This window comes from [Empedobacter] haloabium (assembly GCA_008011715.2).
GTDB lineage: Bacteria > Pseudomonadota > Gammaproteobacteria > Burkholderiales > Burkholderiaceae_D > Rugamonas > Rugamonas haloabia.
In genome coordinates, this window is record CP136508.1 from 229,475 (window position 1) to 286,306 (window position 56,832).

Below are 56,832 nucleotides of genomic sequence, written 5' to 3' on the forward strand. Positions count from 1 at the left end.
GCTGGGCTACGTGGCCCACTCGTTCAGCTACGACAACACGCACCCCGATCCCGACCGGGTCTACCTGGTCAAGACCCGCTTCCACTTCCCCGGCGTGCCGGAGGAGTGGTCGGAACAAGCCACGCAGGCCCTGCGCGGCACGGTGCTCGAGCAGCGCCTGCCGGCCGACGTGACGATGTATGCGCAAGTGCCGGCCGCGCTGAGCGCGGGCCCGCGCACGGTGGCCGCTCAGGTCACGCTGGTCGATCCCGCGTTTGCGGCGATGATGGGCGTGCGCGTGCTGGCCGGCGACGCGACGGCGGCGCTGGCGCGGCCGGACAGCCTCGTGCTGACGGTGACGGGCGCGCGCAAGCTGTTCGGGCGCGACACGGACGTCGTCGGCCAACTGGTGAGCGCCGCAGGCGAGCGGCTGGCGGTGGGCGCGCTGGTGGCCGATCCGCCCGCCACCACCACGGTGCCGTATGAAACCCTGGCAGGCAGCGGCTCGCCGTTGTGGGCCGGTCCGGACCGCGACGACGCCACCCATAACTGGGGCCGGCTGTTCGGCCGCGTCTACGTCAAGCTGCGGCCGGGCAGCGATGCGGCCGCGCTGGCGGCGGCCTTGCAGCGGGCTTCCGATGCCTCGCCCTTGCATGGCCAGCTCGATCCCGCCTTCCTGGCCCAACTGGGCGACAAGGCGCTGATGGACGTGGGCCTGGTGCGGCTGCGCGACGCCTATCTCGATCCCGACCTGGCGCAGGGCGCACGCTTGCACGGCGACCGGCGGGTGCTGTTCGCCGTGGCTGCGCTGGCCCTGCTGATTGTGCTGCTGGCGGCGATCAACTATGTCAACCTGGCGACCGTGCGCACCCTGCGGCGCCAGCGCGAGATCGCGATCAGCAAGGTGCTGGGCGCGCGCGCCAGCCAGGTCGTGGCGCAGTTCCTGGCCGAGTCGATCCTGGTCACCCTGGCGGCCACGGTGCTCGGCCTGCTGTGCGCGGGAGCGCTGATGCCATGGTTCGGCGCGTTGATGAATCGCCCGATGGCTGGCTTCGCGGGCGCGTCCGTGCTGGCCGGATTCCTGGCCCTGGGCCTGCTGACGGGCGTGCTGGCCGGCCTGCACCCGGCCTGGGTGGCGCTGCGCGTCAAGCCGGCGGCCGCGCTGGCGGGCCGGCACGACCAGGAGTCGCGCGCGGGCCTGCGGGTACGGCGCACGCTGACGGTGCTGCAGCTGGCCAGCGCGATGGCGCTGGCCGGCGTCACGCTGGGCGTGGCCTGGCAGACCTGGCACGTGCTGAGGGCCGATCCCGGCTTCGACGCGCGCGGCAAGCTCGTGATCGACGCGGCCGCGCCGTTCACCGAACCGGACGCACGGGTGCGCTCCTTCATCGAGGCCGTGCGCCACCTGCCCGGCGTGACCGGCGTGGGCCAGAGCCTGGAAGCGGTGGGGCGCGGCGACATCGTGCAGAAGGGCACCCTCAAGCGCGCCGGCGCGGCGCCCATCACGATCGAATGGAAAGGTGTCGCACCGTCGTTCCTGGCCGTGTATGGCGTGCGGCCACTGGCAGGGCGCATCTTCGACGAAAGGCGCGATGATGCTGCCGGCACCAGTGGCCTGGTGCTGTCGGCCGCGGCCGCGCGCGCGCTGGGGTTTGCGACGCCCGGCGAGGCGATCGGCCAGACCGTCGACGGTGACGACAAGGCCAGCCAGGTCATCGGCGTGGTGCCGGACATCCGGTTCCAGAGCCTGCGCGAGCAGCCGGCCGCGGTGGCCTACCGGCTGACGCGGCGCGCGCCGGTGCTGGCGCTGGCGTTCCGCGGCAATCCGGCGACGATGGAGGCGGCCGTCGAGGCGACCTGGCGCCAGTTCCTGCCCGATCAGGCCCTGAAAATGGCGCGGCAGGAGTCGCTGCTGGCGGCCCATTACGAGGACGACGTGCGCAGCGTCAAGCTGCTGGCGGCCGCCGCACTGCTGGCCATGCTGATCGCCGCGATGGGTGTCTACGTGCTGTCGGCCTATAGCGTGCAGCGGCGCACCCGGGAGATCGTGCTGCACCGGCTGTACGGTGCCAACCGCGCGGACATCGTGCGCCTGCTGGGACGCGAAACCGTGCTGCTGCTGGCCGTCAGCGCGGCCATCGCCATTCCACCGGCCTTGCTGGCGCTGCGGCACTACCTGGCCGGTTTCGTCGAGCAAGGCTACGGCTGGGGCTGGGCCATCGTGCTGGCCTGCGGCATCGCCGTGCTGGTGGCCGTGCTGGCGGTGGCGCGCGGCATCGGCGCCGCGCTGGCGCTACGGCCCAACGCGGCGCTGCAGTCATGAGCGCCATCATGAGCGCCGTCGCGGACGTGATTCGGCAGGACGCGGCGCCGCGCTGGACGTCGCTGCACGTGTTCATCCACGACTTCGACCGACTCGACGGCTTCCTGTGCGATTGCCTGGCGGCGCAACCGGCGCCGTTCCTGGCCGACTGCTTCTTCGTGCGCTACTGGCTGGGTGGCCCGCACGTGCGCCTGCGCTTTCGGGGCGATGGCACCGCGCTGGAAGCCTCGGCGCGCGACTGGCTGGCACGCCATGCGTTCGCGTCCGACCTGGAGCCGGACAGCTACTACGCGCGCTTCGCGTCCGAGCTGCATACGGAGCCGCGGCGCTACTGGCACGGCAATGGCGAGCTGCATTACATCCCCTATGAGCCGGAGACGGCGCGCTATGGCGGCATTGCCGGCGTCGGGGTGTGCGAGCGCTTCTTCGTCGAAGACAGCAATGCGGTGCTGGCCCTGCTGCACGACCACCCGGCCGCCCAGCGCGAGAAAGTCCTGTTCGGTTACTGCCTCGTGCTGTACGACGTGCTGGCGCAGGCGGGTTTATACGAGGCTTACCTGGAGGATTGCCACGGCATCGGCCAGGCCGACGTGGCGGTGGCCCTGCAGGCGCGCATCGGGGGCGCGTTGGCGCGTGCCTGGCCGGGATTGCAGGCCGCTGGCGCGCGCTACGCGACCGGCACCTTGTTTCCCGAGCCGCTGGTGGCCTACCGCGACCGGCTGGCCCGGGTTCATGCGGCGCTCGGCGCCGCCGGCGTGCCCGCCGCCGCGCTCCCCGCCATTTTCTATTCGCTGCTGCACATGACCTTCAACCGTGCCGGCATCCATCCGCTGCGCGAAAACACGGTACGGCTGTTCGCGCTGGCCGTGCACGTCGCGGGGAGGGAGACATGAGCTTCGTCCAGTTGCGCATCAACTGCGCCGACAACGGCGCGCCGTTCTACCGTCAGGTGGCCGCGCCGCTGCAGGCCGTGCTGGCCCGGCACGATTGCCAGTGGACGCTGGCGCGGGGCTGGCAGCACGGTCCTCATTACCTGCTGACGTTCGACGGCGTGCCGGCGGCCGCCCTGGACGAGGCACAGGCACTGGCGGAGGCGTTCTTGACGGCGCATCCATCACAACCCGTCGAGCCGGCGCGCTACTGCGCGCTGCAGGCACGCCTGAACGCGATAGAGGCGGCCGGGATCGATCCGGACGTCATCGCACCGAACGACACGATCTCGCTGCACGACACGGACGCGGCGCAACTGGCCGCACGCTACGAATCGGTCGAACAGTGGCGCTCCGTGTTCGAGACGCAAGCGCGGCTGCGCGCATTGGTCACCCGCTGCTGGCTGGAAGGGCACGCGGCCGAACGCCTCGTCGCGCAATGGATGCTGCTGCTGGCCTGCGTCTATCCGCCGGTGCCTTCGGGCGATCCGGCGCGGCCGGAATACGACGGCTTCCTGTCCTACCACTCCAATTACACGTTCTGGCGCCACGCGCTGCCGGCCGACCAGCGCGCGCAGGTCGACGCCCGCTTCGAGCGCGAATACGTGGCCAGGGAAGGCGAATACCGCGCCTGGCTGGAGGACCTGAGGGCGGCGCTGGCGCGCCAGGCGGGCTTGCTCGACGAGACGGCGCGCCTGCTGGCCGAACGCTACACCGCGTTCCTGGCGCTGGCGCGGCGCGACGTGATCCATGCGCGCTCGCCGTTCGCGCGCGAGCAGGTGGCGCGGCGCGAGACGGTATCGGCGTTTCATCGTGAGTTCTTTTATAACGACGACGGCAGCGCCTATCAGTTCAGCACCGATTTCTGCGCCTACCGCTGGCTGCTCAATATCGTCTACAAGGCCTTCCCGTTGCTGAACATCGCGCCGCTGCGGCGGCAGCAGTTCAACCATGCGCTCGACCGGCTGCACCTGGCCTGGCCAGAGGATATCCAGGCCCTGCGCGCGGCCCTGCCAGTCTGTTGAAGCGCTGACTCATTCATGGCGGCGCATGCGGGTTCCTCTCGAGCCGACGGGGAATCGGCACCAGGCCTTGGCACCAGCGTAAAAAAACCGCCGGTTGTGACAATCTGTGATCAAGTTTCAAATTTCCATGCCGTAATAGCCGATGCAGGAGAGATATTCGTCTCTCCGCACGACGGATATGCCATGGCCCTGACGCTCAACACCAATCCCAACTCGCTGTTCGCGCAGCGGGCGCTGACACGCTCCGGCGCGGACATGTCGTCCGTCCTGCAGCGTCTTTCCAGCGGCCTGCGCATCAATTCCGCGCGCGACGACGCGGCCGGCCTGGTCATCTCGCAAGGCATGACGGCCCAGCTGCGTGGCCTGACGCAGGCAGGCCGCAACATCAACGACGGCATCTCGCTGACACAGACGGCGGAAAGTGCCGTCGGCACGATCGGCGAGAACTTCCAGCGCATCCGTGAGCTGGCCGTGCAGGCGGCCAACGACACCAACAGCGCCGGCGACCGCGCGGCGATGCAGCGCGAAGCGGATGAACTGATCAAGGAAAACTTCCGCATCGCCACCGACACCAATTTCAATGGCCTGAAGCTGCTGGACGGTTCCTTCAACGGCGCCGTGCAGCTCGGCCACCGGGCCGGCGACGTCGTCATGCTGACAATTTCCGCGCTGTTCCAGCAGACCGATGGCGGCGCCTTCGCCGAGCCGCCGCTGTCGCTGGCCAACCATGCCGACGCGACCGCGGCACTCACATACCTGGACAAGCAACTGGCCAATATCAACGTGCAGCGCGCGCACCTGGGCGCCATGCAGAACCGGCTGACGCACGCATTCGAGAACGTGCAGACGATGTCGGGCAACCTGGCCGAATCGCGCTCGCGCATCCTGGACACGGACTTCGCCGCCGACGCGGCCAACCTGACGCGCACGCAGATCCTGCAGCAGGCCGGTTCGGCCATGCTGGCGCAGGCCAACACGCTGCCGAACCAGATCCTGCAGCTGCTGCGTTAGCGCCCGAACTGCCGGTCCAGCCAGTCGAACGACTGTTCCTGCGCCTCGCGCGCGAACACATGGCCGCCCGGCAGGATGCGGGTCTCGAACTTGTCGGCCGCGTGCCAGGCGTTCCATACGCGCGCCATCTTCCCGTATGCATCCCGCACGGCCGGCAGCGGAAACAGCGGATCGGTCGCCCCGGCCAGGAACAGCGCCGGCTTCGGCGCGGCCAGGCTGGCCACGTCCGGGAAGTCCAGGTGGCGCAGCAGGCCCGGATGCAGCATCTGGAAGGCCGAGGAGCCACGCAGCTGGTTGTTCCCCGGGACCATCAGGCCCTCGGTCGTCGCCATCCAGTTGACGGCGACGACGGCGGTGATCGCATCGGACAGTGCGGCCACCTGCCAGGCGCGCAACGCGCCCATCGAAAAGCCCAGCGCAGCCACGCGGCCCTTGTCCACCTCCGGCAACGAGGCCAGGAAGCTGGCCGCACGCAGGTCTTCCAGTGCCATGTTCCCGGCCAGCGAGCTGCCCAGGTTGAAGAAGTTGGCGGCCAGCGCCTGCTGCGCGTCGCCCGTCAGCGGGCCGCGGTCGCCCCAGCCCAGCGCGTCCGTCGCCAGCACCACGTAGCCGCGCCGCGCCAGCTCGTCGCCCGGCATCCGGCCCGAAAAATACTTGTCGGCCCAGGTGCGCGCGGCGGCCTCGCGCGCACTGTCGTCCCACGGCGCGATGAGCTTTTCCTTGCCGATATCGAAGCGTCCACCATGGTCGTGCAGCAGCAGCGCGGCCGGATGCGGCCCCGGCGCCTTCGGCACCAGCAGCAGCGCGCGCACGCGGCTCGTTGCCGTCAGGTTGAACACGACCTGGCGCGCCACATAGCTGCCACGGTCCTGCTGCGCGATCACCTGCGGCGCGAACGGCGTGTCGTCGCGGTCCTGCAAGGTCAGTTCCCACAATTTGGCCTGGCCCGCCGTGCGCCAGGTGTGCATGTCCTTCACTTGCGGGGTCCACGCCAGCGGGAACGTCAGCCTGGCCTTCAGCGCCGGGGCGAACACGGGCAGGTTGCCGTCGATGGCCTGCCGCTGGAACGCCTGGGCCTGCGCCAGGCCGGCCAGCAGCGCCAGCGCGCAGGCGCACAGGTGGCGGAACGATCGATTGCGGTCGGGGTGGCGGGGCATCCGTTCTCCTTGGTGGTCGCTGCCGCATTGTGCCACGGCGGCCGAACATGAAGAACGGCTTAAGGGCATCCCCTAGGCAGGATAGCAATTCTGCAATAGGATGTTGCCAGCTTTCACTAATCGATACGTGGAAAGCGCCCCTGTCAGCCAACTCAAAGGAGCCGTCGATGTTGATTCGTTCGATCACCGCAGTGAGCCTTGCGCTATCCCTGGCAACCGCCTGGGCCCAGACCGAAGTACCGACCGCCGTCGCGCCCGAGGCGCAGGTCGAGCCCGAGAAGATCCTGGTCGTCGGCCAGCGCCCCGGCCCCGGCCTGTGGAAAGTGTCCAAGGGCGACCACGTGCTGTGGGTCTTCGGCACGCACTGGCCGCTGCCGAAGAAGATGGAATGGCGCTCGCAGCAGGTCGAGACCATCATCGGCCAGTCGCAGGAGCTGTTGAAGGAGCCCGGCGCCAACCTGGACTTCGGCATCGTCCGTTCGGTGCTGTTGATGCCGTTCATGATCGGCATCGACAAGAATCCGGATGGCGCCGTCCTGCGCGACAAGGTGCCGGCCGACGTGCACGAGCGCTGGCTGGCGCTGCGCAAGAAGTACCTGAAGGATGACGAGGACTACGAACGCCTGCGTCCCGTGTTCGCGGCGGGCGAGCTGTTCGACGAAGCGATGAAGCAGAACGGCATGACCAACGGCGGCGAGGTGCGCAAGCGGATCGTCAAGCTGGCCGAGAAGAACAAGCTGAAGATCACGTCCACGGCGATCGACCTGGCGGTGGACAGCCCGGTCAAGGGCATCCGTGACTTCAAGAAGGCGCCGATGGACGATGTGCCCTGCTTCACGGCCACGATCGCGCGCCTGGAGACGGACCTGGACGGCATCCGCGGCCGCGCCAACGCCTGGGCCAAGGGCGATATCGACGCGATCCGCAAGCTCGACTACCGCGAGCACGAAAACGCCTGCACTGCCGCCTTCGAGAGCAACGCCGTGCTGAGCGAAAAGGCGGGGCTGGGCACGATGCCACAACGCCTTCGCGCGGGCTGGATGGCGGCGGCGGAGAAGGCGCTGGCCAACAACCAGTCCACATTCGCGCTGCTGCCACTGCATAACCTGCTGGGCCAGAAGAGTTACCTGGCCGACCTGCAGGCGAAGGGGTATACGGTGGAGCAGCCGGAATAAGCTGCTCCGACGGCCGCGTCAGAACTTGTAGTTCAGCCCAAACAGGAAGGTGCGGCCGTACTTGGCGTATTCCAGCTGCCGGTCCTTGCGGTTGGCATAGGTCTCGTAGGCCGCGTCGTTCAGGTTATTCACCTGCAGCAGCAGGCCCAGGCCCTTGTACGGTCCCTGCTCGAACGTATAACCGACCTGGAAGTCGACCGACGTGCCGCCCACCACGTAGCGCAGCTGGCGGTCGCCCGCGAAGTTGCCGATCTCGCCCACGTAATCCGAACGGTCACGCGCGCTGACGCGGGTCGAGAAGCCCGCTTTTTCATAGTACAAGGTCAGGTTCGACACGTTGCGCGACAGGCCGGGCAGCTCGATCTTGCCGATGGTGGGGTTGACTTCCTTGATGTCGATGCCGCTCTTGGTGTACGAGGTACTGGCGATGACGCCGAAGCCGTCCAGTACGGGCGTGAGCAGCTCGAGGGGCACCGACACCGTCAGCTCGGCGCCCTTGATCATGCCGCCGTCGCCGTTGTAGGACGTGGTGTACTGGCCGAAGTTGGAAATGGCGTTGGTGCCGGCCGTGTACTGCGAGAAGTCGCGCGTTTCCGAGAACGTGTAGATATAGGTGTCGAGCTTCTTGTAGAAACCGGCCAGCGCCACGTAGCCCTTCTTGTCGAAGTATTTTTCGTACGACAGGTCAATGGCCTTGGCGCGCCAGGGATCGAGCTGGGTGTTGCCGCCGCTGCCGCTCGGCAGGCGCGTACCCGATTCGACGGTGAAGTTGAAGCCCGCGTTGAGCTGGTCCACGCGCGGACGCGCCATCTGCTTGGCGACCGAGAAGCGCACCGTCTGGCCTTCGCCCAGGCCGAGGGCCAGGTTCACGCTGGGCAGCACGTCCGTGTAGGTCTTGCCGTTCTCGATCGGGTGCGCCACGCCGGCGGCATCCGCATACAGCGATGCCGACGACTGGTCGGTGCGGATGACCTGGGCGCCGATATTGCCGCGCAGGGAGTAGCCGCCCACCTCGCCGTCCAGGTTCGCGCGCACGAAGGTGGTGGTGATCTTTTCCGTCACGTCCCAGGCGCGGCTGATGGTGCCGGCATTGTTTTCCAGGCTGTAGCTGATCGGATCGAAGTAGTGGTCGATCACGGCCGGCACGTTCCAGGATGGCACCGTGCCCGCGCCGGCAAAGCCCAGGTCCACCGGCGCGTAGAGGAATTCGCTGCCGATCGTCGGCGTGCCGCTGGCGAACAGCAGGCCCGAAGGCTGGCGCTTGGTCTTGGTGCGGTCGCTGTAGTTGACGCCGACGTCGAAGCCGGACACGTAAGCGTCCAGCGCGGCCGGTGCCGGTAAGGTCGCCGCCATCTTCAGGCTGGCCAGGCGGTCCTTCAGGTGCGGCGCATAGGTCTTGCCGTAGCCGTAGATCGAATTGCCGGTATGGAGGATGGCGGGATTGCTGTAGTCGAGCTGGCCGGACAAGGTGGCGAAGCTGCCCGGCTGCCAGCCTACCGTCATCAGGGGATCGTTGAACGCCCCGCCGCTGGCCGTTTGCAGCTGCAGATTGTTTTCCAGGTAGGTTTCGTCGCGCTTGGCCTGCGAGTAGTTGGCATCCACCAGCAGCGACCAGCTGTCAAACTTGAAGCGGTTGCTCCAGCCGGCGGTACGGATACTGTCCTCGCGGTGGTTGTACTGGCCGCGCACCAGCGGATAGGCGCCGGTCGCGGTGCCGCCGGCCAGGGTGTCGCCAACGATGCGGGTCGTCACGTAGCTGAATCCGGCTGGATTGTTGGTGCCGTTGAAGCCGCCGAGATTGACCTCGAACTGGTTGTTGGTGTCGACCTGCTTGAAGTTCGATGCGAACACGTCGAGGGTGCTGGTCCACTGCCGGCTGGGGCGGTATTCCAGCACGCCGATGACGCCGGTGCGGGTCAGCTTGCCGCTCTTGGCCAGCGCTTTCACCCCGGCGGTGACGTAGGTGCCGGCCGGCACGCCGGAAATACGGGTCTGGTCGAACGGCTCGTAGGTGCCGGTCTCGTTGTCCAGGATCGGCGACTCCATGTGCGCCACGCCCAGCGCGAAGCCCACCGTGCGATTCGCGAACTGGTCGATGTAGCTGGCACTGACGCGGTGGCCCCTGTCCTTGGCGTTGGCGATCTTGCCGAGCGAATTCTTCTCGCCGCGCACATTGAACGAGATGGTGCGGCCCGGGAAGGCCAGCGGGCGCACCGTCTGCATGTCGATGGTGCCGGACAGGCCCTGGCCGACGATGCCCGCATCCGGCGTCTTGTACACCGTGACGGCGCTGAGCAGCTCGGATGGGTATTGGTCGAATTCCACGCTGCGGTTGTCGCCCGTGCTGACCTGTTCGCGGCCGTTGAGCAGGGTCGTGGCGAAGTCCGGCGACAGGCCGCGGATACTGACCACCTGGGCGCGGCCGGCCACGCGCTGGGCGGCCAGGCCGGGCAGGCGGGCGATCGATTCGGCGATGCTGACGTCGGGCAGCTTGCCGATGTCTTCGGCCGAGATCGATTCGACGATCGAGGTGGCGTCCTTCTTCACCGAGATCGCGTCCTCGATGCCGCGGCGGATGCCCGAGACGGTCACCTTGGTCATCGTGCCTTCGGCAGGTTGAGCGGCAGCGGCTTCCTGCGCCGTGGCGGCGCCCGAAGATAGCGCTAGCAGCAAGGTGCAGGCGCCGGCGATCGGGTGCAAACGAAGGGCAGGGCGGGGATCGGTGTGGCGAGGACTACGGTGCATTGACGTCTCCAAGGCTGTGATGGGGTGGGCGCTCTGCGGCGCGTGCACAGCAATCTTGTAGCAAAACTAGTTTTTTAGTCAACGATATAGTAGTCAGACTACAGAAAAGTGTCGTAAGTTTGCTCAAGCGCGGTGGCGCACTACTGGGGGCAGCCGGCTGAGGATTGTCCATCTTCGAGAAAAAATGTATCGAAACTACATTCTCTCAAGCTACCTTCGCTGTCATTGGGAAAGTCAGCGGGCAGGCGGGCTTCATGAAAAGTAATCAACGTGCGCCAGAGCCGCGTAGCTCATTGGCATCGACCTGGTCGCTGAAGGGCTCGTGCCGGCCGCAATTTTGCATTTTCGCCCCTGCCGGCGCACTCCCTTCAGCGGTTCAGGGACAAGTTTGCTGAGTGGTGGCGAGCTCACCGAGGCGTGTGCCTACCTCGTTGAGCACCGCGCTCGCTTCATTCACGAGAGTCGGCGTGACTATCGCGAATAACTCAGGGTCGAAACCACTTTATCGAGGCCCAGTCGTGCGGCGTGCTCGTTAACTTCGAGCGTCTGGGTGAAGATAATGCACACGAAACCTTTTCCGCAGGCCTTCCTGGCGTAAAGGTGGAAGTGCTTCGCGTAGGGATCGCCTGCTCCAAAGTTGTTGTTGATGTACCTGACACCCAACGCTTCGGCGCCGGAAATTTTAAGTGGTTGGTATTTTGTCGGCGTCAAGTATTTGGAATCTTCGCGTGCCATGTTCGTCAGGAACTCGGCAGCCTCCTGCAGCGAGGGAGCGATGGAAAGAGGATAGATCTGAATTTGCGTATTCAAGGCAATACCTTCAAGGCCAGGTTTGTTGGCATCCACATCGACCTGGACCACGTTGCTGTTCGTCTCGTTGCGAGTGACCGTCCAATTGCCAGGTACAGCAAACTTGACGCCTCGTTTGGAATAGTTTGTGGTATGTTGGACGTCGGGAAGAGGAATCGGTTTGCTGAAATCCTCAGCCGCAGCGACATCCGCTGCAAACCCCACTCCCATAATGCTCGTGGCAAGCAGTTTGGCCAGGCCTATCCACAATTTTGAATACGTGGCATCTTTCTTCATCTGATTTTCTTTCGTTTTTACTTCGTAAGGCCATTAAGGCATTCACCGTTCATTGACTTCAATTGGGGATAGTGGAGCCGATCCCTGGGAAATTATCATTTCGACATCTTCGATTATAGTGGAAGGTCGGTCTAGCATAAAGGTTCAGGCTGTTCCCAAAACCGAGAAATGGCAATGAGCGAAGTGACGCAGCGCAAGGTCCACGAGGCCGGACTACAAGGCGAACTCGTCATGACTGGCGTTCCGAGAGCCGTGCCACCCGGACAAGACGACACCCCGATTTCCGATCGCACTTGCCTAGTTGGAAATTTGTCAAACCCGGCCGAACCCGCGTAGAATGCGCCGTACGCGGGTGTAGCTCAATGGTAGAGCAGGAGCTTCCCAAGCTTAAGACGAGGGTTCGATCCCCTTCACCCGCTCCAGGTTTCGAGTACCGCATTCCACGCCCCGCGGTTGGCGTGGCAGCCCTAACGATCGTCGACAGCACCGCATGTCCTCACGCATCATCGTCCAACTGCTGCTTTCGCTGCTGTTGCTGGTTTCCCAGCAGCTGGCGCTGTCGCACGTGTACACGCACGTGCCGGCGCCGAACGGCGTCGCCGTGCTGGGCGACAGTGGCGACGAGGGCAAGCGCCCGATTGCATCGGACCACCTGTGCGGCCTGTGCGTCTCCGGCGACCAGCTGGCGCATGCGCTGGGCGTGCCCACGTACAGCTTCAAGGCGGTCGCTCCCGAGTACCTCCCACTGGCGGCGGCCGACACGCCCGCCGCCTGCCTGCGCACCGTCTGCGTCTTCCATTCGCGCGCGCCACCCCAGGCCTGACCCGCTGAAGTTCCCGAACTTTTTCAGCCGCCGCACGACAGAACGTGCGGCGGCAGCTCGTCATTCCAATTGCCTGAGGTTTTACCAATGAATATGCAACGCACGCTGCTCGCCAGCGCGATCCTGGCCGCCTTCGCATCCGCTGCTCCTTCCGCTTTCGCCGACGAACCTGCCGACCAGGTCGTGCCCAAGGTCGTCGTCACCGCCAATCCGTTCCGCAGCGCCGAAGGGGACCAGATCCTGACCCCCGCCAAGGTGCTGCAGGGCGACGAACTGCGCGACAAGGCCGGCAGCTCGCTGGGCGAGACGCTGTCGCAGGAGCTGGGCGTGTCCGCTTCCGCGTTCGGCGCCGGCGCCTCGCGGCCGATCATCCGCGGCATGGAAGGCCCGCGCGTGAAGATGCTGGAGAACGGCATGTCGGTGTCCGACGTGTCCGGCCTGTCGAACGACCACGCCGTGGCGGCCGAAGGGGCCGTGGCGCACCAGATCGAAATCCTGCGCGGCCCGGCCGCGCTGCTGTACGGTTCCGGCGCCATCGGCGGCCTGGTGAACGTCGTCAACGAGCGCATCCCGACCGCACTGGAAGCCAAGCCCACCGGCCAGGCCGAAGCGCGCTACAGCACCGTCGACAAGGGCCGCAACGCCTCCGGCACCGTCGACGCGGCGTTCGGCAAGATCGCCGTGCACGTCGACGGCAACTGGCGCCTGACCGACGACTACAAGATCCCGGACACGCGCGTGCTGAACGATCCGGACTCCGCCTCCGGCCGCCTGCCGCACTCGGACACGCACGAGCGCAACGCCGGCCTGGGCGCCTCGTTCGTCGACAGCTGGGGTTATGTGGGCGCTTCCGTGTCGCACCTGTCCAACCTGTACGGCATTCCGAGCGACGAAGGCTCGCGCATCGACCTGGAGCAGAAGCGCTACGACATCGAAGGGTTGGTGAAAGCACCGTTCGCCGGCTTCGAGAACTTCAAGTTCAAGGCCGGCCATACCGACTACGAACACGCGGAACTCGACGACGAAGGCATGCCCGAGGTGCGCTTCACCAATCGTTCCACCGAGACGCGCTGGGAGCTGTCGCACCAGCCGCTGGCCGGCTGGCACGGCACTTTCGGCATCCAGACGGAAAACACGCACTTCGCCGCGCTGAGTGCCGAAGGCGGGCCGGACACGGTCCCGGCGACACGCTCGACGTCCACCGCCGGCTTCCTGGTCGAAGAAAAGGACCTGGGCGTGCTGCGCCTGTCGGCCGGCGCGCGGCTGGAATCGGTCAAGCGCGAACCGGTCACGGGGCTGGCGCGCTCGTTCGACCTGAAGTCCGGCTCCGTCGGCGCGCTGTGGCCGTTCATGCCGGGCTATGGCGCCGGCCTGACGTTCTCGTACGCCCAGCGCGCGCCGGCCACCGAGGAGCTGTATTCGTACGGCCCGCACGACGCCACCGTCACCTTCGACGTCGGCAATGCCAACTTCGCCAAGGAGAGCTCGCGCAACGTCGAACTGTCGGTGCAGAAGACCACCGGCATCGTGCGCTGGAAGGCCAACGTCTACCGCAACAAGGTCAACGACTTCATCTACGGCAATATCACGGGCAACCTGCTGGACGAGGAAGGCAACCCGGGCGACGAGCTGCGCGAGCGCATCTTCCAGCAGGGTGATGCCACGATCCGCGGCGCCGAGGCGGAGCTGACGTACAACGAGACGGGCGCCGGCTGGTCGGGCCGCGTGTTTGCCGACACGTCGCGCGGCAAGCTCGATGCCGGCGGCAGCCTGCCGCTGCAGCCGGCCGACCGTGTCGGCGCGTCGATCGGCTACCGGATGGACGCGCTGCGCGCCGGGCTGTCGCTGGTGCACGCGCGCGGCCAGGATCGCCTGGCCTCGTTCGAGACCACCGCCACGCCGTCGTACAACCAGCTGAACGCGAACGTATCGTACACGCAGAAGGTGGGCGACTATGACCTGACGTATTTCCTGCTGGCGAAGAACCTCTTGAACGACGACATCCGCGTGTCGACCTCGGTGCTGAAGGACATTTCGCCGCTGCCGGGCCGCAACTTCGTGTTCGGCGTGCGCGCGAAGTTCTAAGCCGGAAAAAATTGCTAAAAATCGGGGACAGTCCCCGATTTTTAGCAACGTGCGTTGCTTAACTGACCATCAATGAGTGTTGCGCCAACCTTCCTGCAACGACATGTGTCGTGCAATCGGGAGAACATCATGGCTGACAATCTGCAAAACCGCGGTCCGCAGGACCGCAACCGCATCAACGTCAACGAACCGTGGGAACTGCGCTACTGGACCAAGGAGCTGGGTTTGTCGGAAGACGAGCTGCGCGAGGCCGTCAAGGCAGCAGGCACCAGCGTCAACGCCGTGCGCGAGCACGTGGGCAAGTTGCATTGATTCGTTTGTAAATCGCGTGGCTTCCACGGTCACATTGATAGTATGATGGCATTATCCGCGGGGTCGCCAGCGCATGCGCGACCTGCCCGCGACCATGGCCAGGCATGGCCTGCAGCCACCGTACGCGCGACGGCAACGCGCGGCCAGCATGCGCGTTTTTTCGCATTCGATGCAGTGGGCATGACCGAAGATATCTGGGTAAAAGGGTACGTCTATAGCGTGGACGTGGCGGAGGAACCGGCCGGCAAATATCGCGGCCAGATCTATGTGAAGTCGCATCGCTATTCGGGCCGCACGTTCGAGCCGCCCGTCGTTATTGAAACGCCGGCAGCGTTCAAGCGCGAGCATGCCGCCGAGATCGAGGCCCGCGCCCTGGCGCGCGAGCTGATCGACAGCGGCAATCTGGAGGACCGCCTGCGCACGGTGCCGGCGGATGCGGCACCGCCGCACACGACGCACTAGCGCGGCGACGGTGCCCCTGCAGCACTGCGCTCATGCGAGCGCAGCGTCACAGTTTTGTCCCCCGCTTACAAATCCACTTTCAACCGCGCCACGACGCTGCGCTCCGCGCCCGGCATGACGTACAGGTTGTTCCACGACGAGGTGTAGTACGTCTTGTCGAACAGGTTGTGCACGTCCACTGCCAGGCGCACGGCCTTCGTCAGCTGCCACCAGCTCGTCAGCCGCGCCGTCGTGTAGGCGGGCAGCGTGTACGTGTCCGCATTGTTGCCGGCCCGGTCGCCCACGTAATTGATCCCGGCGCCGATGCCGTAACGCTTGCCGTTGGCCAGCGTGTCCTCGCGCATCGCCAGCACCCCGGCGCTCCACTCGGGCACATTGGCCAGGCGCGCGCCGGACGGCAAGGTCTTGTCCTTGGTCACGCGGGCATCGTCGTACGCCAGGTTGGCGCTGACGCGCCAGTGCCGGTCCAGCTGGCCGTACACGTCGGCCTCGACGCCGGTGCTCTTGATCTTGCCGGCGGCGACCGAGTAGCCCGGCACGTCGCTGGCCGTCAGCACATTGGTCTTGGCGATGTCATAGATCGCCACGTTGGCGCCCAGGCGCTCGTCGCGCGTCTGCAGCTTCCAGCCGGCCTCGTAGGCCGTGGAGCGCTGCGGGTCGAAGGCGTTGCCGGCGATGTCCGTGCCGTTATTGCCGCGGAACGACTTGCCGGCCGAGACGTACAGCGAGCTCCACTCGTTCGGCAGGTACGTGATGCCGGCGCGCGGCGACACCGCGCTCTGGTCGCGCGACGTGCGCGTCTTCGCCACGCGGTTGTCCAGCTCCTGGCTGTAGTCGTCATGGCGCAGGCCGGCCAACAGCTTCCATTGCGGCGACAGGCTGAGTTGGTCCTGCACGAACACGGCTTTTACGCGCTGGCGCTCGTCCGAGCTGGACGTGCGCGTGGTCGCGTCGGGGCGGGGCGCACCATAGACCGGGTTGTAGATGTCGATCGGGTAATTGGCCGAGCGCAGGATTTCCGTGTTCATCCACAGGCGCGACGCTTCGGCGCCCACCAGCAGCGTGTGGCCGACCGTGCCCGTGTTGAACTTGCCTTCCAGCTCGGCTTGCACGGCCACGTCGCGCGACGGCAGCTGGCGCCAGGTGGCCTGGCGGTTCAGCGTGCGGTTGTCCGCCGCCAGTGACGTCGCCTCCGTGTAGTTGCCGTCGAACGTGCTTTCCTTGTAGCTGGCGCCCAGCTTCATGCGCCAGTTGTCGGCCAAGGTGCGCTCCAGCGTGACCTGGTGCGTATCGCTGGTGAGCGTCATGTTGTTGTCGCCCGGCTCGTTCAGCACGCGCTCGCGCGGCAGCGTGCCCAATACGCCGCGCACGTTGATGACGCCGCGGTCCAGCGGCGTGTCCACGCGCAGGAACTCGCCTTCGTAGTTCAGCGTGGTGCGGCTGTCGACCAGCCACGTCAGCGCCGGCGCCAGCAGCGTGCGGTTATTGCCCAGCAGGTCGCTGCGGCTGTCGCCTTCCTCGACCATCGCATTGAAGCGGTAGGCCACGCTGCTGCCCAGGGCGCCCGTGCTGTCGAAGGTGCCGCGGCGCAGGCCGCGGCTGCCCACGCTGAACTCGGCCACGTTGCGCGTGCCGAACTTCGGCTTTTTCGTGACGATATTGATGGTGCCGCCCGGCTCGCTGCTGCCGTACACGGCGCCGGCCGGTCCCTTCAGGAATTCGAAGCGTTCGACGGTGGCGGTGTCACGCGTCGGGTTGTAGCCGCGCGCGCCGGGGAAGCCGTTGACGAGGAAGCCCATGTCCGTGCTGGAGAAGCCGCGGATCGCGTAGTTGTCCCAGGTGCCGCCGAAGTCGTTCAGCCGGGCCACGCCGCTGACGTAGTCGACGGTGTCGGCCAGGCGCAGCGCGCCCAGGTCTTCCAGCTGCTGCGTGCCGATCACGCGCACCGCTTGCGGCACTTCGCGGATCGGCGTGTCGGTGCGGGTGGCGCCGCTGCTGTTCGGCTGTACATAGCCGGTGGCGCGCTCGCCCGCCACGGTCACCTGGGGCAGCGGCGCCTCGGCGGCTTCATCGGCGGCGAGGGCGCCCAGCGGGGCGCAAAACAGGCCCAGCGCCAGCAGGCGCGCGGCGGTGGCGGCAGGGGTGAGACGAGACGGCATGGGCATTCCTTGCAAGACGAAACTCAACATTATAAATGAGAATCATTTGCATCGAATGCCGCCGCCGTCAGCCTTTCAGGTCGAGGTCGAGCCAGACGGCGTAGGCCAGGCGCTTGCCTTCCCACAGGGCGCCACCGCGGACGGCGGCGTCGCACGAGGTCAGCTGGCCGGCGATTTCCTGGCGCGCCAGGCGCTGGCGGAACGCCAGCGCGTCCTTCGGGGCCAGGTAGCCCACCATCTCGCCGCTGAGGAATACGGCCACGGCCTTGTCCTCGTACGGGTTGGCGTCGTCCGGCAGCAGCAGCGCGGTATGGCGGGCGTCCGCCTTGGCGTCGCCATGCTCGCCGGCCAGTCGGCGGATGGTGTCGCGGTAGCGCGATTCGCCCAGCACTTCGACGTCGAACTGGCCGCCGCCATCGGACCAGTGCAGCACGGGCGCCCCTTCCGGCACCGGGGTGTAGGAGCCCGCGCGCGGATGCTGCACCGGCGGCGCTGCCTTGGGGCGGCCCTTCAGCAGATAAAACAGCGCCAGCAGCGCGACGACGATGATTGCCAGGTTCAGTGCTTCAGCCATTGCGGGCGCATCCGGTAACGAATAAGGGGCGCCATTATCGCAGGCCGGCGGGAATCGAGAACGTGAAGACGGTGTGACCCTGCGAGGACACCACCTCGAGCAGGCCGCCATGGGCGCGCGCGATCTCGCTGGCGATGTACAGGCCCAGTCCCAGGCCGCGGCGCGGCTGGCCGTCGTCGTCGCGCCAGTACGGCTGGAACAGCTTGCCCAGCTTGGCCGGGTCGATGGTCTCGCCTTCGTTCGCGACGACGAGGCGGAACGCGCCCTCGGTCAGTGTTGCCTGCACGCGTACCGGCGCGTCCTTGCGACCGTAGCGCAGCGCGTTGGCCAGCAGGTTGGCCAGCACCTGGGCGACGCGGTCGCGGTTGCACCAGACGGTGCCGGGTACGTCGATGGCCGCCTCGATCCGCTGGTCCGGATGCTCGTTCTGGCATTCGGCCACGACCTGCTGCAGGGCGTCGTCCAGGTCACCGACCGGGCGGGCGTCCAGGCCGATGCCGCCGCCCAGGCGGCCACGCGTGAAATCGAGCACGTCGTCGATCATGCGCGCGATCCTCTGGCCGCTGCGCTGCATCGTGTGGGCGATCGTGCGGGTGCGCTCGTCGCCGCCGGCCTGCAGCAGGATTTCGGCGCCGTGCAGGATCGACGACAGCGGCGTACGGATATCGTGGCCCAGCACGGCGATGAACTGTTCGCGCAGCACCGCCGTTTCCTTTTCGTCCGACAGCTCGCTGTTGCGGTCCGCATAGCGGCGCTCCGCCGCCAATTGCTTCGAGATCAGCTGGGCGAACAGCACCAGCGACTTCAACGTCTTCGATTCGGACAGCGGCAGTGGGCGCGGGTCCAGGCCGCACAGCGTGCCGAAGAATTCGCCGTCGATGCCGTAGATCGGGATCGACACGTAGCTCTCGAAGCCGTACTGGCGCGGCGTGGGATGGTTGTGGAACAGGTCGTCGGCGCTGACGTGGTCGATGACGATGGTGGCGTTGGCCGCGCGCACGCTGCGGCACAGCGTGGTGCGCACGTCCAGCTCATCGCCGGGCAGCAGGCCGAAGCCCAGCTTGTCCAGCACCGCGCAGGTGGTCCAGTTCGTTTCCGTCACATGGGCGACGCAGACGAAACGCAGCCCCGTCATTTCCGCCATCACGCTGAGGATATCCGGTACAGAAGGCAGCGCCTGGACGGCCTGCACGAAAGGGGGCCATGCTTGCTTCATGATCTTTCTGTCGGATGGGTGAAAGGCAAGTGTAGCAGAGCCGGCGGGCCTTGGCGGAAGCCCCCGATGGTATAATCGTCCGTTTTTCGCCACCTTTTTCAGCAGATTCCCATGTCTTCCGACACGCCACCGAAGGGCCCCGCGCGGTCCATGCTGTACGACCCCACCGAACACCGCATCCGCAGTTTCGTCACCCGCGCCGGCCGCCTCTCCACCGCACAGGAGCGCGCCCTGAACGAGCTGGGGCCGCGCTACATGATCGAATACGCCAAGGCGCCGCTCGAGCTGGAACAGGCCTTCGGCCGCAAGGCGCCGGTGATCCTGGAGATCGGCTTCGGCATGGGCCAGACCACGGCGCACATCGCCAAGCTGATGCCGGAGAAGGACTTCATTGGCGTCGAGGTACATACGCCGGGAGTCGGCAGCCTGCTGAAGCTGATCGGCGAGGAGAACCTGACCAACCTGCGCGTGATCCAGCACGACGCCGTCGAGGTCCTGAACAACATGATCGAGGCCGGCACGCTGGCCGGCGTGCACATCTACTTCCCCGACCCATGGCACAAGGCGCGCCACAACAAGCGCCGCCTGATCCAGGCGCCGTTCGTCAAGCTGCTGGTGGAAAAGCTGGCGCCGGGCGGCTACCTGCACCTGGCGACCGACTGGGAAGACTACGCGGTGCAGATGCTGGAAGTACTGTCGGCCGAAGAGGGCCTGCAGAACACGGCCGAGGGCTACGCACCGCAGCCGGCCTACCGCCCGCTGACGAAGTTCGAGAACCGTGGCCTGAAGCTGGGCCACGGCGTGTGGGACCTCGTCTTCACCAAGAAGTAATCATCCCCTCGCCGGCGCCGGCGCGGTCGGCACGGCGCGCGCCGGCATGAACGCCAGCAGGTTGCCGCCGACGACCAGCGCCAGGCCGGCAAAGGCGGAGGCGCTCCAGCGGTAGTCCTCGAACAGCGCCGATACCGTCAGCGCCACGATCGGGAACAGCACCGTGCAGTAGGCGGCGCGGTCGGCGCCGAGCCGGCCCACCAGCAGCAGATAGGCCGTGAACGCGATGACCGAGCCGGGAATCGCCAGGTACAGCAGCGATCCCACGTAACGTGCATCCGCCTCGAACGTGAACGGCATGCCCAGTGCCAGCGCCAGCAAGGTCAGGATCGACGCGCCGATGAACATCGCCCACGTGTTGGTCAACAGCGGCGCCAGGCCCAGCGCCTGCATGCGCGACGACAGCAGGTTCCCCGCCGAGAAGCACAACGTCCCCAACACGGCCAGCCCCAGGCCCGCCAGCATGCCGCTGTCGCCCCAGTGGCCCGCCATTTGCGGCAGGAACAGCAGCGCGATGCCGCCCAGTCCCAGCAGCGCGCCGCCGACGACGGCCGGCCGCACAGGCCGGGCCAGGAACAGCCGGCCGTTCAGCGCGTTCCAGATCGGCGCGGTGGAGAACACCACCGCCACCAGGCCGCTGGGCACGTGCGCGCTGGCATAGTAGAAGCACAGGAAATTACAGCAGAACAGCGCGACACCCTGGGCCAGCAGGTAGCGCCACGCCGCGCGCGGCGGCAGCACGGCCTTGCGGGCCAGGCACAGGCAGGCCAGCAGCACGACGGCGGCGATCCAGAAGCGGTAGGCGATCGACACGGGCGCGGGTACCACGCCCAGTTGCAGCTTGATGGCGATCCAGGTGGTGCCCCAGATCAGGACGGTGAGCAGGTAGAGGAACAGGTTCATGGCAATCCGACAACGATGATGGTGTGGCCATTCTGCGGCGGCCGCCCGGCTGGCGCTTGTCCGATCTTGCGCATTTTTCCCCCGCTGCCGGCACGCGCGCTCGCACGGTGCTAGACTTTTTGCCATGAGCACCGAGCCCCAACCCCCTCTCCCTGCCGGCCTGCGCATGACGGCGGCTGCGCGCAGCGCGCTCCAGAGCGCCCCCGCCGATGCACTGGGCCATGCCGTCTTTCGCACGATGTGCGGCACCGATGCGCAGCTGGAACGTTTTGCGTGGCTGGGCGACGGCCTGGCGGCCGCCGTCTGGCAGCGCAATACGGATGACGCGGAAACGGTCTACAGCGAGCCGGGCCACCATACGCTGTCGTGCTACCTGTACGGCGGCTACCGCATCGAGCGCAAGGGTGCGCCGGGGCATTTTGGCGGTCCGGGCCGGCTGTGCGCGCTGCCGGACTGGCACGAATCGCGCTGGTACGTGCGCGACCCGCTGCGCCTGGTGCACTTGTACTTCATGCCGGCGCAGTTCACCCGCCGCGCCGTCGTCGAGCTCGACCGCGAGCCGCGCGAGCTGACCTTGCAGGACCGCACCTATTTCGACGATCCCGGGCTGGCGCGCCAGTGCGAGGCGCTGCTGGACGTGCCCTGGCAAGGTACGGACAACCTGCTGCGCGCCAACGAGACGGCGCACGCCGCGCTGTCGGGCCTGTTGCATGGCCAGGTCGCCATGCGCCCGAACCTGCGCCTGCGCGGCGGCCTGGCGCCGCAGCTGCGGCGCCGCCTGGCCGACTATATCGAGACGCACCTGCATGAAAACCTGACGCTGGGGACGCTGGCCGCGCTGGCCAACCTGTCGGAATTCCACCTGGCGCGCATGTTCAGGGTGTCGTTCGGCATGCCGCCGTCGACCTGGATCGCCGCGCGCCGCATCGACCGCGCGCACCAGCTATTGAAGATGGACACGCTGCCATTGCAGCAGGTGGCTGACGCCTGCGGTTATGCCGACCTCTCGCACTTCAGCCACCGCTTCCGCGCGGCCGTCGGCGTGCCGCCGGGGCAGTACCGGCGCATCCTGTGCTCCTGATGGAAGCGGAACGGCCACCAGTTTCCTGCCAAAATCGGCGACAGCCTCCTGATTACGAATAAAAAAACCGGTGACTGTCACCGGTTTTCTTCTTACACCATCTCGGAAATGATCCCGACGATATCGCCGCCGTAGGAGGCGAGCTTCTTCTCGCCCACGCCGGAAACGCCGCGCAGCTCGCCCAACGTGGTGGGCTTGACCTTGGCGATCTCGCGCAAGGTGGCGTCCGCGAAAATGACGAACGCGGCGACGTTGTGTTCGCGCGCCATGCCCATGCGCCACGAGCGCAGGCGGTCGAAGATGGCCTGCTCTGCCGGTTCCAGGAACGTCTCGGCATAGCCCTTCGGCGCGGAAGTGCGCTTCGGCTTGGCCGGCTTCTGGTACTGGCGCAACTGCACCTTCTGGCCGCCCTTCAGCACAGGGCGCGCCGCATCCGTCAGCTTCAGCGAGCTGTATTGATCGTGGTCGACGGTGACGAGGCCCAGCGCGATCACCTGGCGCAGGATGGCGCGCCATTCCTGCTCGCTGCGGTCGGCACCGATGCCGAACACGGAGAGGGCGTCGTGGTGCCACGTCTTGATGCGCTCCGTCTCGACGCCGCGCAGCACTTCGATCACGTGGGTGGCGGCAAAGCGCTGGTCGACACGGTAGATGGCCGACAGCAGCTTCTGCACCGGCACCGTGCCGTCGAACGACACCGGCGGCAGCAGGCAGGTGTCGCAGTTGCCGCACGGGCCGGACGCTTCGCCGAAATAATCGAGCAGGCGCACACGCCGGCACGACAGCGTCTCGCACAGGCCCAGCATGGCATCGAGCTTCATGCCCAGCACGCGCTTGAAGTTCTCGTCCGCCTCGGATTCGTCGATCATCCGGCGCTGCAGCACCACGTCCTGCAGGCCGTACGCCATCCAGGCGCTGGCGGGCAGGCCGTCACGGCCCGCGCGGCCCGTCTCCTGGTAATAGCCCTCGATGCTCTTCGGCAGGTCGAGGTGGGCGACGAAGCGCACATCCGGCTTGTCGATGCCCATGCCGAAGGCGATCGTCGCCACCATCACCAGGTTTTCCTCGCGCAGGAAGCGGGCCTGGTTGGCCGCGCGCTTCGCGTGCTCCATGCCGGCGTGGTAGGGCAGGGCGCGGATGCCGTTCTCGTTCAGGAATTCCGCCGTCTCCTCGACCTTCTTGCGCGACAGGCAGTAGACGATGCCGGCGTCGCTCGGGTGCTCGGTCGTGATGAAGTCCAGCAGCTGCTTGCGGCCAGTGGTCTTCTCGACGATCTGGTAGCGGATGTTCGGACGGTCGAACGACGAGACGAATTGCGCCGCATCCGTCAGGTCGAGGCGGTGGGCGATCTCGGCGCGCGTCTGCGGGTCGGCGGTGGCCGTCAGCGCGATGCGCGGCACGTTCGGGAACTGCTCGTGCAGCACCGAGAGCTTGATGTATTCCGGGCGGAAGTCGTGACCCCACTGCGAGACGCAGTGCGCCTCGTCGATGGCGAACAGCGCGATCTTCGAATCCTGCAGCAGGTCGAAGCAGCGCTGCGTCATCAGGCGTTCCGGTGCCACGTACAGCAGGTCCAGCTGGCCGGTGCGCACCATGCGCTCGATGCGCGAGGCTTCTTCCCACGTCTGCGTGGAATTCAGGAAGGCGGCGCGCACGCCCACTTCCTCGAGCGCGTCCACCTGGTCCTGCATCAGCGCGATCAGCGGCGAGACGACGACGCCGACGCCATCGCGCAGCAGCGCCGGGATCTGGTAGCACAGCGACTTGCCGCCACCGGTCGGCATCAGCACCAGCGCGTCGCCCCCGTTGGCGACATGTTCGACGATTTCGGCCTGGTGCCCGCGGAACGCCGGGTAGCCGAAAACCGTTTCCAGCACATGCAGTGCGCGCTGACTGATATCCAGTTGATCCATACAATACTTACAACACTTCCCAGGTGAACCCTACTCGGCCCAATTCACGAGGCCGAAATGGGCGGTGGCGATGACGACGATGCCAAACACGATACGGTACCACGCAAAGATCGTGAAGTCATGCGAACTGATATAGCGCAACAGCCAGCGCACGCACAGGAACGCCGACACGAAAGCGGAGAGGGTACCGACGCCGAACATCGGCAAATCCGCCGCCGACAGCAGCTCGCGCTGTTTATAGAGCGAGTAGAAGGTGGCGCCCAGCAGCGTTGGAATGGCCAGGAAGAAGGAAAACTCGGTGGCCGCCTTGCGCGACAGGCCCAGCATCATGCCGCCGATGATCGTCGCGCCCGAGCGGCTGGTGCCGGGGATCAGCGCGAACGCCTGGGCGCAGCCGACCTTCAATGCGTCCAGCAAGGTCATGTCGTCGACGGCGTGGATGCGCACGGAGACAGGATTGTTCCTGGCCCGGCTCTCGACCCACAGGATCACCAGGCCGCCGACGATGAACGCGGTCGCGACCGGCACGGGCTTGAACAGCAGCTCGGTGATCGCCTTGTTGAACAGCAGGCCCAACAGCGCGGCCGGCAGGAAGCCGATCACCACGTTGAGGGCAAAGCGGCGCGCCTTGGGATCGTGCGACAGGCCCCCCAGCACGGCGGCGATGCGCGCGCGGTACTCCCAGATCACGGCCAGCATGGCGCCGGCCTGGATCGCGATTTCGAAAACCTTGACTTTCTCGCCGGTGAACTCCAGCAGGCTGCCGGCCAGGATCAGGTGGCCGGTAGACGAGATGGGCAGAAACTCCGTGAAACCTTCGACAAGACCCATGATCAGGGCCTTCATAGCGAGAACGATATCCATTGTTGGTCGGTGTGAGGTGGATGGAAAGACGGGACACAAAGCGGACACGAAGCGGGCCCGAAGCTTACCACGAGCGCAACGAGCGCCCGGCCAGCTCGGCCGTTCCCGCGGCCGCCCGTGATGATAAAGGATTAACAACAACTCCGCTGCCCGGCAGCCGGGCAACGGTGGCCGCGCGATTAAAGCAGCCCGGACTTAATGTTCTGTTAAGACCATCGCATTACTCGGGCAGCTTGCCGTCGGCCAGCGGGCGCACGTAGCGCAGCAGGCTGACCAGCGTCTTGCCCGGCTCCTCCCACGGGATCATGTGGGCCGAGTGCTCGAACCACACGGCCTGCTTGTATGGCGCCTTGACCTGGCGCAGCCACGCTTCGGTGGGCGCGGTGGGCGTCGTGTAATCGTGCCGGCCCAGGAACATGACGACCGGGATCGGGAACGTGGCGACGCGGCTGTAATCGACCGTGACGAATTCCGGCAGCAGCCGGTCCAGCGTGAACAGGTTGCCCTGGTCGATCGTCGCCACGTCCTCGGGACGGTAATCGGGCGACAGGCGCGGACCACCGAAGAAGTAGGTCGATTCGCTGCGATACGCCGACAGCCCGCCATAATGCTGCGGCCATTTGCGCGCCACGATGATGCGCTCGCGCGTGATCGGCGCATCGCCTGGGTAAGGTGCGATCGACCGCAGCTCTGTCAGCGCCTCCTGGTTGCCCAGCTTTTGCGCCTGCGCCAGCGCGTAGTCGAAGCTGATGCGCTCGTTCTCGCGGGTGCTGATCACCTGGCCCAGGCCCACGTACCCGTAAAACAGGTCGGGCCGTTTCAATGCCGCGCCCATGGCCGGCACGGTACCCCAGCTGTGCGCCATCAGGATCACCTTGGCCTTGCCGTACTTCTTGCGCAGGTGCTCGGCCACCTCGATGGTGTCGTCGACGTAGCGCGCCACCGTCAAGGTGCCGGCCACCCGGTCCGGCGGGGTGTCGCGATAGGTCAGGCCCGCGCCGCGCTGGTCCCAGTTCACCACCGTGAAGTATTCCTCGAGCGGGCGCTGGAACTGCCACGCTGTCGGGATCACGGGGGAGGCCGGGCCGCCGTGGACGAACAGGATGATCGGATTGGCCTTGTCCTGGCCGCGCACGTACAGCCACTGGTCGATGCCGCCGATGACGGTCTTGTACGATGCCTGGATGCCAGCAGGCGCGACGATGCGCGTCAGGTCCGCCACGGCGGCGCGCGATTTTTGGTAGGCGATGGCGTCCGCCGCGTCGTCCGCCATTGCCCCGGTTGCGCCAAGGAGCAGGGGTACTGCCAACCAGTGCTGCCGCATCGCTCGCCTCCATATCGTGTGATGGGCTGATGATAACGCGGGATTGCCAATGTCATGGGTCAATGCGAGGATGGTGTTTTGACCCGCTGACTGCCGCAATGACGATCCGCCCCACCACCGCCGCCGACTGGCGCGCCCTGAAAGCCATCCGCCTGACCGCGTTGCTCGACGCCCCGACCGCCTTTGGCGTCACGTACGCCGCCGCCGCGGCCTATACGGACGAACAATGGCAGGCGCGCGCCGCCGGCACCGACCGGGCCGAGTACGTGCTGGCGTTCGATGGCGAGCAGCCGGTCGGCATCGCTGCGGGCGTCGTCAGCGCGCAGGAGGAATACAACCTGATCGCCATGTGGGTACGGCCGCACTATCGCGGCACGGGTCTTGCCGCGCGCCTGATCGAAGCGGTCAAGGCGCGGGCGCAGGCCAAGGGGCATCGTCGCATCGTGCTGGACGTGGCGCCGGAGAATGTCGCCGCCGCCAATCTGTACCTGCGCCAGGGTTTTGCATTTCTGCCGGAATGGGAGCCATTGGCGAGCCATCCGGCGATTTCGGTGCAGAAGATGGCGTGGGTCGCGGCGGGGTAAGCCCGTCAGCGTCGCTCTTGCGGCGCCGTCATCCTCTCCAGCTCCCCCAGCCACCGCATCGCATGCGCGCGGCTGTCCCCGCACATCTCTTCAGACGGTTGCAGCCCGCCGCAGAACGCCGGCCGCTCAGGCTGCCCGAAGATGCGGCAGCGGTTGGCGTCGTCCAGCTGGATGCAGCGCACGCCGGCCGGCTTGCCGTTGGGCATGCCGGGAATCGGGCTGGTGATCGAAGGGGCGGTGCAACAGGCACCGCAGTGGTCGCGGCAATTCATGGCTCAGGTACTCGGGAGAGGCCGTCATTCTACCGCGAGCGGACCTCAATGCGGCCGGCCCAGCCCCAGCGACAGGCAATACAGCAACAGCCCGACCACACCCCCGACCAGCGTGCCGTTGATGCGGATGAACTGCAGGTCGCTGCCGACCTGCTGCTCCAGCTTCTGCGAGACCGTCTCGGCATCCCATTTGTCGATGACGCGCCGGACCACGGCCACGATCAGGCTGCGCCGCTCGACGATCGCCTCGATGGCGAAGCCGCGCAGCCAGTCGTTGAGCTTGGTGCGGATCGCGGGATTCTCCTGCAGCGCCGCGGCGAACACCTGCAGCGCGTCCTGGGCGCGCGCCAGCAGGCGCGAGTCCGGTGACGTGCCGGCCGTCTGCAGGCGCGCCCGGATGTCGGCCCAGACGCTGCCCACGTACTCGCGGAACAGCGGATGGTGCAGGCCGTTGGCCAGCAGCGCGCGCAGCTTTTCCTCGTACTCCGGTGAATGCTGCAGGTCGTCGATCAGTTCCTCGATGGCGGTGTGGAAGCGGGCGCGCCATTCGCCGTGTTCGTCCGCCATGTCGTCCAGGATGCTCTGGATGCCGTTCATCAGGCGCTCGAAGAATTTTTCGTCGACCATGCGCGGCATCCAGCTGGGGCTGTGGTCATGCACCTTCTGGCGGATGTAGCCGCGGTTGTCCTCCAGCGCGTGCGCCACCAGCCCCAGCACCCGCTGCAGCAGGCGCACGTGCTGGCGGCCCGCCACCAGCACCGTCAGCACCTGGCCCAGGATCGGGGCCAGGCGCACGTCCTTCAGGCTGGAGCCCAGGGCGCCGCGAAAGAATTCGGCGGCGTCGCGGTCGTCGATCATGTTGACGACCGCGGGGATCGTGCCCACCAGCCGCTCCGCCACGGCGCGGCTGTTCGCATCGTCGGCCAGCCAGCGCGCGCTGACGCCGGCGAAGTCGACCTCGCGCAGCTCTTCCTGCAGCACCTCGTGCGTAATGAAATTGTGTTCTAGAAATTCGGCGATATTGACGCCGATGCGGTCCTTGTTGCGCGGGATGATGGCCGTATGGGGGATCGGCAGGCCCAGCGGATGCCGGAACAGCGCCGTCACGGCGAACCAGTCGGCCAGGCCGCCGACCATGGCGGCCTCGGCAAACGCGGCCACAAAGCCGAGCCACGGATAATCTCCCTGCAGCAGGCGGGCGGCAACGAAGGTGACGGCCATCGCGGCCAGCAGGGCGGTGGCGATGCGGCGGATGCGTTTCAGGCGCGGCAGCGGATTATTGTGCGGCACACTGGTCTCCCGGAGTTCCGATACATCGATTTTGCCCCAATGGCCGCGCAGACAGTAGCGCCCGTTTCACATAGCGCGCGACCTCGGTATCAATTAGTTGAAAAATTGATAACCTTCGTCCTAGAATGGTGGACGTCAATTAACACAGGAGGGACCATGTTCATCGTTTTGTTGAAGTTTTCCGATCATCGAAGCAAAGCCGCGGACTTCATGCCGGGTCACAACGCTTGGATCAGGAAGGGCATTGACGACGGCGTCTTCCTGCTGGTCGGCAGCATCGAGCAGGCCCAGGGCGGCGCGCTGATCGCCCTCGAGAGCAGCAGGGCAGCGCTGCAGCAGCGTATCGACACGGACCCTTTCGTGATCGAAAACATCGTCAAGGCCGAGATCCTCGAGATCAAACCGGGCAAGGTCGATCCGCGCCTCGCGGTACTGGCGGGGTGACGGGAGGGGGCACGGCCTTGACGATGGCGGGAGGGCGCGTCTATTATTAACTGACCAACTGGTAAGTTACTGCCCTCCTGGCACCTTTATTTTATGCAATCCGACACCAAGCCGCGCTGGGAGCGTCGCAAGGACGCCCGGCCGCAGGAACTGCTGGCCGCCGCGCTGGACCTGTTCGTCGACCGTGGCTATGCCGCCACCCGCCTGGAAGACGTGGCGCGGCGCGCCGGCGTGTCGAAAGGCACGCTGTATCTCTATTTCGAAAACAAGGAAGAGCTGTTCAAGGCCGTCGTGCGCGAGAACATCGTCGAGGTCATTGGCAAGGCCGAAAGCGATGTCGCGGCCGCTGCCGGGGCCAGTTGCAACGAACTGTTGCGCGCGATGCTGAACAAGTGGTGGTGCGAGGTCGGCTCCACCCGTGCTTCCGGCCTGGCCAAGCTGATCATGGCGGAAGCGGGCAATTTTCCGGAAATCGCCGCGTTTTACAACGACGAAGTCATCGAACGGGGTAATGGCCTGATCGCCTCCATCGTGCGGCGTGGCGTCGACAATGGCGAGTTCGCGCCCGTGGATGCGGACGTGATGACGCGCGTACTGACCGCGCCCGTGCTGATGCTGATGCTGTGGTCGCACAGCTTTTTCCCTTGCGACACCGGCAGCATCGATCCCGAAGCGTTCATGGCCGCGTTCCTGGGGCTGGTCGAGCGCGGCATCCGTGCTCCGGCGGCCGCCGTGACCGATTGATCGGTAGCATTTTTTGCACGTTCAGCCCCGATAAAGCGCAGGCTGTCGCAATTTCCCGCGTTCCGTCGCCGTTGTCGTTAATATGCCGTCCTGACCAGTTCAACGATAAAATGACGGATTCTTATTCCTTCACCGAGTCAACCAAGATGAATATCGAACAAGCCCGTTTCAATATGATCGAACAGCAGATCCGTCCGTGGGACGTGCTGGACACCGACGTTCTCGATCTGTTGATGGTCGTTAAGCGCGAAAACTTTGTACCGGAAGCCTATAAGAACCTGGCTTTCGTCGACACCGAGATCCCGCTGGCCGGTGGCGCCGCGATGCTGACGCCGAAGCTGGAAGCGCGCATTGTGCAGGACGCGGCGGTCAAGAAACACGAAAACGTGCTGCTGGTCGGCGCCGGTACCGGCTACGTGGCCGCGCTGCTGGCGCACCGTGCCCGCCACGTGACCGCCATCGAGATCGACCCGGCGCTGAAGGCCCAGGCGGAAAAGAACCTGGCCGCCAATGGCGTGTCCAATGTAACCGTGGAACTGGGCAACGGCGCCCAGGGCTGGACCAACGGCGCGCCGTTCGACGTGATCGTCTTCACCGGCGCGCTGCCGGTGCTGCCGGAAGCCGTGCTGCAGCAGGTGAAGGTGGGCGGGCGTGTCCTGGCCATCATCGGCGAATCGCCGGTCATGTCGGCGCACCTGATCACGCGCACGGGCGATAACGGCTACGACACCAAAAAGCTGTTCGAGACGGACGTCAAGCCGCTGGCCGCCGCCGTCACGCCGTCGCATTTCACTTTCTGACGCATTCGGGAGAACCGCTATGCAGCACCTGACCGCTCCCGACCTGGCTGCATGGCTGGCCGACCAGGACCGTCCGCGCCCGTTCCTGCTGGACGTGCGCGAACCGTGGGAATACGAGACCTGCCATATCGAAGGCGCCAACCTGATGCCGATGCAGACCATCCCGGGCCGTATCGACGACCTGGACGAGGATGCGGAGATCGTCTGCATCTGCCACCACGGCGCGCGCAGCCTGCAGGTGGCGGCATTCCTGGAGCGACATGGGTTCGGCAAGGTCAGCAACCTGACCGGCGGCATCCATGCCTGGGCGCTGCAGGTCGATCCCACCCTGCCCAAGTATTAAGCAGAAAGTGCATGCCGGGCGCTGGCGCGCCCGGTCGCAGGAACCGTAGCCAGTAAAAAAAACCAGACTATCCAGAACTTTTGACGACTCCAACGGAGAATGCAATGCAGAGACCCCTTATCGCCGTGCTGATCGCCAGCGCCTTCATGCTCAACGCAAAGGCGGCACAGGCGGCCGATCTTATCCAAGTCTACCAGCAGGCACTTGCGAACGACGCCACCTATGCGAGCGCCCGCAATTCGCTGACGGCGGGCCAGGAGCGGGTCACCCAGGGGCGCTCGTTGCTGCTGCCGCAGGTCGGCCTGAGCGGCAGCCACGTCAAGAACAACGGCGAGTTTTCGCCCGTGAACGAAGGCGCGACGACGATCGTCAACGGCGTGCCGAGCGTTGTCGGCAGCCGTAATGCCGACAACAGCCAGAATACCTACCAGCTGCAGTTGACGCAGCCGCTGTTCCGCTGGGCCAACTGGCAGCAGTACCAGCAGAGCAAGCTGGCCCAGGCCCAGGCCGAGGCGCAGTTCGCCCAGGCCCAGCAGGACCTGATCGTGCGCGTGGCGCAGGCTTATTTCGACGTGCTGACGGCGCAGGACAACCTGGCCTCGATCCAGGCGCAGAAGTCCGCGACGACGGAGCAGCTGGCATCGGCCAAGCGCAATTTCGAGGTCGGCACGCAGACCATCACGGACACGCACGAGGCGCAGGCCGCGTATGACCTCGTCGTCGCCCAGGAGTTCGCCGCGATCAACGACCTGGAAGTGCGCCGCACGGCGCTGCAACAGATCATCGGCACGGCGCCGGCCTCGCTTGCCACGCTGCGCACGGGTGTGACGATCGCGCCACCGCAGCCGGCCACCATCGAGCCGTGGATTTCGTCGGCGGAGCAGCAGAACTATGGCGTCACGGTGCAGCAACTGGCGGTGGAGATCGCCAAGCGCGAGATCGAGCGCACCCGCGCCGGCCACATGCCGACCGTGGACCTGGTGGCCTCGTCCACGCGCCAGAGCCAGACGGCCTACGGCGTCACGAAGAACAACGCCATCGGCGTGCAGTGGACCGTGCCGATCTTCAGCGGTTTCCAGGTGACGAGCAAGGTGCGCGAGACGATCGCGCTGGAGGAAAAGGCGCGCAACGACCTGGAAGCGACGAAGCGCAGCGCCGCGCAGAACGCGCGCCAGGCCTACCTGGGTGTGAACAGCGGCCTGGCGCAGGTGCGCGCGCTGGAAGCGGCCGAGGTGTCGAGCAAGTCGGCGCTGGAATCGAACAAGCTGGGTTACCAGGTCGGCGTGCGCATCAATATCGACGTGTTGAACGCCCAGCGCCAGCTGTATTCGACCCAGCGCGACCTGTCCAAGGCCCGCTACGACACGATCATGAACGGCCTGCGCCTGAAGGCGGCGGCCGGATCGCTGAAGGAAGAGGACCTGCGGCCGATCAATGCGCTGCTGACGAATTAAGTAAACCCTTGGTGACAGGCACCTATCTGCGGGTCTTCGACCCGCAGATAGGTGCCTGTCACCGGTGTTTCAGCTGTCGAGCCCACCACCAGCGCCCGTAAACGAGCGCTCGATCAATTCCACCTTGTAGCCGTCCGGGTCCGTGATGAACGCGATCACCGTCGTGCCGCCCTTGACGGGGCCCGGCTCGCGCGTGACGTTGCCGCCGTTGGCGCGTGCGGCGTTGCAGGCTTCCACGATGTTTTCCGTCGAGATGGCGATATGGCCGTAGGCGGTGCCCAGCTCGTAGCTGTCCACGCCGTAGTTATAGGTCAGTTCCAGCTCCGCATGGTCCGGATTGTTGCCGTAGCCGACGAAGGCCAGCGTGTACTTGTATTCCGGATTGTCGCTGGTGCGCAGCAGCTTCATGCCGAGCACTTTGGTGTAGAAGTCGATGGAGCGCTGCAGGTCGCCGACCCGCAGCATCGTATGCAGGATGCGCATGCTGAAATCTCTCTTTTGGCGGTTGAGGCTGAAGGGACCCGGCGCGAACGCGGGCTCCCGGGAGCAGCGATTGTATGCGTTTTCGGCAGCGTTCGCTGAGCGCCGCCGCGTTTGCCTTCTTACGGCACGCCCACCGTATTGCTGCCTTCGCGCGGCCGGTACTGGCCGTCCGCGAACACGTAGCGTGCCGTGCCGCGCTCACCGCGCTCTTCGCGGTGCCCATTCTTTTGCGACACCACCTTGCTGTCGATCTCCAGCACCAGGTCGTAATAGGGCGCATCGGACGGCGCCAGGTGCCACTGCGCCGCGTTGTGCCAGCAGCGTTCGCGCGACTCGTCGCAATCGTCGTCGTTGTCGGAGCGGATCAGGATGCCATTGCCCGTCAGGTCCGTCACCTGGTCCGCCAGCGGGTCGAACAGCGCCAGGTGGACGGTCGTCTCGCCGCGGTTGGCCACCGTGTCCTCGACCGCCAGTCCCACCCTGTCCTGCCCCAGCGCGACCCAGCTGGTCTTGCCGATGCGGCCGTGCGAGCCCAGCCGCGCCACGTTCTCGTGCTGTCGCAGCACGCGCCATTGGCCGTCCTGCTGGCGCAGCAGGTAGAGGCTCAGGAAGCCGGGGCTGGCCTGGTCGGCGCTCGCTGTGCCATCGTCGTTTGCGCTGTCGCCGGACACCGCCAGCACCGTCTCGCCCGTCGGCAGGACCGTCGAGCTGATGCCTTCCAGCACCATGCGCCACTGCTCGCGCGGGTTGTCGGGGTCGGGCATCGGTGCCAGCGCGTCGCCCGTCGCGACGCGGTAGCGCGCGCCGTAGACTGCCTGCATCAGCGGGGCGTAGCGGTCCTGCACCTTGGCCGGTTGCGGTTGCGGTACCGGTGCCGGCGCCGCCGGCGCGCTGGCGGCCGGGGACAGCGGGCGTTCCGGCGCCTGGCGGGAACAGGCGGAGCACAGCAGTGCCGCCAGCAACAGGGCGGTTTTCGTGCGCATCAAATCACCGGCAGCGTGTTGGCGCCGTCGCGCAGCCGGTAGCTGCCGCGCTCGAATACATAACGTGCGCTGCCGGCGAGCGAGCGGGTGCCGGCGGCGGCGGTACCGGCCGGGGCGTCGTCCGGCACGTCGTCCTGTTCCCCCTTGATCGTCAGCACCAGTTCGTCGTAGGCGCCCGCGGCGGGCTCGAAGCGCCACATGGCCGTGCCGGACCAGCAGTGCGTCGCTTCCGGGCAGGCGCCGGAGCTGTCGGAGGCGATCAGGATGCCCTCGCCGGTCAGGTCGGTGATCTTTTCCCGGGAAGGGTCGAACAGCGACAGCCGCGTCGCCACGTAGCCCTGGCCGATCCAGTGGTGCTCGACGGCCAGCCCCGGCTTGTTACGGGACAGCATGACCCAGCGCAGCCCGCCCGCTTCGCCCATGCGCCCCAGCTGAGCCACTTCGTCATGGCGGCGCGTGACGTGCCAACGGCCGTCCTGCTGGCGCAGCAGGTAGATGCTGAGCCGGCCCGGATCGGCCAGCGATGGGCTCTCGTCGCCGTTCTCGTCCGTCGCGGTACTCGTCACGACCAGCACCGTCTCGCCGGAGGGCAGGCGCGTCGACGTGGCGGCCCGGTAGATCGTGGCGTTCGCCTTCTGAAAACTGTCGGCGCCGATGCCTTCGACCGCGCGGCCCTGAGCCGGCAGGTAGTCGTCGCCGAAGACGGCCGCCATCAGCGGCGCGTACGGATCCTTGCTGGCCGCCATCAGCGGCGCGTACGGATCCTTGCTGGCCGCCATCGCCGCCGCGCGTGCCGCCGCGGGCGAGATCGCCGGCACATCGGCCGGTCCGTTGTCATGGCGGGCGCAGCCGGGCAGCGCGACCGCCGTAGCGGCCGCCAGCAGGAACGCGAGGGCAGGCTTCATGTCTTGTAGTGCAAAAAAGACAATATTATAGCCGAAGACGGGCGCCAGCCGGTGGCTCAGATGCCCGGAATCGTGTTCGTGCCTTCGTGCACCTGATAGCGCTTGCCGTCGTACACGTAGCGCACAGCGGCGTTGAGCGATTTGCGTATCCGTTCGACGGCTTCATCGTCCTCTTTCGGCTCGGCATCCGGATGCTTGGCGTTGGCTTCGTAGCCGGTGATCGTCAGCACGAGATCGTCGTAAACCGCATGGCCCGGCTCGAAGTGCCACTGTGCCTCGGCTTCCCAGCACGTGTCGGTGGACGGGCCGCAAGCGCCCTCGTTGCCCGAATAGACGGGAATGCTTTCGCCGACGAGGTCGGCGATCTTGTCCGCCAACGGATCGAACAGCGCCAGCAGGGTGATCGTCTGGCCTTGCCAGGTGCCCCCGTGCAGGACGGCCAGACCGATCTTGTCCTTGGTCAGGTTGACCCATTTGAGCTCGCCAAGCTGCCCGAACGAACCAAGCGAGGCCACGCTTTCGTGCCGTTTGCGCACCTGCCATTGGCCGTCGCGCTTGTCCAGCAAGTACAGGCTGAGCAGGCCGGAAGAGGAATGGCCCGACTGCGGCTCGCCGTCGCTGTCGGCCATTTCGCCGTTCACGGCGAGCACCGTCTCGCCGGTTGGCAGCCGCGTCGAGCCGACGCCGGTGACCACCATGGGCAGACGCTTGCGCCGGTCGTCCGGATCGGCCATGTCGGCCAGCGCATTGCCCTTGGCAGGACGGTAGTGGCTGCCGAACACAGCACGCATCAGCTCGGCGTATGTATCGGCGACCGTGGACGTGGATGCTGGCGGTGCGCTGACGGCTTCCGGAGCCGCTGCCTTGGTGATCCGGGGTGGAGCGGCCTCGGCCGGCTGCTCGCGTGAGCAGCCGGCCAGGAATATGGCGGCCACCAGGGTGGCGGCCGGAACCAGATTGTTCATTGCTGTCGTTCTTAATGTAAAAGCAATGAATATAGAGCAAAACGGCCGCAGGCGCGACCGTTGGGCAAAATGCTCAGCCTGCCCGACGTTGCGACCGGCGGGCGAGCAGCAAGCCCAAACCGCCAAGCAGCATTGCCTAGGTGGCCGGTTCAGGAACCGGCGAGAGCAGCGCGAAGGCCGAACCGCCGTTCTTGAAATTCACTTCGGCGAGAGTTTGGCCCCGGTCGTTCAAGTCGGCGACGGTGATATCGGTCCAGTTTTCGTTGGCGACCAGTTCGTTCAGGTCCCCGGCGGCGTGGTGCTACTTTGCTGTTGGCGCCACGCGCCAGATCGTATTCCCCACGTCGTCCGCCACCAGCAGCGCGCCGTCCTTCGCGACCGCCACACCGACCGGGCGGCCATTGGCCTTTTCGTTCTTGTCCAGGAAGCCCGTCAGGAAATCCTGCGGCGGGCCGGCCGGTTTGCCGTCCGCGAACGGCACATGGACGACCTTGTAGCCGCTGTGCGGCTTGCGGTTCCACGAGCCGTGCATGCCGATGAACGCGCCACCGTGGTAGCTGGCCGGGAAAGCGCTGGCCTCGTAAAACGCCAGCCCCAGCGCGGCCGTGTGGGCGCCCAGCGCGTAGTCGGGCACGATGGCTTTGCTGACCAGGTCAGGGCGCGGTTCCTTGACGCGGGCATCCACGTTCGGACCGTACCAGCTGTACGGCCAGCCGTAGAAGCCGCCATCCTTGACGGACGTCAGGTAGTCCGGCACCAGGTCGTTGCCCAGCTCGTCGCGCTCGTTGACAACCGTCCACAGCGCCTTGGTCTTCGGTTCCCACGCCATGCCGTTCGGGTTGCGCAGGCCCGTGGCGAACAGCCGTGACTTGCCGGTGGCGCGCTCCAGTTCCCAGATGGCGGCACGGCCTTCTTCCTTCTCGATACCGTTCTCGGCCACGTTGCTGTTCGAGCCCACGGTCATGTACAGGAACTTGCCATCCGGGCTGGCGATGATGTTCTTGGTCCAGTGGTGGTTCAGCGGGCCGGCTGGCAGGCTCATCACCTTGACGCCGGCAGTGGTGATGGCCGTCTTGCCTTCCTCGTAGGTGAAGCGCATCACGGCATCGGAGTTGGCGACATAAAAATCCTTGCCGACCAGCGTCATGCCGAATGGCGAATTCAGGTTTTTCAGGAACACGGTGCGCGTCTTCGCGGCGCCATTGGCATCGACGTCGCGCAGCAACGTGATACGGTTGGCGGAGGGTGTGACGGCGCCGGCCTTTTTCATCTGCATCTGCATGATCTTGCCCTTGATGCCCTTGCTGTCCTCGGGCTTGGGCGGCGCGTTGGTTTCGGCCACCAGCACGTCGCCGTTGGGCAGCACGTACAGCCAGCGTGGATGGTCCAGGTTGCGCGCGTAAGCCGTGACCGTGAAGCCGGCCGGGGCGACGGGTTTTTCGTCGCCCTTCCACACGTCGACGGGTGCCACGTTGACGGTCGGGATCAGGTTTTTCTCCGGCTCCGGCAGCTTGGGGTTGGGGCCGTAGCCGACCGGGTATTGGGGGGCTTGCGCCAGTGCGGCGCCGCTGGCGAGCAGGGCGCCCAGAGCGATCATGCGATTCATGGGACTCCTTTGTCAGTCGCGCTTGATTTCGGGCAGGGGCTTGGCCTGGGCATCGTCATTGCCGGGGGGAGCTTTCTGGATGCCGCGGGTTTCGCGCAAGTCCGTGTCGACCAGGCCCTGGTCGATGTCGCGCGCGGCCTGCTCGATGCGGGTGCGCGGGCGCTGGTGTTCCACGCCCTGGGTCGATTCGTCACGCTCGTGCGGCAGGCGCTTGCCGCCCGTCTGGCCCACTTCGACGTCGGTGTTGACCTGGCGGTCCTTCTGGTTCGGCGCGCCGTTGACGTTGCTGTCGTTGCTGCTCATGATAAGGTCCTTCCCAAAAAACTTAACTGAATCACATCATATCGACGAATGTCCGCGTTGGTCGCGCGCTTGAACTGTTGGTTTATCGCCATTGTCGTGGTGCATTTTTTGCATGGAATGCGTACGATGGCGTTTTGACTCTCGCAGCGGGACCCAGCTTGAAACCAGCGACGATCGAAGCAGCCGGCCACCACGAGGTACCGGCCAACTGCCGCAATTGCGGCGCCGCCGTCAGCAGCCATTACTGCCCCGAGTGTGGCCAGGAGACCCGGCTGCACGTGCCCAGCCTGGCTGAATTCGTCCACGAGTTCATCGGCCACTACGTGGCGGTGGAAGGGCGGCTGTGGGGCACGCTGGTGCGGCTGCTGTTCCGTCCAGGCGCGCTGACCGCCGAATACCTGGCCGGGCGGCGGCGTCGCTATGTCGAGCCGCTGCGGCTGTACCTGTCGATGTCGATCCTGTTTTTTGCGCTGATGAAGCTTTCCGGGGCGGAGCTGGCGCGGTTCGACAGTAAGCCCGATGGCGACAAGCCTGCTGTCGGCCAGCAGCACGCCGGCAAACGCGATGGCCCCGTCATCGGCGGTGCCGAGAAACTGCCGGACGACATGCCGCACCACACCACCTTGCCCGCGCCGCTGGAACGGCTGGCGCCGGGGTTTCGACAGTCGCTCGACAATTTCGACCGGATGAGCGTCGAGCAGAAGAGCGAAATCCTGCGCACCGGCTTCTACCGCTATGCACCCTATGTGATGTTTTGCCTGATGCCGCTGTTTGCGCTGTACCTGAAGCTGCTGTATCTCGGTTCGGGCCGGCGTTATGGCGAGCACGTGCTGTTCGCGCTGCATACGAATGCGTTCGCGTTCGCAGTGCTGGCAGCCTTCATCTACCTGCCGGAGAGCTTCCTCAAGTTCGTGATGTTCTGCTGGCTCGTGCTGTATCTGCCCTGGGCGATGAAACGGGTCTATGGCAAGTCGCGCTGGGGCACCGCGTGGCGCTGGCTGCTGTTGTTCGGCCTGCACGGGCTGTCGCTGGCGCTGGGGGTCGTGGCGGCATTGGCCCTGGGGGTGGCGTTCGCCCACTGAGCGTCACTTGCGGTTCGGTTCCGCACCAATTATACTGGTCAAATATACAGTATTTCACGGCGCCGCCCAAGCGGGCGGCGTTGGCAAATGGCGGAACGATCTGGAATGGTTTACTCTTCGGCGTGTCGTCCCGGGCGCCCGGGTCGTCGCCACATTCACCTGAACTGCTGAGTTTCCTATGCCCGCCACGCCTGCCGCCGCCGCTTCCATCTACAACACGATCGCCCTGGTCGTGCGGCCCAACACGGCGGGCATCGAAACCTCGGTGCGCGACGTGCTGGCGTTCCTGCGCCAGGAGGGTTACAGCGTGGTGTTCGAGACGGAAACGGCGGAGCACCTGAACATGCCGGAGATCCCGTCGATGAGCCCGCAGGGCATCGGCGAAAAGGCGGACGTGGCGCTGGTGATGGGCGGCGACGGCACGATGCTGGGCATCGCGCGGCAGCTGGCTTCGTATGAAGTGCCGCTGATCGGCATCAACCAGGGCCGGCTGGGCTTCATGACGGATATTCCGCTGGAAGGCATGCTGCCCGTGCTGGGCAAGATCCTGCGCGGCAAGCACAAGGCCGAGCGCCGCACCTTGCTGGAAGGGCGCGTGCTCCGTGACGGCAAGCCGATCCACATCGGCCTGGCCGTCAACGATGTCGTCGTCTCGCGCGGCGCCGGCGCCGGCATGGTGGAGCTGCGCGTCGAGGTGGACGAGCATTTCATGTACAACCAGCGCTCGGACGGCCTGATCGTCTCCACGCCCACGGGTTCGACAGCCTACGCACTGTCGGCCGGCGGGCCGCTGCTGCATCCCACGCTGGGTGGCATCGTGCTGGTGCCGATCGCGCCGCACGCGCTGTCGAACCGGCCCATCGTGCTGCCCGACTCCAGCGAGATCGTCATCGAGATCATCCGCGGGCGCGACATCACGGTGAACTTCGACATGCAGACGTTCGCCAGCCTGCAACCGCAAGACCGCATCCATATCCGCCGCTCGCCGCACACGATCACCTTCCTGCATCCGGAAGGCTGGAGCTACTACAACACGCTGCGCAAGAAACTGCACTGGAACGAGTACCCGTCCAGCGACGGGAAAATCTGATCAACCTGGAACCTATGCTTCGTACACTGTCCATCCGCGACTTCGTCATTGTCGATGTAATTGAACTGGAATTTTCCGCCGGCTTCACGGTGTTTACGGGCGAAACGGGCGCCGGCAAGTCGATCCTGATCGACGCGCTGACGCTGGCGCTGGGCGGGCGCGGCGATGCGTCCGTGGTGCGCGAGGGCGCGGCCAAGGCCGACATCACGGCCGACTTCGCCGTGACGCCGCAGGCGCAGGCCTGGCTGGACGCGCACGAGTTCACCTCCGAGGACGGCGGCGCGCTGCTGCGCCGCGTGATCGACAACGCGGGCCGCTCGAAGGCCTACATCAACGGCATCGCCGCCACCGCTGCGCAGCTGCGCGAGCTGGGCGACCTGCTGGTGGACATCCACGGCCAGCACGCGCACCAGTCGCTGCTGAAGACGGAAGCGCAGCGCGAGCTGCTGGACAATCAGGCCGGCGCCAACGTGCGCGACGTCACGCTGGCCTATAAAGCCTGGCGCGCCGTGGCGAAGCAGCTGGAGGAGTTCGAGACCAACGCGGCCAACGTGCTGCTGGAACGCGAGCGGCTGGAGTGGCAGGTGGGCGAGCTGGACAAGCTGGCCGCGAAGCCGGGCGAATGGACCGAGATCGGCAACGAGCACAGCCGCCTGTCGCATGCCGCCAGCCTGCTCGAAGGCGCGCAGGAAGCGCTGGCCGTCATCTCGGAATCGGACGAGCAGCCGATCGTGTCCCAACTGGCGTCGCTGAACCAGAAGCTGACGAAGCTGGTGTCGGTCGATACGGAACTGCAACCGGTCGTGGAGCTGATCGAATCGGCCCGCATCCAGTTGCAGGAATCGGCCTATGCGCTGAACACCTATCTCGACCGCGTCGAGCTGGACCCGGACCGGCTGCGCCAGGTCGACGCGCGCATGGAAGCGCTGCACTCGGCGGCGCGCAAGTTCCGGGTCGATGCGGACGAGTTGCCGGCCGAGCACGCGCGCCTGGCGGCGCAGCTGGCGCAACTGGCCGATGCGACGGATATGGACGGCCTGCGCAAGCAGGAAGCGAAACTGAAGGCCGAGTACATGGCCGTGGCAGAGCAGTTGTCCGCCACGCGCGCCGCGGCGGCCAAGGCACTGGGCGAGGCGGTCACCCAGGCGATGCAGGACCTGAACATGACGGGCGGCCGCTTCGAAGTGGCACTGCATCCGGCCGAGCCGTCCGCCAAGGGCCTGGAGCAGGTCGAGTTCATGGTGGCCGGTCATGCGGGCGTGCTGCCGCGGCCGCTGGCCAAGGTGGCGTCCGGCGGCGAGCTGGCGCGAATTTCCCTGGCGATCTCCGTCATCACGTCGCACGCGACCACCGTGCCGACCCTGATCTTCGACGAGGTGGACAGCGGCATCGGCGGCGGCGTGGCCGAGGTGGTGGGGCGGCTGTTGAAGCGGTTGGGCCAGGAGCGACAGGTGCTGTGCGTAACGCACTTGCCGCAGGTGGCCAGCCAGGGCAACAGCCACTTCCAGGTGGCGAAAAGCACGCTGGCCAACGGTAAGACAGCCTCGCGCATCGAGGTGCTCGATGCCAAGGCGCGCGTGGAGGAAGTGGCGCGCATGCTGGGCGGGCTGGAGATCACGGCGACGACGCGCAAGCATGCGCGGGAGTTGCTGGCTTCTTGAGGAGGCCGTGCTTATTCAGCGGCATGAAACCCATGGTGTCAGGCACCTATCTTGGGGCGCCAGCGCCCCAAGATAGGTGCCTGACACCTCGGTTCTTCAGCCCTTGCAAGCTGTTAGCTCAAACCCGGGATACCCCGCCCGCGGCAACGTCCGCAACCACCCAGCCAAATCGGCATCAGCCGGCAGCGTCTTCTGCAGCGCGCGCAGTTCACGGCACGCAAAGCCTTTGTCTCCGCCGGCCACCAACGCCGCCGCCATCGCCCGGTAATGCACGCGCGGCTTGCCCTCGCGTTTCAAGGTCTCGTAATAATCTCGATACAACGGCCGCGCCCCGGCGCCGAACTCGCGCCGGAACGCCGGCTTGGCGGCCGCGCCGTCCAGCGCATACACGAACGGAAAATACGCCGGTCCGGTCACGCCGGCAAACACGTCGCGCCGCAACACGCGCGTACGCAGCACCCCATGCCGGTCGATGCCGATCGGCGCCGGGCTGTCGTCATAGTCCAGCTGCGCCACCGGCGCCGGTTCCGGGCTCAGGCGAAACAGCGTCTTGGTGTAATGGCGCCCGCCCAGGTGGCCGCACAGCGCGACGAAGTCGCCGCCGATGTATTCGGCGCCCGGCTCGTCGCCGCAGCCGGGGCGCAGCGCCGTCTTTTCCTGGTAGATGCTGACGAGGCCGTCCTCGCGCGTCACGTGGATGACGCCGATGACCTCGCCCTGCAGGTCGCCCTCGGCCGTCTCCAGGCTTTCCTGGTACGAAAACGTATGGCCGGCATGGGTCAGCACGGCATTTTGTGCCGCGGCCGGCAACGCGAAGGCCGCCAGCCAAGCTAAAAGATGGATTTTCATTATGAAGATGATAATGCATGCGGGCGCGTGCGGGTGCGCCGCGCCGGTCGGGTTCCTCCGCCTATAATGGGCTTCTCTCGGATAGAACAATAACAGCCATGCCTTTTGCCAAAGAACCTCCCCACCAGCACGGTACCGTCAGCAGCAGCGCCGTCGTGCTGGTCAATCTCGGTACGCCTGACGAGCCCACGCGCGGCGCCGTGCGGCGTTACCTGAAGCAGTTCCTGTCCGACCCGCGCGTCGTCGAGATTCCGAAAGCCGTCTGGTGGTTCATCCTGCACGGCATCATCCTGCCGTTCCGCTCGGGCGCCTCGGCGAAAAAGTATGCGTCGATCTGGACCCGCGACGGTTCGCCCCTGCGCGTCCACACCAGCAACCAGGCCATGTTGCTGCACGCGGCGCTGGGCGAGCGCGGCCATGGCGACGTGACGGTGGCGATGGCCATGCGCTACGGCTCGCCGTCGTTGCCGGACGTGCTGGCGCGCCTGAAGGCGGACGGCTGCGACCGCATCGTCATCCTGCCGGCCTATCCCCAGTATTCGGGGACGACGACGGGTTCGATCTGGGACGCCGTGTTCGCGCACTACCGCAAGATCCGCAATATCCCCGAGCTGCGGCTGGTGAAGAACTACCACGACCACGACGGCTACATCGAGGCGTTGCGCCAGAACATCCTGGCGCATTGGGAAACGCATGGGCGGGGTGAAAAGCTCGTCATGAGTTTCCATGGCGTGCCCAAGCGCACCCTGCTGCTGGGCGACCCGTACCACTGCGAATGCCACAAGACGGCGCGGCTGCTGGCGGCTCGCCTGAAGCTCAAGCCGGAGGATTACATCGTCACGTTCCAGTCGCGCTTCGGCAAGGCCGAGTGGCTGCAGCCATATACCGCGCCGACGGTGGCGCAGCTGGCCAAGGACGGTGTGCGCCGGCTGGACGTGATCTGCCCGGGCTTCACCAGCGACTGCCTGGAAACGCTGGAGGAGATCGCGATGGAGGTGCGGCACGACTTCCTCTCGAACGGCGGCAAGGAGTTCCACTACATCCCCTGCCTGAACGAAAACGCCCACTGGATCGCCGCGCTGGCCGAGATCGCCGAACAGCACATGATCGGCTGGCCGACGATGACGACGCCCACCCAGCGCGCGCTGCGCCAGCATGACGCCGACAAGGGCCGCGAGGCGGCGCTGGCCAAGGGCGCCCCACAGTAAGACCACCTCGTTGCAAAATCGTCACCGGCAAGTGCTGTTAGCACTTGCCGGAGGTGAGTGCCAGCCTGTTAAAATATCCCGTTGCGGGTATCCGTTGCGTTGCCTTTCCTTCGTCCGGGCCTTCTGATGAGCACACTATGTGCGCTTTCGCATGGACAAAAGGAAAACAATAACCCTTGAAATGGTAGGGGATAGGCCCATATGCGGCGCAGCGTAACAGGGATCGCGCACGGTGTTTGCGCTTCCCCAGCAATGTCAAACCACAGATCGTAGGAGTCTATAGATGCAAGATCAGGAAAATCAGGCCAGCCCGAATCCCGATGAGGAACTGGCATCCGCCCAGCCTTCGACTCCCGCCGAGCCTGCCGCCCAGGGCACCCCGAGCCTGGAAGAGCAGCTCGCCGCCACCGAAGCGAAGCTGGCCGAGATGCATGAGGCCTTCCTGCGTGCCAAGGCCGAAGGCGACAATATCCGCCGCCGGGCCCAGGAAGATGTCGCCAAGGCGCACAAGTTCGCCGTCGAAAGCTTTGCCGAGGCCATGGTGCCCGTCAAGGACAGCCTGGAAATGGCCCTGAAGGTGGAAGCGCCCACGATCGAATCGATGAAGGAAGGCGTCGAGATGACGCTCAAGCAGCTGAACGCCGCGTTCGAGCGCAACCGCCTGATCGAAGTCGTGCCGGCCGCCGGCGACAAGCTGGACCCGAACAAGCACCAGGCCGTGGCCATGGTGCCGGCCGAGCAGGAGGCCAATACTGTCGTTGCCGTGCTGCAGAAGGGCTACATGATCGCGGACCGGCTGCTGCGTCCGGCCATCGTGACCGCCGCCCAGCCAAAGTAAATCGTGGGGTTGGAACCCCTTGAAAATAAACACGATTTTCCGCATATAACAAAACATCAGAAACTACACAGTTAAGGAAGAACAAATCATGGGCAAAATGATCGGTATTGACCTGGGCACGACCAACTCCTGCGTCGCCATCATGGAAAATGGCCAGCCGAAGGTCATCGAGAACGCCGAAGGCGCGCGTACCACTCCGTCCATCATCGCTTACCAGGAAGACGGCGAGATCCTCGTCGGCGCGCCGGCGAAACGCCAGGCCGTCACCAATCCGAAGAACACGCTGTTCGCGGTGAAGCGCCTGATCGGCCGCAAATTCGAAGAAAAAGAAGTACAGAAGGACATCGCGCTGATGCCTTACCAGATCACGAAAGCCGACAACGGCGACGCGTGGATCGGCGTGCGTGACAAGAAGCTGGCCCCGCCGCAGATCTCCGCGGAAGTGCTGCGCAAGATGAAGAAGACCGCCGAGGACTACCTGGGCGAGGAAGTGACGGAAGCCGTCATCACGGTACCGGCCTACTTCAACGACTCGCAGCGCCAGGCGACCAAGGACGCCGGCCGCATCGCTGGCCTGGACGTGAAGCGCATCATCAACGAGCCGACGGCGGCCGCGTTGGCGTTCGGCCTGGACAAGACCGACAAGGGCGACCGCAAGATCGCCGTGTATGACCTGGGTGGCGGCACGTTCGACATCTCGATCATCGAGATCGCCGACGTGGACGGCGAGAAGCAGTTCGAAGTGCTGTCGACCAACGGCGACACGTTCCTGGGCGGCGAAGACTTCGACCAGCGCGTGATCGACTACATCATCGACGAGTTCAAGAAGATCAATGGCCTGGACCTGAAGAAGGACCCGATCGCCCTGCAGCGCATCAAGGCTTCGGCCGAGCGCGCGAAGATCGAACTGTCGTCGTCGCAGCAGACCGAGATCAACGAGCCGTACATCGCCATGGCGAACGGCGCGCCGGTCCACCTGAACCTGAAGATGACCCGCGCCAAGCTGGAATCGCTGGTGGAAGAGCTGATCAACGCCACCATCGAGCCATGCCGCACCGCGATCAAGGACGCCGGCGTCAAGGTCTCCGATATCGACGACATCATCCTGGTCGGCGGCATGACCCGTATGCCGAAGGTGCAGGAAAAAGTGAAGGAGTTCTTCGGCAAGGACCCGCGCAAGGACGTCAACCCTGACGAAGCCGTGGCCGTCGGTGCCGCGATCCAGGGCGCCGTGCTGTCGGGCGACCGCAAGGACCTGCTGCTGCTGGACGTGACCCCGCTGTCGCTGGGTATCGAAACGCTGGGCGGCGTGATGACGAAGATGATCCACAAGAACACGACGATCCCGACCAAGTTCTCGCAGGTGTTCTCGACGGCCGACGACAACCAACCTGCCGTGACCATCAAGGTCTACCAGGGCGAGCGTGAAATCGCGGCCGGCAACAAGGCCCTGGGCGAGTTCAACCTGGAAGGCATTCCGCCGGCAGCACGCGGCGTGCCGCAGATCGAAGTGACCTTCGACATCGACGCCAACGGCATCCTGCACGTGGGCGCGAAGGACAAGGCCACCGGCAAGGAAAACAAGATCACCATCAAGGCCAACTCCGGTCTGTCGGAAGAGGAAATCCAGAAGATGGTGAAGGATGCCGAGCTGAATGCGGAAGAGGACAAGAAGGTCAAGGAACTGGCCGAGTCGCGCAACCAGGCCGACGCGCTGGTGCACTCGACCAAGAAGTCCCTGACGGAGTACGGCGACAAGCTGGAAGCCGGCGAGAAGGAAAAGATCGAAGCGGCGATCACCGACCTGGAAGCCACGATCAAGTCGGGCGACAAGGCCACGATCGACGCCAAGGTCGCGGCACTGACCGAAGCGGCGCAGAAGCTGGGCGAGAAGATGTACGCCGACATGCAGGCGCAGCAGGCAGCGGGCGGCGGCGCCGAAGCTGGTGCCGGTGGCCAGCAGGCCGGCGGTGCGGAGTCCCGTGCGCAGCAGGACGACGTTGTCGATGCCGACTTCAAGGAAGTCAAGGACAACAAATAATCCCGGTCGGCTGAACCCCTGACCCGCCGAGCGGAGCTGCCGTAACAACGGGGCCCGCTCGGCTTTTTCGCATAATCGGTTTCAGTTTTGTAAGCAAGGTGCCTCCACATGGCAAAGCGTGATTTTTACGAGATTCTCGGGCTGGCGAAGAACGCCTCGGACGACGAGATCAAGAAGGCCTATCGCAAGCTCGCGATGAAATACCATCCGGACCGCAACCCGGACAACAAGGAAGCGGAAGAGAAGTTCAAGGAGGCGAAGGAAGCCTACGAGATGCTGACCAATCCGGAGAAGCGCGAAGCGTATGACCGCTATGGTCACGCTGGCGTCGACCCGAACATGGGCGGTGGCGGCGGCTTCGGTGCGGGCGGCTTCGGCGACGCATTTGGCGACATCTTCGGCGACATTTTCGGCGGTGGCGGCCGTCGCGGCGGCGGTCCGCAGGTGTACCGCGGCGCCGACCTGCGCTACAACCTGGAGATCACGCTGGAACAGGCCGCGCACGGCTTCGATACGACGATCCGCGTGCCGTCGTGGGACAAGTGCGACACCTGCCACGGTTCCGGCGCCAAGCCAGGCACGTCGCCGGTCACCTGCTCGACCTGCGGCGGTCATGGCCAGGTGCGCATGCAGCAGGGCTTCTTCAGCATCCAGCAGACCTGCCCGAAGTGCCACGGCACCGGCAAGATCATTCCCGAGCCGTGCCCATCGTGTTCCGGCGCGGGCCGCATCAAGCGCAACAAGACGCTGGAAGTGAAGATCCCGGTCGGCATCGACAACGGCATGCGCATCCGCTCGTCCGGCAACGGCGAACCGGGCACCAACGGCGGGCCGCCGGGCGACCTGTACGTCGAGATCCACATCAAGCCGCACCCGGTGTTCCAGCGCGAGGGCGACGACCTGCACTGCGAGATGCCGATCTCGTTTGCCAAGGCGGCACTGGGCGGCGAGATCGAGGTACCGACCCTGTCCGGCAAGGTGTCGTTCACGGTGCCTGAAGGGACCCAGTCGGGCAAGACGTTCCGCCTGAAGGGCAAGGGCATCAAGGGCGTGCGCTCCGGCTATCCGGGCGACCTGTTCTGCCACGTGGCCGTCGAAACCCCGGTCAAGCTGACGGAAAAGCAGAAGGAACTGCTGCGCGAGTTCGACCGCTCGACCAACGAAGGCGGCTCGAAACACAGCCCGCAGTCGAAGTCGTGGATGGACAAGGTCAAGGACTTCTTCGAGTAAAAAACGTGACAGTCACCTATTTCCGGGAGAGGTGTCCGGAAATAGGTGACAGTCACCAAAAAAGCACGTTCGGCCAGTTAGGCCCGGATCGGGTAGACTACCGCCTGCTTCACATCGGCCGCCCCTTGCCGCGAGGCGATTGGCGGCTTTGTCATGTCTGAAAGGAATACCATGAGCGACCGTATCGACAGCCCTTCCGCCCTGCAGGACCTGCTGAACAATAACCGCCGCTGGGCCGACTCGATGGTCGAGCGCGACCCGGAATTCTTCCGCCGCCTCGCCGCCCAAGCGTCCCCCGAATACCTGTGGATCGGCTGCTCCGACAGCCGCGTCCCCGCCAATGAACTGCTGGGCCTGGCCCCAGGCGACGTGTTCGTGCACCGTAACATCGCCAACGTCGTCGTCCACTCCGACCTGAACTGCCTGTCCGTGCTGCAGTTCGCCATCGACGTGCTGAAGGTCAAGCACGTGATCATCGTGGGCCACTACGGCTGCAAGGGCGTGCACGCCGCGCTGACCGGCAACCGCGTCGGCCTGGCCGACAACTGGCTGCGCCACGTGCAGGACGTCAGCCAGAAGCACGAACGCTACCTGGGCAGCGTGCTGGACGAGCGCAAGCGCAGCGAAAAGCTGTGCGAGCTGAACGTGGTCGAGCAGGTCGTCAACGTCTGCTCCACGACCATCGTGCAGGACGCCTGGGACCGCGGCCAACAGCTGAGCGTGCACGGCTGGGTCTACGGCCTGAAGGACGGCCATCTGCACGACCTGGGCATGAGCGTCAGCAACCACGACGAACTGCAGCCGCGCCTGTCGGCCCGCCTGACCCGCTACAACGAAACCCCCGTCGAGTAATAAAGTTGCCGGAAAACGGGGACAGTCCCCAATTTCCGGCAATATTTCCAAAAATCGGGGACTGTCCCCAATTTCCGGCAATATTTCCAAAAATCGGGGACTGTCCCCGATTTTTGGAAATATTCTGACCCGCCATTGCCCCGCCACCCGAGCGCCGCGCCTGCGTCAGCTCGGGTATACTGTATGCCCATACAGTCAAGGCCGGCCATGGAACTGATCGACAAACTGGAAATCCTTGCCGACGCGGCGAAGTACGACGCGTCGTGCGCCAGCAGTGGTGCGCCCAAGCGCTCCTCCGAAGGCAAGGACGGCATCGGCGCCACCAACGGCATGGGCATCTGCCACAGCTACACGCCGGACGGTCGCTGCGTCTCCCTGCTGAAGATCCTGCTGACCAATTTCTGCATCTACGACTGCCAGTACTGCGTCAACCGCCGCACCTCCAACGTGCCGCGCGCCCGTTTCACCGTCGACGAAGTGGTCAAGCTGACCGTCGATTTCTACCTGCGCAACTACATCGACGGCCTGTTCCTGAGTTCCGGCATCATCCAGTCGGCCGACTACACGATGGAGCAACTGGTCGCCATCGCGCGCGAGCTGCGCGAGGTGCACCAGTTCCGCGGTTACATTCACCTGAAGACGATTCCGGATGCCGATCCGGCCTTGATCGACGCGGCCGGCCGCTATGCCGACCGCCTGTCCGTCAATATCGAGCTGCCCACGCAGGACAGCGTGCAGCGCCTGGCGCCCGAGAAAAACGTCCACACGATCAAGCTGGCGATGGGCAATATCCGCCTGAAGCTGGACGAGAAGGAAGCCGAGCCGAAGGCACCGAAGTTCGCACCGGCGGGCCAGAGCACGCAGATGATCGTCGGCGCGGACGCCAGCGACGACCAGCGCATCCTGACCACGGCCGAAACGCTGTACGGCAGCTATAAACTGAAGCGGGTCTACTACTCGGCCTTCAGCCCGATTCCGCAAAGCCCGAAGTCGGTGCCGCTGGCGCCGCCGCCGATGCTGCGCGAGCACCGTCTATACCAGGCCGACTTCCTGCTGCGCGGCTACGGCTTCCAGGTGAACGAGCTGCTGCCGCAGTCGGGCAACCTGGCGCTGGACATCGATCCGAAGCTGGCCTGGGCCCTGGCCAACCGCGAGCACTTCCCGATGGACCTGAACCGCGCCGAACCGGCCATGATCGCGCGCATTCCCGGCATCGGCCTGCGCAACGCCAAGCGCATCGTCGAGCTGCGGCGCATGCGCCAGGTGCGCTATGCCGACCTGGCGCGCCTGAAGTGCAGCATGAAGAAGATCGCGCCGTTCATCGTCACGGCCGACTACCGCCCGCCGCGTGATACCACGCCCTCCGAAGCGCTGCGCCGCTCGATGGCGGACGTGCAGCAGCAGATGCCGCTGTGGCCGGAGCTGCAGGCCGCATGAGCATCGACGGCGAGCCGGGCGACGCCGACGATACCGCGGCGCCCCTCGATGCCGTCGCGCTGACGCTGGCCGGCCACCCGATCCCCGTCGCCACGTTTGGCGACTTCCGCACGGCCGCGCGCGACCTGATCGTGCGCCGGGTCCCGCCCGAATCCGTACAATGGGCCGGCAGCGAAGCGCCGCATGGCGATTTGCTCAGCGCGGCCACGTCGGGCCTGGTGCCACCGCTGCCGGCGGACCTGCTGGCACAGCCGCCGGCTCCGCCGCCGCGCATTCCCCGCAGCTTGATGGAGATGCTGCAAAGCGCCGCATGCTACCGCGCCCCGGACCGCTGGGCGTTCCTGTACAAGATCGTGTGGCGCTGGCAGCAGGGACAACAGGAGATCCTGTCGATGGCCGACGAAGACGGCGCGCGCCTGCAGCACATGGTGAAGGCGGTGCGCCACGAGGAACACGATATGCACGCCTACCTGCGCTTTCGCGAACGACCGCCGGAGGCGGGCGACCCGCGCTTCGTGGCCTGGTTCGAACCGGCGCACGACGTGCTGCCGCAGGTGGCCCAGCACTTCGCCCGGCGCATGGGCAAGACCAGCTGGATGATCGGCACGCCCGAGGCCACCGTGCTGTGGGACGGCCACACGCTGCACAGCACGGGGCCGCTGATGCGCAGCGCGGCGGACGTGGAGGACAGCGGCGAGGCGCTGTGGCTGACCTATTACCGCAGCATCTTCAATCCCGCGCGCCTGAACGCGGACATCATGCACGGTCATATCCGTACCCGCTTCTGGAAGAACCTGCCGGAAGCGGCCGTGGTGCCGCACATGGTGTCGCAGGCCGCCGCCGGTGCGCGCAGAGTGGGCCAGCTGGACACGGTCGGCAAACGCGGCGGCACCACGATCCCCATCGCGGCCGAGAAGGCGGCGCCGGAGCGCCAGCAACCCAGTTCGCTGGACGATTGCCGCCGCTGCGACCTGTGGCAGAACGCCACGCAGGCGGTGGCGGGGCAGGGCGCGCGCCACGCCAAGATCATGCTGGTGGGCGAGCAGCCGGGCGACCAGGAGGACCTGGCCGGCAAGCCGTTCGTCGGCCCGGCCGGCGCGCTGCTGGACAAGGCGATGGAGGAAGCGGGCATGGACCGCCGCAAGGTCTACGTCACCAACGCCGTCAAGCACTTCAAGTGGGAGCCGCGCGGCAAGCGCCGCCTGCACAAGACGCCCGCGCAGAAGGAAGTGATGGCCTGCCACTACTGGCTCGAGACCGAGCTGGAAACGATCGCGCCGGACATCGTGGTGGCGCTGGGCAGCACCGCGCTGAAGTCGATCCTGCAGTCGGGCAGCGTGACGATGAAGGACTACATGGGCCAGCCGTTCCAGCACGACGGGCGCTGGGTCGTCGTCACCTACCACCCGTCATACGCGCTGCGGGTGCCGAGCGCCGAGGCGCGGCATGAGGCGGTGGCGGCGATTGTCGCGGCACTGAAACTCGCACAGCGGCTGGCGGATGGAGAAACCGGATAAACGCTGAAGCTTGCGTGCCGCGAATGCAAACCCGAGACCAACAACTGGGGTCAGACCCGGCGGGTGTTTGGGCGGGAGACATAGGTAACACTTGTCGGGAGACATAGGTAACACCTTTTATGATCATTGCACAGCAACTAACAGGAGCGTGCAATGCCTTGGAAGGAGTCCACCACTATGTCGTCCCGACTCGAGTTTGTCATGCTCGCCCAAGCTCCGGAAGCTAACATCGCTGCCCTCTGCCGGGCGTTCCAAATCAGCCGGAAGACTGCATACAAATGGCTCGATCGATATGCCAACCATGGTGCGGAGGGGCTGTTCGAGCAATCGCGTAGACCCCACTCATCGCCTGCAAGCTCGTCGGATGAACTAGAGCTGCAGGTGCTAGCGCTGCATTTGGAGAATCCATGCTGGGGCTCACGCAAGCTGCGTGAGCTCTTGCCCGAGCATCTGCCACGCCCCCACCACAGCACTGTTGACGCGATCTTAAAGCGCCATGGCTGCCAGGTTATTGGGGCGCCGGTTAAACAGGATTTGGCCTCGACACGCTTCGAGCATGACCTACCGAACTCGCTTTGGCAGATGGACTTCAAAGGACATTTCGGGCTGACCACAGAGGCCGCAGGGCGATGCCATGCGCTGACCATCCTTGATGACCATTCCCGCTATAGCGTCTGCCTTACCGCTTGTTCTAACGAGCGATTCAGCTCTGTCCAGGCAGGGATGCAAGCGACGTTTGAGCGCTACGGGCTGCCTGATCGAATTACTGCTGACAACGGTCCACCTTGGGGAAGTACTGGTCTCAAAGGGCTGACAAAGCTCAAGGTGTGGCTCATTCGACTCGGTATCCGCATCAGCCATAGCCGTCCGTATCATCCGCAAACGCAAGGTAAAGATGAGCGCTTCCATCGTACTCTAAAGCTAGAGCTGCTTGATCGTCGCGGCTTCGGTTCGATTGCTCAGTGCCAGTTGGCCTTCGATGAGTGGCGTGACAAATACAACATGCTTCGCCCCCACCACGCTTTAGGCATGAAGCCGCCGATCACACGGTATGAGCGCAGCGGACGCGAACTGCCCAGTGTCTTGCGGCCCATCGAGTACCTATCCAGCGATATTGTGAGAAAGGTCGATGCGAAGGGCTACATCTCGTATGCCAATCAACGCCACTACATCGGAGAGGGCATGCAGGGACAGCCGGTCGCGATCAGGCCCGATCCTGACAACGACGGCCTTCTTGAGGTCCGGTTCTGCCATCACAAAGTAATGGAGCTGGACCTCAAGGCCGTGACGTAAAATGCAATTTCATGTGTAACCCATGTCTCCCGACATGTGTTACCTATGTGTCCCGGCTATACACCCGGCGGGTCTGACCCCGGCTTTCTGCCTTTGGGTGCAAAAAAGTCTGCGACAGGCAGCCGCTGCCGACCAGCACTACGGCATTCGGCTCTTTCCGCATACCGCCGCGATCTGCCTGTCCTGCCACCGCGCAAGCAGCAACAAGGCCGCAGCGCCGCCGATCATCGCCATCAGCATGTCCGACTGCGTATCCCACTGATCGCCCTGCGTGCCCAGGAACTCATCCGCTCCCTGGCCCAGCGCGACGGCGGCGCCCCATTCGATCAGCTCATACCACGCGCTGATCGCCATCACCACGCACAGGCACAGGAAGCCCAGCATGCGCTTGCCTGTCACGTGGCCGCCACGCAGCAGGATCTCGCGTGCCACCAGCGCCGGCACGAAGCCCTGCATGAAGTGGCCGATGCGGTCGTACGGATTGCGCTGCAGGTGCAGCCAGTGCTGCAGGTCGAAGCCGAACGGCACGCGCGCATAGGTATAGGCACCGCCCACCATCAGCACGATCGCGTGCAGCGCGATCAGGCAGTACAGCAGATCCGTCAACGGGAAGCGGCGGTAGGTGGTCACTAGCAGCGGCAACGCGAGCAGTGCGGGTGCAACCTCCATCCACCAGGTGGCGCGGTCATACGGCGCGATGCCGGACCAGGTCAGCACGGCGAGGGTGGCGGCGATCAGCAGCCAGTGCAGCGGTTTCGGGGCGGACGTCACGAGCTCTCCAGTCAATGAAAACCGCATATTAATAGTAAAAAGCATTCGTTTTCATTGTCAGGGCGCCGGCACATACTGAAATCCCGTCAGCTGGAGCGCGTACATGAATGCGGTGGTGAGTGCAGAGGTCAGTGCAGTAGCGGAGCCCGGTGTCCCCCTGGAGATCCGCGCGTTCGATGGTCCACTTGGTGCCGAAGTGATCGGCCTCGACCTGCACCGGCCGCTGGAGCGCCACGCCTTGCAAGCGATCCATGCCGCACATCTGGAGCATCATGTGCTGGTCTTCCGCGACCAGCGCATCACGCCGCGGCAGCAGGTCGACTTCTCCAGGTTATTTGGCCCCCTGCAGATTCATGTACTGCGCAACTTCCAGCTGGCGGGAACCCCGGAAGTGCTGGTCGTCTCGAACATCGTCGAAGACGGCAAGCCGATCGGCCTGGGCGACGCCGGCCATTTCTGGCATTCCGACCTGTCGTACAAGGAAAAGCCCAGCCTGGGCTCGATGCTGCACGCGCAGGAACTGCCGGCCGAGGGCGGCGACACCCTGTTTGCCAACATGCACCTGGCCTTCGACACGCTGCCTGCCGCGCTGCGCGAGGCGATCCGCGGCCGCAAGGCCGAGCACAGCTACCTGAAGCAGTATGCCGCGCTGCAGCAGCGTAGCCCGTGGCGCCCGAACCTGACGCAGGCGCAGATCGACGAAGTCAAACCAGTGGTCCATCCGGTCGTGCGCACGCATCCGGAAACGGGACGGCAGGCGCTGTTCGTCAGCGAGCATTTCACCACGCGCATCGTCGGCCTGCCGCCGGACGAGAGCGATGCGCTGCTGGCCGAGCTGTTCGCCCACAGTGTCAGGCCGGAGCACCTCTACCGGCACCGCTGGCGCCCGCATGACATGGTGTTCTGGGATAACCGCTCGCTGATGCACCTGGCGGCCGGTTGTCCGGCCGACCAGCGCCGCAAGCTGTACCGCACCACCATCGAGGGCGACGTCCCATACTAAAGAGAGCACGCATGAACCGCATCCGTATCGCCGCCGGCGCCATCGCGCTGGCGCTGGCCGCCAACGCCCAGGCCGAAGGCCGCATCCGCATCGCCGAACAGTATGGTGTCGTCTACCTGCTGCTTAATATCGCGCAGGAGCAGAAGCTCATCGAGAAGTATGGCAAGCAGGCCGGCATCGACATCAAGGTCGAATGGACCCAGCTGTCCGGCGGCGCCGCCATCAACGACGCGCTGCTGTCCGGCGCCATCGACATCGGCAGCGCCGGCGTCGGACCGCTGATCACGCTGTGGGACCGCACCAAGGGCCGGCACAACGTGCGCGGCATCGCTGCGCTGGGCAGCTTCCCGTACTACCTCGTCACCAACAACCCGAAGGTGAAGTCGATTGCCGACTTCACCGACAAGGACCGTATCGGCCTGCCCGCCGTCGGCGTCTCGGTGCAGGCGCGCATCCTGCAGATGGCGGTGGCAAAGCAGTGGGGCGACGCTCACTTCGCGCGGCTGGACAAGATCACGCAGACCTTGCCGCACCCGGACGCGACCAACGCCATCATCGCCGGCGGCACCGAGATCACGGGCCACTTCGCCACGCCGCCATTCCAGGAGCAGGAGCTGGCGCAGAACCCGAACGCGCGCGTGGTGCTGAAGTCCTACGACGTGCAGGGCGGGCCGTCGTCCTCCACGCTGTTGTACGCCACCGAAAAATACCGCAGCGAGAACCCGAAGACCTACCGCGCCTTCGTGCAGGCGCTGGCCGAGGCGGCCGACTTCGCCACGAAGAACCCGGAGGGCGCCGCCGACGTGTATTTGAAGGTCAACAAGAGCAAAGTCGATCGCGCGTTGCTGCTGAAGATCTTCAAGAATCCTGAAGTGCAGTTCCGTATCGCGCCGCAGAACACGCTGGGCCTGGCGCAATTCATGCACAAGGTGGGCGCCGTCAAGACGCGCGCGGCCAGCTGGCGCGACTACTTCTTCGACGATGCCCTGGTCAAGGAAGGCAGCTGACATGCGGCCGCTGCGCATGGTTGCGCCGCCAGGCCCGGAGCCGCTGCTGCGGGTGCGCGACGTCACGCTGCAATACCGCAGCGGCGGCGCCACCGTGCAGGCTACGCAGGGCGTCAGCTTCGACGTGTTCGAAGGCGACCGCTTCGTGCTGCTGGGGCCTTCCGGCTGCGGCAAGTCGTCGCTGCTGAAGGCCATTGGCGGTTTTCTTACGCCGGTCGCCGGCAGCATCGAACTCGATAGCCGTGCCGTCACGCAGCCCGGTCCCGACCGCATGGCCGTGTTCCAGGAATTCGACCAGCTGCCGCCGTGGAAGACGGTACTGCAGAACGTCATGTTCCCGCTGCTGGCTGCGCGCCGGCTGGCACGGACCGAGGCGCGCGAACGGGCGCTGCACTGGATCGATCGCGTCGGCCTGGCACGCTGCGCGGATGCGTATCCGCACACGTTGTCCGGCGGCATGAAGCAGAGAGTCGCGATCGCCCGCGCGCTGGCCATGCAGCCGAAAGTGCTGCTGATGGACGAGCCATTCGCCGCGCTGGACGCGCTGACCCGCCGCACGATGCAGGAAGAGCTGACGAAGTTGTGGGAAGAGGCACCGTTCACGCTGTTGTTCGTCACCCACTCGATCGAGGAAGCGCTGGTGGTGGGCAATCGCATCCTGCTGCTGTCGCCGCACCCGGGGCGCGTGCGCGCGGAATTGAACAGCCACCAGTTCGGCCTGGCAAGCGGCGGCGCCGAGTTCCAGGCCGCCGCGCAGCGCATCCATGGCCTGCTGTTCGACGAACCCCCGGCCGCCGTCGCGCCGGGCGAAAGGGCCATCCGATGAGCACCTTCGATCCACCGATCCGCCAGGAGTACCTGGCCGAGCTGGCACCGGTCGCCAGCGGTGAGCTGGCCCGTCCGCTGCCGCTGGCCGTGCGGCTGTGGGACCACGGCGGCGTTCGCAAGGCCGTGCTGCTGCTGGCGCTGGTCACGCTGTGGGAACTGCTGGCGCGCTGGCAGGGCAACGACCTGCTGCTGCCCACGTTCCTGCAGACGGCGCGTGCGTTCGGCGAGGGCATCGCCAGCGGGGAGCTGCTGGAGAAGGTCAGGGTCTCGCTGGCCGTGCTGGCGCAGGGCTACGCGGCCGGCATCGCCAGCGCGTTCGTGCTGACGGCATTGGCCGTCTCGACGCGCCTGGGCCGCGACCTGCTGGAAACGCTGGTCTCGATGTTCAACCCCCTGCCGGCGATCGCGCTGCTGCCGCTGGCGATGCTGTGGCTGGGGCTCGGCCACGCCAGCCTGGTGTTCGTCATCGTCCATGCGGTGCTGTGGCCCCTGGCGCTGGGCACCTATGCCGGCTTCCAGGCCGTGCCGGAGACCTTGCGCATGGCCGGCCGCAATTACGGCCTGCGCGGCTTGCCGTTCGTCGTGCAGATTCTCGTGCCGGCCGCGCTGCCGGCCATCCTGTCCGGCCTGAAGATCGGCTGGGCGTTCGCCTGGCGCACCTTGATCGCGGCGGAGCTGGTGTTCGGCGCCTCGTCCGGCAAGGGCGGCCTGGGCTGGTACATCTTCCAGAACCGAAACGAACTGTACACCGATAAAGTATTCGCCGGCCTGGCCGCCGTGATCCTGATCGGCCTGGCGGTGGAACATCTGCTGTTCGCCGCACTGGAACGCGGCACGGTGCGGCGCTGGGCCATGCAGCGCTAACCCACCACCGCAAAACCGGGGTCAGGTCTGTCATTCGGACAAATGTCCGAATGACAGACCTGACCCCGGTTTTATGCTGGCGCGCTTCTTGCTCTGCTATTGGGCATG

At 65.7% G+C, this 56,832-nt stretch carries 53 protein-coding genes and 1 tRNA gene (2 of these 54 only partly in view); 34 read left to right on the plus strand and 20 right to left on the minus strand.

Translation table 11 applies throughout. The annotated features are described in order from the left end of the window. From E7V67_000980 to E7V67_000995, 4 genes are all read left to right on the plus strand, one after another. Positions 1-2,302, plus strand: partial view of an ABC transporter permease gene (locus E7V67_000980; GenBank protein ID WUR13708.1) — the 3' portion only. The gene continues 110 nt to the left of window position 1, outside the view; only the last 2,302 of its 2,412 coding nucleotides appear in the window; its start codon lies beyond the left edge, outside the window; the stop codon is at positions 2,300-2,302. A gap of 8 nt (positions 2,303-2,310) precedes the next feature. After that, positions 2,311-3,195 (plus strand): thiopeptide-type bacteriocin biosynthesis protein, encoded by an 885-nt coding sequence (locus E7V67_000985; protein ID WUR13709.1) that lies wholly within the window; start codon positions 2,311-2,313, stop codon positions 3,193-3,195. After that, a complete protein-coding gene (locus E7V67_000990) occupies positions 3,192-4,256 on the plus strand; it encodes a hypothetical protein (protein WUR13710.1) in 1,065 nt (354 codons plus the stop codon). Before E7V67_000985 ends, E7V67_000990 begins: the two co-directional genes overlap by 4 nt. Positions 4,257-4,439: 183 nt before the next feature. Continuing rightward, positions 4,440-5,267 carry a flagellin gene (locus tag E7V67_000995; protein ID WUR13711.1) on the plus strand — a complete coding sequence of 276 codons (828 nt, stop codon included), beginning with the start codon at positions 4,440-4,442 and terminating at the stop codon, positions 5,265-5,267. On the opposite strand, the gene E7V67_001000 is transcribed toward E7V67_000995, so the two are convergent. Further along, entirely contained in the window at positions 5,264-6,424 is a 1,161-nt protein-coding gene (locus E7V67_001000) for an alpha/beta hydrolase family protein (protein WUR13712.1), read from the minus strand. The genes E7V67_000995 and E7V67_001000 overlap by 4 nt on opposite strands. Positions 6,425-6,591: 167 nt before the next feature. On the opposite strand from E7V67_001000, the gene E7V67_001005 reads away from it, so the two are divergent. Next, a complete protein-coding gene (locus E7V67_001005; GenBank protein WUR13713.1) occupies positions 6,592-7,599 on the plus strand; it encodes a TraB/GumN family protein in 1,008 nt (335 codons plus the stop codon). A gap of 18 nt (positions 7,600-7,617) precedes the next feature. Here the strand turns inward: E7V67_001005 and E7V67_001010 are convergent, their stop codons facing one another. Both E7V67_001010 and E7V67_001015 read right to left on the minus strand, forming a co-directional pair. Beyond that, complete coding sequence (locus tag E7V67_001010) at positions 7,618-10,344, minus strand: TonB-dependent receptor (GenBank protein WUR13714.1); 2,727 nt, start codon at positions 10,342-10,344, stop codon at positions 7,618-7,620. A gap of 471 nt (positions 10,345-10,815) precedes the next feature. Continuing rightward, positions 10,816-11,430: a hypothetical protein gene (locus tag E7V67_001015; protein ID WUR13715.1), complete on the minus strand. Its 615-nt coding sequence runs from the start codon at positions 11,428-11,430 to the stop codon at positions 10,816-10,818. A 348-nt stretch (positions 11,431-11,778) separates the two neighbouring features. Between E7V67_001015 and E7V67_001020 the strand changes: the two genes are divergently transcribed. The 5 genes from E7V67_001020 to E7V67_001040 all read left to right on the plus strand — a co-directional run bounded on the left by E7V67_001020 (position 11,779) and on the right by E7V67_001040 (position 15,112). Beyond that, a tRNA-Gly gene (locus E7V67_001020) sits at positions 11,779-11,852 on the plus strand. A 68-nt stretch (positions 11,853-11,920) separates the two neighbouring features. Beyond that, positions 11,921-12,253, plus strand: a complete 333-nt coding sequence (locus E7V67_001025) for a hypothetical protein (protein ID WUR13716.1) — start codon at positions 11,921-11,923, stop codon at positions 12,251-12,253. Between the two features lie 87 nt (positions 12,254-12,340). Further along, complete coding sequence (locus E7V67_001030) at positions 12,341-14,338, plus strand: TonB-dependent receptor (GenBank protein WUR13717.1); 1,998 nt, start codon at positions 12,341-12,343, stop codon at positions 14,336-14,338. Between the two features lie 129 nt (positions 14,339-14,467). After that, positions 14,468-14,650 (plus strand): DUF3606 domain-containing protein, encoded by a 183-nt coding sequence (locus E7V67_001035; protein WUR13718.1) that lies wholly within the window; start codon positions 14,468-14,470, stop codon positions 14,648-14,650. A gap of 180 nt (positions 14,651-14,830) precedes the next feature. Then, positions 14,831-15,112, plus strand: coding sequence for a hypothetical protein (locus E7V67_001040; protein WUR13719.1), 282 nt, complete (start codon positions 14,831-14,833; stop codon positions 15,110-15,112). A 65-nt stretch (positions 15,113-15,177) separates the two neighbouring features. Here E7V67_001040 and E7V67_001045 read toward each other — a convergent pair whose 3' ends face one another. The 3 genes from E7V67_001045 to E7V67_001055 form a co-directional block, all read right to left on the minus strand. Beyond that, a complete protein-coding gene (locus E7V67_001045) occupies positions 15,178-17,271 on the minus strand; it encodes a TonB-dependent siderophore receptor (protein WUR13720.1) in 2,094 nt (697 codons plus the stop codon). A gap of 67 nt (positions 17,272-17,338) precedes the next feature. Then, entirely contained in the window at positions 17,339-17,845 is a 507-nt protein-coding gene (locus E7V67_001050; GenBank protein WUR13721.1) for a hypothetical protein, read from the minus strand. Between the two features lie 34 nt (positions 17,846-17,879). Then, positions 17,880-19,061, minus strand: a complete 1,182-nt coding sequence (locus E7V67_001055; GenBank protein ID WUR13722.1) for a GAF domain-containing sensor histidine kinase — start codon at positions 19,059-19,061, stop codon at positions 17,880-17,882. A gap of 150 nt (positions 19,062-19,211) precedes the next feature. Here E7V67_001055 and trmB point away from each other — a divergent pair, with 150 nt between their 5' ends. Further along, complete coding sequence (trmB, locus tag E7V67_001060; protein WUR16204.1) at positions 19,212-19,892, plus strand: tRNA (guanosine(46)-N7)-methyltransferase TrmB; 681 nt, start codon at positions 19,212-19,214, stop codon at positions 19,890-19,892. Here trmB and E7V67_001065 read toward each other — a convergent pair whose 3' ends face one another. Beyond that, positions 19,893-20,795 (minus strand): DMT family transporter, encoded by a 903-nt coding sequence (locus E7V67_001065; protein ID WUR13723.1) that lies wholly within the window; start codon positions 20,793-20,795, stop codon positions 19,893-19,895. A gap of 238 nt (positions 20,796-21,033) precedes the next feature. Between E7V67_001065 and E7V67_001070 the strand changes: the two genes are divergently transcribed. Further along, positions 21,034-21,876: an AraC family transcriptional regulator gene (locus E7V67_001070; GenBank protein WUR16205.1), complete on the plus strand. Its 843-nt coding sequence runs from the start codon at positions 21,034-21,036 to the stop codon at positions 21,874-21,876. Positions 21,877-21,968: 92 nt separating this feature from the next. Here the strand turns inward: E7V67_001070 and recQ are convergent, their stop codons facing one another. From recQ to E7V67_001085, 3 genes are all read right to left on the minus strand, one after another. Then, positions 21,969-23,789 (minus strand): DNA helicase RecQ, encoded by a 1,821-nt coding sequence (gene recQ, locus E7V67_001075; protein WUR13724.1) that lies wholly within the window; start codon positions 23,787-23,789, stop codon positions 21,969-21,971. A gap of 30 nt (positions 23,790-23,819) precedes the next feature. Continuing rightward, entirely contained in the window at positions 23,820-24,653 is an 834-nt protein-coding gene (locus E7V67_001080) for an undecaprenyl-diphosphate phosphatase (protein ID WUR13725.1), read from the minus strand. Positions 24,654-24,873: 220 nt separating this feature from the next. Further along, a complete protein-coding gene (locus E7V67_001085; GenBank protein WUR13726.1) occupies positions 24,874-25,962 on the minus strand; it encodes an alpha/beta hydrolase in 1,089 nt (362 codons plus the stop codon). Positions 25,963-26,075: 113 nt separating this feature from the next. On the opposite strand from E7V67_001085, the gene E7V67_001090 reads away from it, so the two are divergent. After that, positions 26,076-26,561 (plus strand): GNAT family N-acetyltransferase, encoded by a 486-nt coding sequence (locus E7V67_001090; protein WUR13727.1) that lies wholly within the window; start codon positions 26,076-26,078, stop codon positions 26,559-26,561. A gap of 5 nt (positions 26,562-26,566) precedes the next feature. Here the strand turns inward: E7V67_001090 and E7V67_001095 are convergent, their stop codons facing one another. Next, entirely contained in the window at positions 26,567-26,833 is a 267-nt protein-coding gene (locus E7V67_001095) for a YkgJ family cysteine cluster protein (GenBank protein WUR13728.1), read from the minus strand. A gap of 45 nt (positions 26,834-26,878) precedes the next feature. After that, entirely contained in the window at positions 26,879-28,123 is a 1,245-nt protein-coding gene (locus E7V67_001100) for a DUF445 domain-containing protein (protein WUR13729.1), read from the minus strand. A 156-nt stretch (positions 28,124-28,279) separates the two neighbouring features. On the opposite strand from E7V67_001100, the gene E7V67_001105 reads away from it, so the two are divergent. The 5 genes from E7V67_001105 (at position 28,280) to E7V67_001125 (ending at position 31,908) form a co-directional block, all read left to right on the plus strand. Continuing rightward, complete coding sequence (locus tag E7V67_001105) at positions 28,280-28,567, plus strand: hypothetical protein (GenBank protein WUR13730.1); 288 nt, start codon at positions 28,280-28,282, stop codon at positions 28,565-28,567. A 93-nt stretch (positions 28,568-28,660) separates the two neighbouring features. Continuing rightward, positions 28,661-29,311: a TetR/AcrR family transcriptional regulator gene (locus E7V67_001110; protein WUR13731.1), complete on the plus strand. Its 651-nt coding sequence runs from the start codon at positions 28,661-28,663 to the stop codon at positions 29,309-29,311. A 146-nt stretch (positions 29,312-29,457) separates the two neighbouring features. Further along, complete coding sequence (locus E7V67_001115; GenBank protein ID WUR13732.1) at positions 29,458-30,111, plus strand: protein-L-isoaspartate O-methyltransferase; 654 nt, start codon at positions 29,458-29,460, stop codon at positions 30,109-30,111. A 19-nt stretch (positions 30,112-30,130) separates the two neighbouring features. Continuing rightward, positions 30,131-30,454: a rhodanese-like domain-containing protein gene (locus E7V67_001120; protein ID WUR13733.1), complete on the plus strand. Its 324-nt coding sequence runs from the start codon at positions 30,131-30,133 to the stop codon at positions 30,452-30,454. 104 nt (positions 30,455-30,558) lie between these two features. Next, positions 30,559-31,908 (plus strand): TolC family outer membrane protein, encoded by a 1,350-nt coding sequence (locus tag E7V67_001125; GenBank protein WUR13734.1) that lies wholly within the window; start codon positions 30,559-30,561, stop codon positions 31,906-31,908. A 69-nt stretch (positions 31,909-31,977) separates the two neighbouring features. Here E7V67_001125 and gloA read toward each other — a convergent pair whose 3' ends face one another. The 6 genes from gloA to E7V67_001155 form a co-directional block, all read right to left on the minus strand. After that, on the minus strand, positions 31,978-32,391 hold the full coding sequence (gene gloA, locus E7V67_001130; protein WUR13735.1) for a lactoylglutathione lyase: 414 nt from the start codon (positions 32,389-32,391) through the stop codon (positions 31,978-31,980). A gap of 119 nt (positions 32,392-32,510) precedes the next feature. Further along, positions 32,511-33,374: a hypothetical protein gene (locus tag E7V67_001135; protein ID WUR13736.1), complete on the minus strand. Its 864-nt coding sequence runs from the start codon at positions 33,372-33,374 to the stop codon at positions 32,511-32,513. After that, on the minus strand, positions 33,374-34,279 hold the full coding sequence (locus E7V67_001140; protein ID WUR13737.1) for a hypothetical protein: 906 nt from the start codon (positions 34,277-34,279) through the stop codon (positions 33,374-33,376). Before E7V67_001140 ends, E7V67_001135 begins: the two co-directional genes overlap by 1 nt. Before the next feature lie 56 nt (positions 34,280-34,335). Further along, positions 34,336-35,244, minus strand: coding sequence for a hypothetical protein (locus tag E7V67_001145; GenBank protein WUR13738.1), 909 nt, complete (start codon positions 35,242-35,244; stop codon positions 34,336-34,338). A 301-nt stretch (positions 35,245-35,545) separates the two neighbouring features. Further along, positions 35,546-36,841 (minus strand): sorbosone dehydrogenase family protein, encoded by a 1,296-nt coding sequence (locus tag E7V67_001150; GenBank protein ID WUR16206.1) that lies wholly within the window; start codon positions 36,839-36,841, stop codon positions 35,546-35,548. Positions 36,842-36,862: 21 nt separating this feature from the next. Beyond that, positions 36,863-37,153 (minus strand): hypothetical protein, encoded by a 291-nt coding sequence (locus E7V67_001155; protein WUR13739.1) that lies wholly within the window; start codon positions 37,151-37,153, stop codon positions 36,863-36,865. A gap of 158 nt (positions 37,154-37,311) precedes the next feature. Between E7V67_001155 and E7V67_001160 the strand changes: the two genes are divergently transcribed. The 3 genes from E7V67_001160 to recN all read left to right on the plus strand — a co-directional run bounded on the left by E7V67_001160 (position 37,312) and on the right by recN (position 40,986). Continuing rightward, positions 37,312-38,235, plus strand: a complete 924-nt coding sequence (locus E7V67_001160; GenBank protein ID WUR13740.1) for a DUF3667 domain-containing protein — start codon at positions 37,312-37,314, stop codon at positions 38,233-38,235. Between the two features lie 178 nt (positions 38,236-38,413). Next, a complete protein-coding gene (locus tag E7V67_001165; protein ID WUR13741.1) occupies positions 38,414-39,325 on the plus strand; it encodes an NAD kinase in 912 nt (303 codons plus the stop codon). Positions 39,326-39,339: 14 nt separating this feature from the next. Then, the gene (gene recN / locus E7V67_001170) at positions 39,340-40,986 is read left to right on the plus strand and encodes a DNA repair protein RecN (GenBank protein WUR13742.1); all 1,647 of its coding nucleotides are present in this window, start codon (positions 39,340-39,342) and stop codon (positions 40,984-40,986) included. A 96-nt stretch (positions 40,987-41,082) separates the two neighbouring features. Here the strand turns inward: recN and E7V67_001175 are convergent, their stop codons facing one another. After that, on the minus strand, positions 41,083-41,835 hold the full coding sequence (locus tag E7V67_001175; protein WUR13743.1) for a hypothetical protein: 753 nt from the start codon (positions 41,833-41,835) through the stop codon (positions 41,083-41,085). A gap of 98 nt (positions 41,836-41,933) precedes the next feature. Between E7V67_001175 and hemH the strand changes: the two genes are divergently transcribed. From hemH to E7V67_001215, 8 genes are all read left to right on the plus strand, one after another. Continuing rightward, the gene (hemH, locus tag E7V67_001180) at positions 41,934-43,043 is read left to right on the plus strand and encodes a ferrochelatase (GenBank protein WUR13744.1); all 1,110 of its coding nucleotides are present in this window, start codon (positions 41,934-41,936) and stop codon (positions 43,041-43,043) included. Between the two features lie 283 nt (positions 43,044-43,326). After that, positions 43,327-43,881 (plus strand): nucleotide exchange factor GrpE, encoded by a 555-nt coding sequence (gene grpE, locus E7V67_001185; protein WUR13745.1) that lies wholly within the window; start codon positions 43,327-43,329, stop codon positions 43,879-43,881. An 88-nt stretch (positions 43,882-43,969) separates the two neighbouring features. Beyond that, a complete protein-coding gene (gene dnaK / locus E7V67_001190) occupies positions 43,970-45,922 on the plus strand; it encodes a molecular chaperone DnaK (protein WUR13746.1) in 1,953 nt (650 codons plus the stop codon). 108 nt (positions 45,923-46,030) lie between these two features. Continuing rightward, positions 46,031-47,152 carry a molecular chaperone DnaJ gene (dnaJ, locus tag E7V67_001195; GenBank protein WUR13747.1) on the plus strand — a complete coding sequence of 374 codons (1,122 nt, stop codon included), beginning with the start codon at positions 46,031-46,033 and terminating at the stop codon, positions 47,150-47,152. A 171-nt stretch (positions 47,153-47,323) separates the two neighbouring features. Next, positions 47,324-48,004 carry a carbonate dehydratase gene (gene can / locus E7V67_001200; protein WUR13748.1) on the plus strand — a complete coding sequence of 227 codons (681 nt, stop codon included), beginning with the start codon at positions 47,324-47,326 and terminating at the stop codon, positions 48,002-48,004. A gap of 207 nt (positions 48,005-48,211) precedes the next feature. Then, the gene (locus tag E7V67_001205; GenBank protein WUR13749.1) at positions 48,212-49,441 is read left to right on the plus strand and encodes a putative DNA modification/repair radical SAM protein; all 1,230 of its coding nucleotides are present in this window, start codon (positions 48,212-48,214) and stop codon (positions 49,439-49,441) included. Beyond that, a complete protein-coding gene (locus E7V67_001210) occupies positions 49,438-50,958 on the plus strand; it encodes a UdgX family uracil-DNA binding protein (protein WUR13750.1) in 1,521 nt (506 codons plus the stop codon). The genes E7V67_001205 and E7V67_001210 overlap by 4 nt, the downstream gene beginning before the upstream one ends. Before the next feature lie 153 nt (positions 50,959-51,111). Then, complete coding sequence (locus tag E7V67_001215) at positions 51,112-52,251, plus strand: IS481 family transposase (GenBank protein ID WUR13751.1); 1,140 nt, start codon at positions 51,112-51,114, stop codon at positions 52,249-52,251. A gap of 138 nt (positions 52,252-52,389) precedes the next feature. Here E7V67_001215 and E7V67_001220 read toward each other — a convergent pair whose 3' ends face one another. Continuing rightward, positions 52,390-53,022: a DUF2238 domain-containing protein gene (locus E7V67_001220; GenBank protein ID WUR13752.1), complete on the minus strand. Its 633-nt coding sequence runs from the start codon at positions 53,020-53,022 to the stop codon at positions 52,390-52,392. A gap of 103 nt (positions 53,023-53,125) precedes the next feature. Between E7V67_001220 and E7V67_001225 the strand changes: the two genes are divergently transcribed. From E7V67_001225 to E7V67_001245, 5 genes are all read left to right on the plus strand, one after another. Further along, positions 53,126-54,025 carry a TauD/TfdA family dioxygenase gene (locus E7V67_001225; GenBank protein WUR13753.1) on the plus strand — a complete coding sequence of 300 codons (900 nt, stop codon included), beginning with the start codon at positions 53,126-53,128 and terminating at the stop codon, positions 54,023-54,025. Positions 54,026-54,036: 11 nt separating this feature from the next. Continuing rightward, positions 54,037-55,032, plus strand: a complete 996-nt coding sequence (locus E7V67_001230; protein ID WUR13754.1) for an ABC transporter substrate-binding protein — start codon at positions 54,037-54,039, stop codon at positions 55,030-55,032. A gap of 1 nt (position 55,033) precedes the next feature. After that, the gene (locus E7V67_001235; GenBank protein WUR13755.1) at positions 55,034-55,858 is read left to right on the plus strand and encodes an ABC transporter ATP-binding protein; all 825 of its coding nucleotides are present in this window, start codon (positions 55,034-55,036) and stop codon (positions 55,856-55,858) included. Beyond that, positions 55,855-56,724, plus strand: coding sequence for an ABC transporter permease (locus tag E7V67_001240; protein ID WUR13756.1), 870 nt, complete (start codon positions 55,855-55,857; stop codon positions 56,722-56,724). Before E7V67_001235 ends, E7V67_001240 begins: the two co-directional genes overlap by 4 nt. Positions 56,725-56,829: 105 nt before the next feature. Beyond that, on the plus strand, positions 56,830-56,832 hold the start of the coding sequence (locus E7V67_001245) for an ANTAR domain-containing protein (GenBank protein WUR13757.1). The gene runs 597 nt beyond the window's last position; 3 of the gene's 600 nt are visible here — the first part of the coding sequence; its start codon is at positions 56,830-56,832; its stop codon lies beyond the right edge, outside the window.

Coding starts and splice junctions, on each gene's coding strand:
- E7V67_001225 (WUR13753.1), top strand. CDS start 53,126: ATGAATGCGGTGGTGAGTGCAGAGGTCAGTGCAGTAGCGGAGCCCGGT.
- E7V67_001120 (WUR13733.1), top strand. CDS start 30,131: ATGCAGCACCTGACCGCTCCCGACCTGGCTGCATGGCTGGCCGACCAG.
- E7V67_001150 (WUR16206.1), bottom strand. CDS start 36,841: ATGATCGCTCTGGGCGCCCTGCTCGCCAGCGGCGCCGCACTGGCGCAA.
- E7V67_001035 (WUR13718.1), top strand. CDS start 14,468: ATGGCTGACAATCTGCAAAACCGCGGTCCGCAGGACCGCAACCGCATC.
- E7V67_001140 (WUR13737.1), bottom strand. CDS start 34,279: ATGAAGCCTGCCCTCGCGTTCCTGCTGGCGGCCGCTACGGCGGTCGCG.
- E7V67_001070 (WUR16205.1), top strand. CDS start 21,034: ATGTGCGGCACCGATGCGCAGCTGGAACGTTTTGCGTGGCTGGGCGAC.
- E7V67_000995 (WUR13711.1), top strand. CDS start 4,440: ATGGCCCTGACGCTCAACACCAATCCCAACTCGCTGTTCGCGCAGCGG.
- E7V67_001030 (WUR13717.1), top strand. CDS start 12,341: ATGAATATGCAACGCACGCTGCTCGCCAGCGCGATCCTGGCCGCCTTC.
- E7V67_001065 (WUR13723.1), bottom strand. CDS start 20,795: ATGAACCTGTTCCTCTACCTGCTCACCGTCCTGATCTGGGGCACCACC.
- E7V67_001000 (WUR13712.1), bottom strand. CDS start 6,424: ATGCCCCGCCACCCCGACCGCAATCGATCGTTCCGCCACCTGTGCGCC.
- E7V67_001110 (WUR13731.1), top strand. CDS start 28,661: ATGCAATCCGACACCAAGCCGCGCTGGGAGCGTCGCAAGGACGCCCGG.
- E7V67_001105 (WUR13730.1), top strand. CDS start 28,280: ATGTTCATCGTTTTGTTGAAGTTTTCCGATCATCGAAGCAAAGCCGCG.
- E7V67_001205 (WUR13749.1), top strand. CDS start 48,212: ATGGAACTGATCGACAAACTGGAAATCCTTGCCGACGCGGCGAAGTAC.
- E7V67_001015 (WUR13715.1), bottom strand. CDS start 11,430: ATGAAGAAAGATGCCACGTATTCAAAATTGTGGATAGGCCTGGCCAAA.
- E7V67_001235 (WUR13755.1), top strand. CDS start 55,034: ATGCGGCCGCTGCGCATGGTTGCGCCGCCAGGCCCGGAGCCGCTGCTG.
- trmB (WUR16204.1), top strand. CDS start 19,212: ATGCTGTACGACCCCACCGAACACCGCATCCGCAGTTTCGTCACCCGC.
- dnaJ (WUR13747.1), top strand. CDS start 46,031: ATGGCAAAGCGTGATTTTTACGAGATTCTCGGGCTGGCGAAGAACGCC.
- E7V67_000990 (WUR13710.1), top strand. CDS start 3,192: ATGAGCTTCGTCCAGTTGCGCATCAACTGCGCCGACAACGGCGCGCCG.
- can (WUR13748.1), top strand. CDS start 47,324: ATGAGCGACCGTATCGACAGCCCTTCCGCCCTGCAGGACCTGCTGAAC.
- E7V67_001125 (WUR13734.1), top strand. CDS start 30,559: ATGCAGAGACCCCTTATCGCCGTGCTGATCGCCAGCGCCTTCATGCTC.
- E7V67_001080 (WUR13725.1), bottom strand. CDS start 24,653: ATGGATATCGTTCTCGCTATGAAGGCCCTGATCATGGGTCTTGTCGAA.
- grpE (WUR13745.1), top strand. CDS start 43,327: ATGCAAGATCAGGAAAATCAGGCCAGCCCGAATCCCGATGAGGAACTG.
- E7V67_001215 (WUR13751.1), top strand. CDS start 51,112: ATGCCTTGGAAGGAGTCCACCACTATGTCGTCCCGACTCGAGTTTGTC.
- E7V67_001055 (WUR13722.1), bottom strand. CDS start 19,061: ATGAAGCAAGCATGGCCCCCTTTCGTGCAGGCCGTCCAGGCGCTGCCT.
- E7V67_001005 (WUR13713.1), top strand. CDS start 6,592: ATGTTGATTCGTTCGATCACCGCAGTGAGCCTTGCGCTATCCCTGGCA.
- E7V67_001240 (WUR13756.1), top strand. CDS start 55,855: ATGAGCACCTTCGATCCACCGATCCGCCAGGAGTACCTGGCCGAGCTG.
- E7V67_001025 (WUR13716.1), top strand. CDS start 11,921: ATGTCCTCACGCATCATCGTCCAACTGCTGCTTTCGCTGCTGTTGCTG.
- E7V67_001115 (WUR13732.1), top strand. CDS start 29,458: ATGAATATCGAACAAGCCCGTTTCAATATGATCGAACAGCAGATCCGT.
- recN (WUR13742.1), top strand. CDS start 39,340: ATGCTTCGTACACTGTCCATCCGCGACTTCGTCATTGTCGATGTAATT.
- E7V67_001095 (WUR13728.1), bottom strand. CDS start 26,833: ATGAATTGCCGCGACCACTGCGGTGCCTGTTGCACCGCCCCTTCGATC.
- E7V67_001040 (WUR13719.1), top strand. CDS start 14,831: ATGACCGAAGATATCTGGGTAAAAGGGTACGTCTATAGCGTGGACGTG.
- E7V67_001145 (WUR13738.1), bottom strand. CDS start 35,244: ATGAACAATCTGGTTCCGGCCGCCACCCTGGTGGCCGCCATATTCCTG.
- E7V67_001010 (WUR13714.1), bottom strand. CDS start 10,344: ATGCACCGTAGTCCTCGCCACACCGATCCCCGCCCTGCCCTTCGTTTG.
- E7V67_001135 (WUR13736.1), bottom strand. CDS start 33,374: ATGCGCACGAAAACCGCCCTGTTGCTGGCGGCACTGCTGTGCTCCGCC.
- E7V67_000985 (WUR13709.1), top strand. CDS start 2,311: ATGAGCGCCGTCGCGGACGTGATTCGGCAGGACGCGGCGCCGCGCTGG.
- E7V67_001050 (WUR13721.1), bottom strand. CDS start 17,845: ATGGCTGAAGCACTGAACCTGGCAATCATCGTCGTCGCGCTGCTGGCG.
- hemH (WUR13744.1), top strand. CDS start 41,934: ATGCCTTTTGCCAAAGAACCTCCCCACCAGCACGGTACCGTCAGCAGC.
- E7V67_001165 (WUR13741.1), top strand. CDS start 38,414: ATGCCCGCCACGCCTGCCGCCGCCGCTTCCATCTACAACACGATCGCC.
- E7V67_001230 (WUR13754.1), top strand. CDS start 54,037: ATGAACCGCATCCGTATCGCCGCCGGCGCCATCGCGCTGGCGCTGGCC.
- E7V67_001045 (WUR13720.1), bottom strand. CDS start 17,271: ATGCCGTCTCGTCTCACCCCTGCCGCCACCGCCGCGCGCCTGCTGGCG.
- E7V67_001155 (WUR13739.1), bottom strand. CDS start 37,153: ATGAGCAGCAACGACAGCAACGTCAACGGCGCGCCGAACCAGAAGGAC.
- recQ (WUR13724.1), bottom strand. CDS start 23,789: ATGGATCAACTGGATATCAGTCAGCGCGCACTGCATGTGCTGGAAACG.
- E7V67_001175 (WUR13743.1), bottom strand. CDS start 41,835: ATGAAAATCCATCTTTTAGCTTGGCTGGCGGCCTTCGCGTTGCCGGCC.
- gloA (WUR13735.1), bottom strand. CDS start 32,391: ATGCGCATCCTGCATACGATGCTGCGGGTCGGCGACCTGCAGCGCTCC.
- E7V67_001210 (WUR13750.1), top strand. CDS start 49,438: ATGAGCATCGACGGCGAGCCGGGCGACGCCGACGATACCGCGGCGCCC.
- E7V67_001090 (WUR13727.1), top strand. CDS start 26,076: ATGACGATCCGCCCCACCACCGCCGCCGACTGGCGCGCCCTGAAAGCC.
- dnaK (WUR13746.1), top strand. CDS start 43,970: ATGGGCAAAATGATCGGTATTGACCTGGGCACGACCAACTCCTGCGTC.